Annotated in this window: 37 protein-coding genes and 4 pseudogenes; 15 read left to right on the top strand and 26 right to left on the bottom strand. The window is 69.9% G+C overall.

The genetic code is table 11. From position 1 onward, the window contains the following. The 4 genes from JK363_RS38945 to JK363_RS38930 form a co-directional block, all read right to left on the bottom strand. On the bottom strand, positions 1-9,510 hold a 9,510-nt coding region (locus JK363_RS38945), incomplete at its 3' end, for a type I polyketide synthase (RefSeq protein WP_201882938.1). A gap of 118 nt (positions 9,511-9,628) precedes the next feature. Then, positions 9,629-9,892, bottom strand: coding sequence for an acyl carrier protein (locus JK363_RS38940; protein WP_201882934.1), 264 nt, complete (start codon positions 9,890-9,892; stop codon positions 9,629-9,631). Positions 9,893-10,033: 141 nt separating this feature from the next. Next, positions 10,034-11,551 carry an amino acid adenylation domain-containing protein gene (locus JK363_RS38935; protein WP_307822053.1) on the bottom strand — a complete coding sequence of 506 codons (1,518 nt, stop codon included), beginning with the start codon at positions 11,549-11,551 and terminating at the stop codon, positions 10,034-10,036. Beyond that, on the bottom strand, positions 11,548-12,687 hold the full coding sequence (locus tag JK363_RS38930) for an acyl-CoA dehydrogenase family protein (protein ID WP_201882932.1): 1,140 nt from the start codon (positions 12,685-12,687) through the stop codon (positions 11,548-11,550). Before JK363_RS38930 ends, JK363_RS38935 begins: the two co-directional genes overlap by 4 nt. Positions 12,688-12,938: 251 nt before the next feature. On the opposite strand from JK363_RS38930, the gene JK363_RS38925 reads away from it, so the two are divergent. Beyond that, on the top strand, positions 12,939-13,376 hold the full coding sequence (locus tag JK363_RS38925; protein ID WP_201882926.1) for an ester cyclase: 438 nt from the start codon (positions 12,939-12,941) through the stop codon (positions 13,374-13,376). Between the two features lie 131 nt (positions 13,377-13,507). Here JK363_RS38925 and JK363_RS38920 read toward each other — a convergent pair whose 3' ends face one another. From JK363_RS38920 to JK363_RS43400, 3 genes are all read right to left on the bottom strand, one after another. Further along, positions 13,508-16,219 carry a helix-turn-helix transcriptional regulator gene (locus JK363_RS38920; protein ID WP_201882925.1) on the bottom strand — a complete coding sequence of 904 codons (2,712 nt, stop codon included), beginning with the start codon at positions 16,217-16,219 and terminating at the stop codon, positions 13,508-13,510. A gap of 338 nt (positions 16,220-16,557) precedes the next feature. Next, positions 16,558-17,355 carry an IS5 family transposase gene (locus tag JK363_RS38915; protein WP_307822052.1) on the bottom strand — a complete coding sequence of 266 codons (798 nt, stop codon included), beginning with the start codon at positions 17,353-17,355 and terminating at the stop codon, positions 16,558-16,560. Between the two features lie 123 nt (positions 17,356-17,478). Beyond that, positions 17,479-17,859: a lactococcin 972 family bacteriocin gene (locus JK363_RS43400; RefSeq protein WP_307822051.1), complete on the bottom strand. Its 381-nt coding sequence runs from the start codon at positions 17,857-17,859 to the stop codon at positions 17,479-17,481. A 1,399-nt stretch (positions 17,860-19,258) separates the two neighbouring features. Here JK363_RS43400 and JK363_RS38905 point away from each other — a divergent pair. Continuing rightward, positions 19,259-19,795, top strand: a complete 537-nt coding sequence (locus tag JK363_RS38905; RefSeq protein WP_201882918.1) for a GbsR/MarR family transcriptional regulator — start codon at positions 19,259-19,261, stop codon at positions 19,793-19,795. Next, positions 19,788-21,332 (top strand): DHA2 family efflux MFS transporter permease subunit, encoded by a 1,545-nt coding sequence (locus JK363_RS38900; RefSeq protein ID WP_201882916.1) that lies wholly within the window; start codon positions 19,788-19,790, stop codon positions 21,330-21,332. Before JK363_RS38905 ends, JK363_RS38900 begins: the two co-directional genes overlap by 8 nt. A gap of 362 nt (positions 21,333-21,694) precedes the next feature. Here JK363_RS38900 and JK363_RS38895 read toward each other — a convergent pair whose 3' ends face one another. Together JK363_RS38895 and ccrA are read right to left on the bottom strand one after the other, a co-directional pair. Further along, positions 21,695-23,455: a 3-hydroxyacyl-CoA dehydrogenase family protein gene (locus JK363_RS38895; RefSeq protein ID WP_201882914.1), complete on the bottom strand. Its 1,761-nt coding sequence runs from the start codon at positions 23,453-23,455 to the stop codon at positions 21,695-21,697. An 81-nt stretch (positions 23,456-23,536) separates the two neighbouring features. After that, positions 23,537-24,880 (bottom strand): crotonyl-CoA carboxylase/reductase, encoded by a 1,344-nt coding sequence (gene ccrA, locus JK363_RS38890; protein ID WP_201882912.1) that lies wholly within the window; start codon positions 24,878-24,880, stop codon positions 23,537-23,539. A gap of 455 nt (positions 24,881-25,335) precedes the next feature. On the opposite strand from ccrA, the gene JK363_RS38885 reads away from it, so the two are divergent. The 6 genes and pseudogenes from JK363_RS38885 to JK363_RS38860 all read left to right on the top strand — a co-directional run bounded on the left by JK363_RS38885 (position 25,336) and on the right by JK363_RS38860 (position 29,662). After that, the gene (locus JK363_RS38885) at positions 25,336-25,578 is read left to right on the top strand and encodes a thioesterase II family protein (protein ID WP_372444939.1); all 243 of its coding nucleotides are present in this window, start codon (positions 25,336-25,338) and stop codon (positions 25,576-25,578) included. Positions 25,579-26,146: 568 nt separating this feature from the next. Then, positions 26,147-27,217 carry an aromatic ring-hydroxylating dioxygenase subunit alpha gene (locus JK363_RS38880; protein WP_201882906.1) on the top strand — a complete coding sequence of 357 codons (1,071 nt, stop codon included), beginning with the start codon at positions 26,147-26,149 and terminating at the stop codon, positions 27,215-27,217. Continuing rightward, complete coding sequence (locus tag JK363_RS38875) at positions 27,214-27,399, top strand: hypothetical protein (RefSeq protein WP_201882904.1); 186 nt, start codon at positions 27,214-27,216, stop codon at positions 27,397-27,399. The genes JK363_RS38880 and JK363_RS38875 overlap by 4 nt, the downstream gene beginning before the upstream one ends. Next, positions 27,396-28,331 (top strand): PDR/VanB family oxidoreductase, encoded by a 936-nt coding sequence (locus tag JK363_RS38870; RefSeq protein WP_201882902.1) that lies wholly within the window; start codon positions 27,396-27,398, stop codon positions 28,329-28,331. Before JK363_RS38875 ends, JK363_RS38870 begins: the two co-directional genes overlap by 4 nt. A gap of 94 nt (positions 28,332-28,425) precedes the next feature. Then, positions 28,426-28,910: pseudogene (locus JK363_RS38865) on the top strand (hypothetical protein); the annotation flags it as partial. Further along, positions 28,907-29,662: an IclR family transcriptional regulator gene (locus JK363_RS38860; RefSeq protein WP_201882900.1), complete on the top strand. Its 756-nt coding sequence runs from the start codon at positions 28,907-28,909 to the stop codon at positions 29,660-29,662. The pseudogene JK363_RS38865 and the gene JK363_RS38860, both read left to right, overlap by 4 nt. 190 nt (positions 29,663-29,852) lie before the next feature. Here JK363_RS38860 and JK363_RS38855 read toward each other — a convergent pair whose 3' ends face one another. From JK363_RS38855 to JK363_RS38845, 3 genes are all read right to left on the bottom strand, one after another. Beyond that, positions 29,853-30,581: a phosphotransferase gene (locus tag JK363_RS38855; RefSeq protein ID WP_201882951.1), complete on the bottom strand. Its 729-nt coding sequence runs from the start codon at positions 30,579-30,581 to the stop codon at positions 29,853-29,855. 143 nt (positions 30,582-30,724) lie between these two features. Continuing rightward, a complete protein-coding gene (locus JK363_RS38850; RefSeq protein WP_307822048.1) occupies positions 30,725-31,183 on the bottom strand; it encodes a recombinase family protein in 459 nt (152 codons plus the stop codon). A 146-nt stretch (positions 31,184-31,329) separates the two neighbouring features. Then, the gene (locus JK363_RS38845; RefSeq protein WP_201882898.1) at positions 31,330-31,914 is read right to left on the bottom strand and encodes a TetR/AcrR family transcriptional regulator; all 585 of its coding nucleotides are present in this window, start codon (positions 31,912-31,914) and stop codon (positions 31,330-31,332) included. A 130-nt stretch (positions 31,915-32,044) separates the two neighbouring features. Between JK363_RS38845 and JK363_RS38840 the strand changes: the two genes are divergently transcribed. The 3 genes from JK363_RS38840 (at position 32,045) to cynS (ending at position 33,751) form a co-directional block, all read left to right on the top strand. Then, on the top strand, positions 32,045-32,518 hold the full coding sequence (locus tag JK363_RS38840; protein ID WP_201882896.1) for a nuclear transport factor 2 family protein: 474 nt from the start codon (positions 32,045-32,047) through the stop codon (positions 32,516-32,518). Between the two features lie 36 nt (positions 32,519-32,554). After that, the gene (locus JK363_RS38835; protein ID WP_201882894.1) at positions 32,555-33,148 is read left to right on the top strand and encodes a carbonic anhydrase; all 594 of its coding nucleotides are present in this window, start codon (positions 32,555-32,557) and stop codon (positions 33,146-33,148) included. A 132-nt stretch (positions 33,149-33,280) separates the two neighbouring features. Beyond that, positions 33,281-33,751 carry a cyanase gene (gene cynS, locus JK363_RS38830; protein ID WP_201882893.1) on the top strand — a complete coding sequence of 157 codons (471 nt, stop codon included), beginning with the start codon at positions 33,281-33,283 and terminating at the stop codon, positions 33,749-33,751. A 39-nt stretch (positions 33,752-33,790) separates the two neighbouring features. Here cynS and JK363_RS38825 read toward each other — a convergent pair whose 3' ends face one another. Further along, complete coding sequence (locus tag JK363_RS38825) at positions 33,791-34,126, bottom strand: Tn3 family transposase (RefSeq protein ID WP_201882885.1); 336 nt, start codon at positions 34,124-34,126, stop codon at positions 33,791-33,793. Between the two features lie 96 nt (positions 34,127-34,222). Between JK363_RS38825 and JK363_RS38820 the strand changes: the two genes are divergently transcribed. Then, positions 34,223-35,287: a hypothetical protein gene (locus tag JK363_RS38820; RefSeq protein WP_201882883.1), complete on the top strand. Its 1,065-nt coding sequence runs from the start codon at positions 34,223-34,225 to the stop codon at positions 35,285-35,287. Between the two features lie 177 nt (positions 35,288-35,464). Here JK363_RS38820 and JK363_RS38815 read toward each other — a convergent pair. The 5 genes and pseudogenes from JK363_RS38815 to JK363_RS38795 all read right to left on the bottom strand — a co-directional run. Then, a pseudogene (locus JK363_RS38815) lies at positions 35,465-35,641 on the bottom strand (site-specific integrase); the annotation flags it as partial. Between the two features lie 84 nt (positions 35,642-35,725). Continuing rightward, positions 35,726-36,118: a group I truncated hemoglobin gene (locus JK363_RS38810; protein WP_201882882.1), complete on the bottom strand. Its 393-nt coding sequence runs from the start codon at positions 36,116-36,118 to the stop codon at positions 35,726-35,728. Between the two features lie 38 nt (positions 36,119-36,156). After that, entirely contained in the window at positions 36,157-36,921 is a 765-nt protein-coding gene (locus tag JK363_RS38805) for an MOSC domain-containing protein (protein WP_201882880.1), read from the bottom strand. A gap of 166 nt (positions 36,922-37,087) precedes the next feature. Next, the gene (locus JK363_RS38800) at positions 37,088-37,273 is read right to left on the bottom strand and encodes a hypothetical protein (protein ID WP_201882878.1); all 186 of its coding nucleotides are present in this window, start codon (positions 37,271-37,273) and stop codon (positions 37,088-37,090) included. A gap of 297 nt (positions 37,274-37,570) precedes the next feature. Next, entirely contained in the window at positions 37,571-38,377 is an 807-nt protein-coding gene (locus JK363_RS38795; protein ID WP_201882876.1) for an ABC transporter ATP-binding protein, read from the bottom strand. A gap of 575 nt (positions 38,378-38,952) precedes the next feature. On the opposite strand from JK363_RS38795, the pseudogene JK363_RS38790 reads away from it, so the two are divergent. Continuing rightward, a pseudogene (locus JK363_RS38790) lies at positions 38,953-39,327 on the top strand (transposase); the annotation flags it as partial. Between the two features lie 7 nt (positions 39,328-39,334). Here JK363_RS38790 and JK363_RS38785 read toward each other — a convergent pair. The 8 genes and pseudogenes from JK363_RS38785 to JK363_RS38760 all read right to left on the bottom strand — a co-directional run bounded on the left by JK363_RS38785 (position 39,335) and on the right by JK363_RS38760 (position 45,153). Then, on the bottom strand, positions 39,335-39,823 hold the full coding sequence (locus JK363_RS38785; RefSeq protein ID WP_201882866.1) for a GNAT family N-acetyltransferase: 489 nt from the start codon (positions 39,821-39,823) through the stop codon (positions 39,335-39,337). 112 nt (positions 39,824-39,935) lie between these two features. Beyond that, positions 39,936-40,406, bottom strand: a complete 471-nt coding sequence (locus JK363_RS38780; RefSeq protein ID WP_201882864.1) for a hypothetical protein — start codon at positions 40,404-40,406, stop codon at positions 39,936-39,938. A 139-nt stretch (positions 40,407-40,545) separates the two neighbouring features. Further along, positions 40,546-40,893, bottom strand: coding sequence for an MFS transporter (locus JK363_RS43390; protein ID WP_236076485.1), 348 nt, complete (start codon positions 40,891-40,893; stop codon positions 40,546-40,548). Between the two features lie 17 nt (positions 40,894-40,910). After that, positions 40,911-41,744, bottom strand: coding sequence for an MFS transporter (locus JK363_RS43385; RefSeq protein WP_307822047.1), 834 nt, complete (start codon positions 41,742-41,744; stop codon positions 40,911-40,913). Then, positions 41,741-41,920 (bottom strand): hypothetical protein, encoded by a 180-nt coding sequence (locus tag JK363_RS43380; protein ID WP_236076484.1) that lies wholly within the window; start codon positions 41,918-41,920, stop codon positions 41,741-41,743. The genes JK363_RS43385 and JK363_RS43380 overlap by 4 nt, the downstream gene beginning before the upstream one ends. 1,696 nt (positions 41,921-43,616) lie before the next feature. Next, a pseudogene (locus JK363_RS38770) lies at positions 43,617-44,308 on the bottom strand (class I SAM-dependent methyltransferase). A gap of 116 nt (positions 44,309-44,424) precedes the next feature. Continuing rightward, positions 44,425-44,748, bottom strand: coding sequence for a glycine-rich domain-containing protein (locus JK363_RS38765; RefSeq protein WP_307822046.1), 324 nt, complete (start codon positions 44,746-44,748; stop codon positions 44,425-44,427). Between the two features lie 72 nt (positions 44,749-44,820). Beyond that, entirely contained in the window at positions 44,821-45,153 is a 333-nt protein-coding gene (locus tag JK363_RS38760; RefSeq protein WP_201882863.1) for an ArsR/SmtB family transcription factor, read from the bottom strand. Between the two features lie 123 nt (positions 45,154-45,276). Here JK363_RS38760 and JK363_RS38755 point away from each other — a divergent pair, with 123 nt between their 5' ends. Beyond that, complete coding sequence (locus JK363_RS38755; RefSeq protein ID WP_201882862.1) at positions 45,277-46,473, top strand: MFS transporter; 1,197 nt, start codon at positions 45,277-45,279, stop codon at positions 46,471-46,473. Positions 46,474-46,572 lie beyond the last annotated feature (99 nt).

The following is a 46,572-nucleotide window of genomic DNA, read 5'->3' as shown; positions in this document are numbered from 1 at the left end:
CTGCGCAAACACCGGGTGGGCGGCGGCGAGTCCGGCGGCCATCCCCACACGCTGGGCGCCCTGGCCCGAGAACAGGAACGCGGTGCGGACGGAGCCGCGCGCCACGCCCTGTCCGGTGTCGCCGCCGGCCAGCTCGGCCAGTGCGGACATCAGCTCGGCGCGGTCGGCGCCGGTCACCACGGCTCGGTGCTCCAGTGCGCCGCGGGTACGGGCCAGCGCGTGGCCGACGTCGGCGGGGTGCAGCTCAGGGTGGGCGGTGAGGTGGGCGTGCAGCCGCTCGGCCTGGGCGGGCAGCGCCTCGGCGGTACTGGCGGACAGGGCCCAGGGCAGGACCTGGTCCGCCGGCGCGCGCTCGACGGGGGCGTCGGCGTGGTCCGGCGCCTGCTCCAGGATCAGGTGGGCGTTGGTGCCGCTCATGCCGAACGAGGACACACCGGCCCGGCGCGGGCGGTCCGTTCCGGGCCACGGCCGGGCCTGGGTGAGCAGCGCCACGGTGCCGCTGGACCAGTCGATGTGCCCGGAGGGCTCGTCGACGTGGAGGGTGTGCGGCAGGACGCCCGCGCCGAGCGCGAGCACCATCTTGATGACGCTGATGACGCCGGAGGCCGCGGCCGTGTGGGACACGTTCGATTTGATGGAGCCCAGCCATAGCGGCCGGTCCGCGTCCCGGCCCTGCCCGTACGTGGCGAGCAGCGCCTGCGCCTCGATCGGGTCACCGAGCGAGGTACCGGTGCCGTGCGCCTCCACCGCGTCCACCTCGAGCTCAGTCAGCCCGGCGGCGGCGAGGGCGGCGCGGATCACCCGCTGCTGGGACGGGCCGTTCGGCGCGGTGAGGCCGTTGCTGGCGCCGTCCTGGTTGACCGCCGAGCCCCGCACCACCGCGAGCACCCGGTGCCCGTTGCGCCGCGCGTCCGACAGGCGCTCCACCAGGAGCACGCCGACGCCCTCACCCCAGCCCGTGCCGTCCGCGTCCGCGGAGAACGCCTTGCAGCGGCCGTCGGGCGCCAGCGCGCGCTGCCGGCTGAACTCGGTGAACGCGCGCGGGCTCGCCATCACCGTGACGCCGCCGGCGAGCGCGAGCGAGCACTCGCCGCTGCGCAACGACTGGGCGGCCAGGTGCAGGGCGACCAGGGACGAGGAGCAGGCGGTGTCGACGGTGACGGCCGGGCCCTCCAGGCCGAAGGTGTAGGAGATGCGGCCGGAGATCACGCTGGCTGCGCTGCCGGTGAGGGCGAAGCCCTCCAGTTGCTCGGGGATGCGGTTCTCGCCGGTCGCGTATCCGGCGGAGCCGGCGCCCATGAACACGCCGACGTCCTCGCCGCGTGCTGACGCCGGGTCGATGCCGGCCCGTTCGAACGCCTCCCAGGAGGACTCGAGCAGGAGACGCTGCTGCGGGTCCATCGCCAGCGCCTCGCGCGGGGAGATGCCGAAGAACTCGGCGTCGAAGTCGCCCGCATCGGTCAGGAACCCGCCCCGGCGCACATAGCTGCGGCCGGCCGCGTCAGCGTCCGCGTCGAAGAGCGAGTCGAGGTCCCAGCCGCGGTCGTCCGGGAAGTCGGCGAGTACGTCGCCGCCGTCGGCCAGCAACTGCCACAACTGCTCCGGCGAGTGGATACCACCTGGGAGGCGGCAGGCCATGCCGACGATCGCCACCGGCTCGTCCGAAGCCGGTGCGGTCCGGTCCGGGCCGACGCCGGAGGCGGAGGCGGTGTGCTGCGACTCGTCCCCGCCGATCAGTTCGGTGGCCAGGAAGCGGGCGAGCGCGGCCGGCGTGGGGTGGTCGAAGACCACCGACGCGGGCAACCGCAGGCCGGTGGCCTCGTTCAGGCGGTTGCGCAGCTCGACGGCGGTCAGCGAGTCGAAGCCCAGGTCGCGGAAGGCGAGTCGGCTGTCCAGGCCGCCGGTGTCGGCCTCGGTGTGGCCGAGCACCCCGGCCGCCCCGGCGGCGACCAGGTCCTGCAGGATGCGCTCGCGGCCGACCGGGTCGGACTCGGCGAGTCGGCGTGCCAGTTCGGTGCGGGCCGGCGCCTCGCCGGCGGCGGTGTCCGCGGCCGGCACGGCCAGGACGCGTACCTCGGGGATTTCGTCGAGCAGCGGGCGCGGGCGGGCCACCGTGAACAGGGCGGCGAACCGTTCCCAGGTCACGGCGCTGACGACCAGGGTCGTCTCGTCGTGGTCCAGGGCCTGCCGCAGCGCCTCGAACGCCAGCCGCGGATCCAGCCGGGGCAGGCCCTGCTGCTGGGAGCGTGCGGTGAGCAGTTCACGCATGGTGGTGTCCTCGTCGCGTTCGTTGAACGCGTCCCAGATGCCCCAGGCGACGGCGGTGGCGGTGCGCCCGGCGGCGCGCCGCCGCTCGGCCAGCGCGTCCAGGTAGGCGTTGGCGGCGCCGTACGAGCCCTCGCCGCTGCTGCCCCAGACGCCGGCGATGGAGGAGAACAGCACGAACGCGTCGAGGTCGATGTCGCCCAGGAGTTCGTCGAGGTTGCGGGCCGAGGCCACCTTGGCCCGCACGGAGGCGGCGTACCCCTGGAGGGTGGCCTCGTGTATCGGGCCGACGTCGGCGACGACGGCGGCATGGACGACGGCACGCAACGGGATGTCCGCGGCGCGGAGTTGGTCGAGGAGGGCGGCGAGCGCCTCGCGGTCGCCCGCGTCGCAGGCGGTCACCGTGACACGGATCTGGTGCCGCTCCTCAAGGGTGGCGCGCAGTGCGTCTGCGCCAGGCGCCGCCGGGCCGCGGCGGCTGGTCAGCACCAGGTGTTCGGCGCCCTGTTCGGCGAGCCAGTGCGCGAGGTGCCCGCCGAGCGCGCCGGTGCCGCCGATGACGAGGACGGTGCCGCGGGGGCGCCATGTGCGCGGGGCAGGGGCGTCGCCGTAGGGGGCCCGCACCAGGCGGCGCACGAGGGTCCGGGTACTGCGGATCGCGAGTTGGTCCTCGTCGCCGGTGCCGGTGAGTGCGGCGCACAGACGGTCCGCGGCTGCCGGGTCGGGGTGGGCGGGCAGGTCGGCGAGGCCGCCCCAGCACTCGGGGTGCTCCAGGCCGGCCACCCGGCCCAGGCCCCAGATCTGGGCGTGCTCGGGCCGTTCGACGCCCTCGCCGTCCGCCGCGGCGACAGCGCCCTGGGTCAGGCACCACAGCGGGGCGCGCGATGCGGTGTCGCCGAGCGCCTGGACCAGGGTGAGGGTGCCCGCGACACCGGCGGCGAGGTCGGGGTGGTCTGGGTGCGGGGTCTGGTCGAAGGCGAGCAAGGACACCACGCCGGCGGCGTCCGCGGCACCGGGCAGCTCGCGCAAGCGCGCGGCGAGGGCGGCCCGCTCGGTGCGCCCGGCGTCGTAGGGGACGGGTAGGACCTGTGCCCCTCGCTCGGTCAGCGCCGTGGCGAGGGACTGGGTCCATGCGGTGCCGGTGGAGTCCTGCCGCGGCGAACTCACCAGCAGCCATGTGCCGGTGAGCCGGGCGGTCATGGCCGGGCCGGGCAGCGGGCGCCAGGTGACGCGGTAGCGCCAGTCGTCCAGGACCGTCCGCTCGTGCCGGCGGCGGCGCCAGGCGGACAGGGCGGGCAGCAGTTCGCCGAGCGCACCGGACGGGCCGGCCCCGGTGGTCCGCTCGTCGTGGGGCAGCCCCAGCATGCGGGTGGCAGCGTCCAGGTCGCCCTCGTCGACGGCGGCCCAGAACGCGTCGTCGGCCGGGTCGCCCGCCGCAGCGGACGCGGGGCGGGCCGCGCCGGACTCCAGCCAGTAACGGTTGCGCTGGAAGGCGTACGGCGGCAGCTTGATGCGTCGCCCGGCGGGGACGACCGCGGTCCAGTCGAGTTCGGTGCCGTGGACGAACGCGGTGGCCACGCCGCGCAGCAGTGCCTCGTCCTCGGGCAGGCCCTTGCGCAGCAGCGGAACAGCCACCGTCTGCGAGTGGGTGCCCAGGCACTCCTCGACAAGCGCGGACAGCACGCCGGAGGGGCCGACCTCCAGGAACCGGGTGACGCCCTCGCGGGCGAGAGTGCGCACCCCGTCGGCGAACCGCACGGCCTTGCGCACGTGCGCCACCCAGTAGTCCGGCGCGCAGAGTGCCGCGGGCTCGGCGAGTTCCCCGGTGACGTTGGAGACGATGTCCAGTTCGGGCTCGTGGTAGGTGATCTCCTCGGCGATGCGGCGGAAGTCCGCGAGCATCGCCGCCATGTGCGGCGAGTGGAAAGCATGGCTCACCCGCAGCCGCTTGGTGCGCCGGCCCTGCTGGGCGAAGACGTCGGCGAGGGCGAGCACGGCGTCTTCGTCACCGGAGATCACCACCGCCTCGGGCCCGTTGACGGCGGCGACGTCGACCCGCACGGAGTACTCCGATGCGGCCAGCGCCGCGGCCACCTCGGCTTCCGGTGCGGCGACGGCCACCATGGCCCCGGCCTCGGGCAACGCCTGCATCAGCCGCCCGCGGGCGGCGACCAGTCGGGCTGCGTCCGGCAGTGTGAACACGCCCGCGACATGAGCGGCGGTGAGCTCGCCGACGGAGTGGCCCATCATCTGGTCGGGCCGGATGCCCCAGGAACCGGTGAGCCGTGCCAGCGCGGTCTCCACCGCGAACAGGCCCGCCTGGGTGTACTGGGTGTGGTTGATCAGCGCCGACGCGTCCGAACCGTCGGGCGCGAACAGCACCTCGTACAGGGGGCGTTCGAGCCATCGGTCCAGTTGTGCGGCCACCTCGTCGAGTGCGTCGGCAAACACCGGGAACGCCTGGTACAGCCCCCGGCCCATGCCGGGCCACTGGCTGCCCTGGCCGCTGAACAGGAAAGCGGTGCCGCCCTCGCGTACCCGGCCGCGCACCACGGCCGCCGGTGCCCGGCCGTCGTCCGGACCGGCCAGTGCGGTCAGGCCGGCGAGGACGCCGTCACGGTCGGTGGGCGCGGCCAGCACCACGGCCCGGTGCTCCAGGGCGGTACGGGTGGTGACCAGCGAGTGCACCACGTCCGCGGGCTCCAACTCCGGCCGGTCGGTGACGAATGCGGCCAGCCGGGCGGACTGGCCGGCCAGTGCGGCGGCGCCCCGCCCGGTGACCACCCAGGGCAGCAGCGCGGGCATGCGGCCCGCGGCGGGCAGCAAGGGGGCGGGAGCGGCGGGCGCCTGCTCGACCAGGACATGGGCGTTGCTGCCACTGAAGCCGAACGAGGAGACGCCGGCCCGGCGCGGCCGGTTTCGCTCCGGCCAGGCCTGAAGCCGGGTGACCACCTCGACGGGCAGCGCGTCCCAGTCGATGCGGCTGGAGGGGCGGTTGAGCAGGTGCGGCGGCAGTTCGCCGTGTTGCACCGCGAGGACGGTCTTGAGCAGGCCGGTGATGCCCGCGGCGGCCTCCAGGTGGCCGATGTTGGCCTTGGACGAGCTGATCAGCACCGGGTTGTCCGCGTCGCGTCCCTCGCCGAGGGCCTCGGCCAGGGCGCGCACCTCGATGGGGTCGCCCAGCGGGGTGCCGGTGCCGTGCGCCTCGACGTGGTCGACGTCCGCCGGGGCCCAGCCGGCGCGCGCGAGGGCCTGCCGGATCAGCACCGTCTGCGCAGGGCCGCTGGGCACGGTGAAACCGCCGCTCGCCCCGTCCTGGTTGATCGCGGTGCCGGCCAGCAGCGCATAGATGTGGTCGCCGTCGCGTTCCGCGGCCTGCTGCGGCTTGAGGACGAGCATCACGGCGCCCTCGCCGCGGCCGTACCCGTCGGCGTCCTCGTCGAAGGTCTTGCAGCGGCCGTCGGGGGCCAGTGCCTCCTGCATGGCCACCGACACGGTTGGCGTGGCGATCACATTGCAGCCGCCGACCAGTGCGATCTCGCAGTCACCGGACCGCAGCCCCTGGACGGCCAGGTGAACGGCTGTCAGCGAGGCGGAGCAGGCGGTGTCCACGGCGAGCGACGGGCCGCGCAGGCCCAGGAAGTACGAGAGTCGGCCGGCGGAGGCCGCGAAGACGTTGCCGGTGCCGTAGTACAGGTCGATGTTGCCCATGTCGCGGGTGAGCAGTTCGTGGTAGTCGGCGGTGTTGAGGCCGACGTACACGCCCGCTTGCCGCTCGAGCAGCGCGGGCGCGGTGCAGCCGGCGTCCTCCAGCGCCTCCCAGGCGACCTCCAGCGCGAGCCGCTGCTGCGGGTCGAGCGAGGCGGCCTCGCGTGGCGAGATGTGGAAGAACCCGGCGTCGAACGCGGCGACGTCGTCCAGGTAGCCGCCTGGGGTCGGCACGCCGGGCCCGGCCTCCGCCCAGATCGGGTCCTCACGGCGCCCGGCCGGGGGTTCGCCGGTGACGTTGCGTCCGTCCTTGAGCAGCGCCCAGAACTCCTCCGGCGTCGACGCCCCCGGCAGGCGGCAGGCCATGCCGACGACGGCCACGGCGCCCTTGGACCCGAGTGCCGAACCCTCGCGCTGCGCGTGTGGGGCTTCCTGCTGGGCCTGCTGGTTCCGGGACTCGCGCCCGACGCCCAGTTCGGTCAGGAACGCGGCCAGGGCGGCGATGGTGGGGTGTTCGATGACGACGGTGGTCGGCAGGGACAGCCCGAACGCGGCCTCCAGCAGTCCGCGAAGCTGCACCGCGGTGAGCGAGTCGAGCCCCTGCTCGAACAGGCCGCGGCGGCGCGGCAGCGGTCGCTCGGGCCCGATGCCGATGACCTCGCGTACGGCCGCGTCGATGCGCTGCACCACCCACGACGCCGGCTTGATGGGCCCCGCCGCGGCCATGTCCGCGGGCCGGCCCGGGGCCGTGGCCCGCTCGGCGGCCGTGGTGGCGACCGGCGCCACCGAGGTGCGGGCGGTGGGCGGCGCCGCCGGGCTCTGTGTCGCCCGGTGCCCGCGCCGCAGGCCGGGCAGCCAGTGCCGTTCGCCACTCCAGGACGGCACCGGCAGGTCGACGAAGCGGCGGGGCCGCCCGGTGATCTCGGCCCAGTCCAACGGCACGCCCGCCACGTGCAGTCGGGCGATCGTACGGTGCAGGGCCACCGGTCCGGGTACCTCGCGGCGCAGGGTGCTCAGCACCTGCGCACCGCTGCCCCGATGCGCGACGGAGTCGGCCAGCGGGCGGCGGAGCACAGGGTGCGGGCCGACCTCGAGGAGGAGCGGGGCGCCTTCCTCGGCCAGCAGCCGGTCGACGGCAGGCCAGAGCCGTACCGGCTCGGTGATGTTGCGCCCCCAGTAGGTGGCGTCGAGCAGGCCTGCGTCCACGTCGGGGTCGACACTGGACAGCAGGCGCAGCCCTGGCCGGGCCGGGGCGAGGTCGGCGAACTCGGCGGCCAGGCGCGGGCCGCACTCGGCGACCAGCGGGCTGTGGAAGGCATAGTCGACACGGGTCCGGCGGCAGCGCAGCCCGGCCTGTTCCAGGAGGGGTTCGGCGGCGGTCACCGCATCGTGGGGGCCGGCGACCACCACGGAGGCGGGGCCGTTGACGGTGGCGACGGTGACCGGCAGACCGGCGGCGGCCAGGAGGCCGCCCACCGTGGCCACGTCGCCCTGCACGGCGAGCATCCGGCCCAGGCCCGCGGTCTCCTCGAGGATCTGCCCGCGGCGCACGATCAGCCGTACCGCGTCGGAGAGTTCGAGGACACCTGCGGCGTGCGCGGCGGCGAGCTCGCCCACGCTGTGGCCGACCAGGGCCGCGGGCCGCACCCCGCGGGCGGTCAGCCACCGCACCAGCGCCACCTGGACGGCGAAGACGGCGGGCTGGGCGAGGTCCGTACGGTCCAGCCGGCTGTCCTTGGTGCGGCGCAGTTCCTCGACGAGGGACCAGTCGGCGTCCCGGCGCACCAGGGAGTCGATCTCGTCGAAGGTGTCCCGGATCGCGGGGTCCGCGTCGTACAGGTCGGCCGCCATGCCGGGCCACTGGCAGCCCTGCCCGGAGAAGACCAGGATCGGCGCGGGCTCCCCGTCGTCGCCGACGCGTCCGGTGTAGGCGCCGTCGGGCAGGTCCTCGGGGTCGGCGGAGTCGGCCAGCACGGCAGCGAGTTGCTCCCTGCCGGTGGCGACGGCCGTGTAGCGGTGGCGCTCGTGGGTGCGCCGTGTGGCGGCCGCGGCGAGCAGTTCGTCCAGGGGGACGCTCTGGTCGGCCACCTTGGCGCGCATCGCCTCGATCTGCTCGGCCAGCGGGCCGGGTGCGCCGGCGGAGACCAGCAGGATGCGCGGGCGCACGTCGCCGGATGCGTCGGCATCGGCAGCCGGCTCGTCGGTTCCGGGCACGGGCGGTGCCTCGGCGATCAGGTGGACATTGGTGCCGCTGAGCCCGAAGGCGTTGATCCCGGCGCGCAGCGGGCGGTCGACGGCGGTGAGCGCGGTGCCGCCGGAGGCGGGCAGAGCGATGCCGTCGCCCTGCCAGTCGACGGCGGGGGTGGGTTCGTCGACGTTCGGCTGGGCGGGCACCAGGCCGTTGTTGACGATCCAGATCGCCTTGAGCAGGCCCACCACACCGGCCGCCGAGTCGGTGTGCCCGAACACCGCCTTGTGCGAGCCGACGAGCAGCGGCGCCCGGTCCTGTCGCCCCGCGCCGTAGACCTCGGACAGCGAGCCCAGCTCGATCATGTCGCCCAGCGGGGTTCCGGTGCCGTGCGCCTCGACGTAGTCCACCGCGTCGGATGCCAGGCCCGCAGCGTCCAGCGCTTGCCGGGCCACGGCCGCCTGCGACTCGGCGTTGGGCGCGGTCAGCCCCATCGTGGCGCCATCGCTGCCGGCCGCCGAACCGCGGATGACGGCGTGGATGCGGTCACCTTCGGCCAGCGCGTCGGCCAGCCGCTTGAGCACCACCACGCCGCAGCCCTCGCCGCGTACGATGCCGTCGGCCGAGGCGTCGAAGGGACGGCACCGCCCGCTGGGCGAGATCGCGCCGATGCCGCTCATGAAGACGCTGATCTCGGGGCTCAGCACCAGGCTGACCCCGCCGGCCACCGCAGCGTCGATGTCGCGGGCGCGCAGGCTCTGGCACGCCTGGTGGACCGCGTAGAGAGACGAGGAGCAGGCCGAGTTGAGCGTGATGGCAGGGCCGCGCAGGTCATAGGTGTATGCCAGGCGTCCGGCCGCGAAGCTGAACTCCATGCCGGTGACGTAGTGCGGGCCGAGGTCGCTCAGGTCGATGCCCTTGGCATGCAGCAGGTGGTAGTCGCCGGCGAGCAGACCGGCGTACACACCCGTGCGGGTGCCGCGCCACTGGTCCCGCGGGCGGCCGGCGTCGGCCATCGCCTCGGTCGCCACCTCGAGCAGCAGCCGCTGCTGCGGGTCGACGGCGTCGGCCTCGCGCGGGGCGATGCCGAAGTACGCGGCGTCGAACCGGTCGACCTCGTCGAGGAAGCCGCCGACGTGGTTGACGACAGTGCCGGGCCGACTGCGCTCGGGGTCGTACAGGTCCCGGCCCCAGCGATCCTCCGGCACCTCGCGCAGGATGTCCTCGCCCGAGCCGAGCACCCGGCCGAGGGAGCCGAGGTCGCGGACGCCGCCGGGCAGGCGGCATCCCACACCGACGACGGCAATGGGCTCGACGGGGCTGGCGGTCTCATCGGGGCTGGCGGCCATGGTCGCGAATTCGCCTTTCACCTCGGGCTCGGGACCCCCGGCGGAGCACCGGGGGGACGGGATGCGTCGGGAGTCGTTCTGCGGGGTTGCCGGGCCGGTGGACCGGCCCCGGGGGAGGTCAGGCCGCCGCAGTGCGCTGACGGGTCACCAGGGCGGTGATGCTCCGCACGTCGCGGAAGTTCTCCGGGTTGACCTCCATCGCGGGGATCTTGACACCGACCGCGACCCGTATGTGGCCGATGAGCTGAGCGGTGTTCAGCGAGTTGAGGACGCCCCACTCGAGCAGCGGGCTGGTCTCCTCGAGCTCGCCCTTGTGGTCTCCGCCCAGGAACCGCTCGCGAATGTAGGCGCTGATGGACTCACGGATCTCGGACTCGGTCATCGGGTTCCCTTTCGTGGTGGGAGGGGGTGGGGCAGCGGTGCCGCCGGTCGCCGACCTGGCGGGCAGGCAGCGGTCGGTAGAGCGCGCGTCGTGGTCCCGCCCGCCTGCGGACGTGGCGGGCGGGACGGCCGGCGGGCACGGTCAGGAGTCGGACTCCTCGAGGCCGGCAGCGAGCCGCCTGCGGTCGGTCTTGCCGTTGGCGGTACGGGGCAGGTCGGCGACGATGCGGACGTCGTCGGCGAGCATGTAGCGCGGCAGTTGGCGGGAGGCGTGGGCTTTGAGGCCGAGCACGCCGGGCTCGCGGCCCTGCGCGGGCACGACGAACGCCGTCAGCCGGGCGTCCATGCCGGTGCCGGTGACCACGACCGCGGCCTCGGCCACGTCCTCGTTCAGCGCGAGAACGGCCTCGATCTCGCCGAGTTCGATCCGGTGGCCGCGCACCTTCACCATGTGGTCGCGCCGACCGACGTAGGCGTAGGAACCGTCGGGCAGCTCGCGCACCAGGTCACCGGTGCGGTACGGGCCGTCGCCATGCGGTTCGCGGCCCCAGTAGCCGAGCATGACGGTGGGTCCGTCGACGAGTAGTTCGCCCTCCTCGCCCGGTGCCGCGCGGCCGCCGTCGGGCGCCTCGGCCCAGACCCGGTCGCCGCTGACGGCCCGCCCGATCGGTAGCGGGCAGTCGCTGTCCAGGTCGGCGGGGGTGACCTCGTGGGCGGTGCACACGTTGGTCTCGGTCGGGCCGTAAAGGTTGAGCAGCCGACGTCCCGGGGCCTGCGCGGCGAGCGCCTTGACCTGCGCGATCGGGAAGGGTTCACCGGCGAACAGGATGGTGCGCAACGCCTCGGGCGCGGGCCGCTCCAGGAGTCCTCCGTCGCGCATCATCAGCGTCAGCGCGGAGGGCACGGAGTACCAGATGGTGATCCGCTGCTCGTGCACGAAATCCACCAACTGAGCTGGTGCATAAGCAAGTTCTTGCGGGATCAGGTGGACGCTGGCACCGGCCGAGAAGGCCGCGTACAGGTCGAGCACCGAGAGGTCGAAGCCGAATGGCGCATGGCTGGAGAAGCGGTCGTCGGCGGTGGGCTTGAGTTCGTCGACCGCCCAGTTCACGAAGGCGCGGGCGTTGCGGTGGCTGATGCAGACGCCCTTGGGGGTGCCGGTCGAGCCGGAGGTGTAGAGGATGTAGGCGAGGTCGTCCGGGCGTACGGCGGCGTCGACCGGGGCGGGGGCCGGGTCGGGCTCCTGGGAGAGGTCCGCGCACGGGATCCCGCCGTCGAGCTCGGCCACCGTCGTGGCCAGGCGTGCGCCGTCGACGAGCACCGCCGCCGCGGCGCAGTCCCGGGCCATGGTCGCCACCCGGGCCACCGGCAGCGAACCGTCGGCCGGCACGTACGCGGCGCCAAGCCGCAGCACCGCCTGCATGCCGGCCACGACCGCGGCCGATTTGGCGGCGTACAGCACGACCCGGTCGCCCGGCCGGACGCCGAGGTCGCGCAGCCGGTGCGCCAACGCGTTGGCGGTGCGGTCGAGTTCGGCGTAGGTCAGCTCGGCGTCGGGGCCGGCGACGGCAAGCCGGCCGGGGATGGCGCGGGCGGCTTCGATGACCGGCCGGTGCAGGGCGTCAGGGGCGCTGAGGGATTGGGGCGGCCGACTGCTCACAGTCCCAGCTCCCTGGCTATGAGTTCCTTCTGGATCTCCGAGGTACCGGAGAAGAGTGTGGTCGGTACGGAGTCGCGCAGTTGGCGCTCGATGCCGACGTGGCGCAGGTAGCCCTCGCCGCCGAAGATCTGGATCGCGTCCAGGCTGTTGGCCACCGCGGCCTCCGAGACGGCCAGCTTGGACAGGGCGACCGCGGAGGTGTACTCGCGCTCCTGGTCCATCAGCCAGCAAGCGCGGTAGAGCAGCAGCCGCGCGCTCTCCAGGCGCTGTTTCATGCCGGCGATACGGTGCGAGACGGACTGGAACTCGGCGATGCGGCGCCCGAACTGCCTGCGGCTGTCGGCGCGTCGGACGCACTCCTCGAGCTGGCGATTCATCATGCCGAGGTAGCCGCCGAACAGGCAGGCGCGCTCCCAGCCCATGGAGTGCTGGAAGATGGCACTGCCCTGGCCCTCGGCGCCGAGCCGGTACTCGGCCGGCACATGGCAGTCACGGAATGACACCCGGCCGGCCGGGCAGCCGGCGAGCCCCATCTTGTCGAACAGCGGCCCCGCGTCGGCGCCGGGCAGCTCCGCGGGTACAGCGAAGGCGGACACTCCGAGGAATCCGGCCTTCGGTGCGGTGACCGCGTAGGTGACGAACAGGTCGGCGAGCGGCGCGTTGCTGGCGAATGACTTGTCGCCGTGCAGGATGTAGTCGTCGCCGGTGCGCTGGGCGGTCATGGCCAGGGGGCCGACGTCGGATCCGGCCTCGTCCTCGGTCATCGCGTTCGCCGCGATCAGGTCGCCGCGGGCCATGCCGGTGAGCAGTTCGCCGCGTACCTCGGCCTGGGCGTGGTCACGGACCGGTACCGCGCAGGCGAGCAGGTGGGCGGAGACGGCAAAGACGAGTCCGGTCTCGGGGCAGCCCTGTCCGAACGCCTCCAGACACAGCGCGGTGTCCAAGGCACCGAGGCCGCCGCCACCGTATTCGGTGGGCAGGCACAGACCAGTGAGTCCTATGTCCGCGGCGGTTTTCCACTGAGCGCGGGTGAAATGCTGCCCGTCCGGCGTGTTCGAGGATCCGAGCCGGGTACGGACTTCACCCAGAATGTCATCGAAGAATTTCCGCTGCTTTTCGGTGAGATCGAAATCCACGGGGCCCGGCACCCTTCGTTTGCACTCGGACAGAAAGTTCCGTGTTGAAGCATGCTCACATTAGGCCGGGTAACCGGACCGCGTCAGCCCCTAGGTCCGCACCCCTAGGCCCCTATGGAACTCCTCCCCTGGAAGCCCGGTGTTTGCACAGGTAAGGGGTGCTTATTCGGGGGTTGTGGCAGCCGTCAGGGAGTCTTTAGAGTCCGTCTCCTGCAAGCCTTTGGAACACCCATCGTTCGGGACGGAGCACCATGGCAAAAACGCCCTCGGAGACGATCCGCGCTCTTTACGGCGCGTTCAACTCGAATGACCCGGAGACACTGCGGAAGGTCATCGCGCCGGACGTCATCGCCCATCTCCCCGGCACCTCCGCCGACGCCGAGCACCCGCCGGGCACGCCTCGCGACCGCGAGGGCTGGCTCGGGGTGTGGCAGTTCACCCAGGCGCTTTTCCCGGATATGCGGGCCGAGGTCCAGGAGATCGTGGAGACCGGTGACACAGTGGCCACCCGGTGCGTGGCGCGCGGCACCCACTCGGTGGAATTCATGGGGGCGCCGCCGAGCGGCAAAGAGTTCGAGATGACGATGCTCAACATGAGCCGGGTGGTGGACGGGAAGATCGTCGAGCACTGGACGATCAGCGACAACGCCACCATGCTGGCCCAGATCGGTATCAAGCTCGGCCTCTGAGTCCGCCGAAGGTTCGTCACGGCGCGGCAGCCGGGCGGATGCCGCCCGGCCCTGTGCATCGGCCCCCGTGACCCGGCTCCAGCGGAGCCAGGTCACGGGGAGACGATGGCTCGGCCGGATGGGCGGGCGCGCTACAGGCCGACCGGGATCTGGTCCCGCCGGGAGATGTGCAGCTTCTGGTACACGCGGGTGAGGTGTTGCTCGACCGTGCTGATGGTGATGTTGAGCCGTTGCGAGATCTCGCGGTTGCTGTGTCCGCGGGCGGCGAGTTCGGCGACCCTGCGTTCGGCCCGGGTCACCTTGCCCGGTGCCGGCGCGGTCGGCTCCTCGTCCTTGAGCACGGAGCGCTCCCGGGCGGCCAGGGCGCCGATGCGTCCGTCCCGTTCCAGCCGCCGACACAGTGGTTGGGCCCCGCACTCCCGGGCCAGGTGCCAGGCGCGACGGCGGGCGATGTCGGCGCGGTTCGGGCTGCCGGCGCTCTCGTGCGCGTCGGCGAGGTCGGCGAAGGTCTTGGCCAGCTCCAGCCGGTCACCCGTGTCGTGCAGTAACTCCACGGCCTGGCCGAGTAATCGGGGACGGTCGGCGACCGGGGCGAGGGCGGCCTTCAGGCGCAGGGCGATGCCTCGGCTGCGGCCGTTGCTCGGCAGCTTCTTTCCCTCCTGCTGGGCCAGCAGCTCGGACGCCTGTTCCGGCTCGTTCAGGCGGATCCAGGCTTCGGCCGCGTCGGTGCACCACGACACCATGAGCGGGTAGTCGATGCCGAGGCGGCGGGCGATCTTGCCGATGCGCAGGAAGTCGGAGAGCGCGGCGTGCGGCCGGTCGGTGGCCAGACGCAGGCAGCCGCGGGCGCGGAGGTAGCCGAGCCAGTAGATGCTCTTCTCCCAGTCCGCGGGCACCGGCAGGTCGAACAGCCGGGTGGCCTCCTCGAGTGCTCCCATCTCGGTGTAGATCACGCTGAGAACCGCGTGCGCGCCGCAGACGAGGACGCTCCAGGTGCGCTCCGGCAGCACGCTCTGGGCCAATTCGATGCACGACAGCGCGTCAGCCAGGCTGCCCTGACGTACCGCCACCATCCCCTGTATCACCGCGAACACCGCTGCCCAGCCCGGGCAGCGCCGTCGCTGGGCCTCCTTGACGAGCTGCTCGCACCAGTGCCACGCCGAGTCCAGGCAGTCCGCGAACAGCAGCGCCTTGATGGCGCTGCACAGCGGGCCCACAGTGGAGTCGGTGAGCGGGGTGACCTTGAGGAAGTTCTCCGCGGCCGACACCCACTCCCTCGGGTCGTGAGTGAGCAGCGTCTCCGCGGAACTCTTCAGCCGCGGCACCCCGGGAACGCGCGCGTCCGCGCCGTCGGGTGCCGCGCCGGGCGCCCTGACGGGAGCCTCGTCAGGGAACTCCAGTGCGTGGAAGCCGTAGCGCACCCACATCCAGGCGACATCCGGGGTGATCTCGCTCTCGGCCTCCGGGGCGCCGTGCTGCTGGTGCAGCGCCTCCAAGGCGTCCTCGATGCGGCCGTGGGCGATCAGGAGCCGTACCAGAGCGCTGACGGCGGCGGGGGAAAGGCGCCCGGCCTGCATCGAGGCGATGAGTTCCGGCAGGTACCGGGACTCCACGGCGGCCGGGTCGACGCGCCAGGTGATCAGGCTGAGCCGCAGCAGGATCTCGATCCGCTGTTCGTCGTCCGGGGAGTTCTCCAGGGCGAGTTCGAGCAGGTCGATGGCTCGGCCCGCATCGTCCTCGGTGAGTGCCTCCTCCGCCGCGTGCCGCAGGATGACTCGCTGCCAGGGCTCGGCACCGCAGCGCCCGAACAGCAGTTGCGTCGCGACAACCGGGGACGGCAGGCCCGCCTCATACAATGCGGTGGCCGCCGTGCGGTGCAGCCCCTCGCGGACCGCGGGGGCCATGTCGGCCAGCACGGTGGCGCGGGCGGCCTGGTGCCGGTAGCTCAGGCCGTCGATGATGCCGGCGCCACGCAGCGCCTGGATGTGGCGATCGAGCTGTGCCGAGGGACGGCCGCTGACCCGCGCGAGCAGTTCGCGGGTGGCGGCCTCCCCGAGAACCGCGAGGATGTGCCCCAGTTGCAGGGCCACCCCTCCGCTGCGGTACAGACAGGTGAGCACGGCCTGTCCATACATCCCGCCTTCCATGGGCTGTGGTTCGGTGACCGCGTCGGCCCCGGCGTCGTCCCGGCCGCTGCACTCCTCGATCAGGGCGCGCAGGAGCAGTGGGTTGCCGGCGCTGATGCGGTGTATCCGGTCGACGACCGTGCCTGCGTGCCAGCCCCCGATCCGGCCGTCGATCATCTCGGCGACGCCCTTCTTGTCCAGCGGGCCGAGGCGGATGCGCAGCGAGTCGGACTGCCGCAGCAGTTCCGTCTTGATCACCGGGTCACGGTGCGGGAGATGGAGGCTCTCGGCGAAGACCAGCAGGGTCCGCGGGACGCGGCCGGCCGCCTGGAAGAGACCGAACAGCGAGGCCTGGTCGGTGTCCTGGGCGTCGTCCACATAGATCACCACCGGCCCCTGCCGCGACAAGGCGCGCAGTGCATCGGACAGGTGCCATGCCGGGTCGGCCGCGGCTTCCTCGGGCTGTATCCCGGACGGGAGCTGGACTCTGAGTTGGTCGAGCACGGTCATGTGCGTCTCCGCGTCCGCACCCATGCCGCGCGCGCCCAGCACGGTGGTGCCCGCTTCCGCCGCGTACTCGGCGAAAGCGGCCAGCAGGGCGCTCTTGCCGCAGCCGACTCCACCCTCCACGACGATCGTCCGCGACCGGATGCCGGAACACTCAGCCAGCGCCGCTTTCAGGTGACCGAGTTCCTCATCGCGATGGACAAGCAACATCCCTAAACCATCCCCCCGTGAGCAGCAAAGCGATCCTTACGGTTTTGGGGCGCGACTATGGGCCCGCGCCACGCTCGAGCACATCGGTACCTGGCGAGACACCGCCAGGAATGCCACACAATGACTTATTTCACAGTACGTCGACAAAAAGGAAAGTTACCGACGAATAACCCGCAGCAGCGGGCAAGCAGGAATATTCGGCCAGACCGAATAAAACTCGGACATCCATGACATGCACTCCCCGTTGTGCAACCTGTCCGCCATAACCCGGCGTTGACACTATCGCGCGAGCGACTCGCCCAAATAGATCACGTATCCTGGAGTGTACGGGTTCACTCTCAGACCTGTCCTCTGTGGCGAGGCGGATGAGCCGTTTGCACAAGCACATGGCGGCGGCAAGTCCGAGGGAATGCCAGGCAGTTGCGGGGATTGCGCTCGTAAGCGTGGTTGCGTCTGCGGTAGCCGGACAGCCAGGACATCGTGCGCTCGATCACCCACCTGCAACGCCCTGATCGTTCGCCGGACTCGATGCCTTTGCGGGCAATCCGCACGCCGATCCGTTTGCCGCGGAGCCAATGGGGGTCGTGTCTCGTTCGGTGACCGGCCACCATCGGCTTCAGCCCTTCGCTGTCATGGGTGTTCGCGGCGGAGACGCCGACGACCAGGGGCAGTCCGTTCGCGTCCGGATGTGCATCGTGGAACCCGGCCTGCCCCGCCGGTCCACGGGGCCCGGACCCGGACCTGTGTGTTCGCCCCCTTTCCGCCCTGACGTGGGCGGAGTCGAGGACGATACGGGAGACATCGATCAGACCGGCGTCGTCGAGCCGGTGCAGGACAGCCTCATGCAGCCGGCCCCACACACCCGCTGTGGACCAGATCAGAAACCGACGGTGGGCGGTTGACTTCGACACGCCGAAGCACGGTGGCAGGGCTCGCCACACACACCCGCTGACCAGTACGTAGACGATGGCCGCGAACAGCGTCTCATCAGGCGTGTCCTGCGTTCCGCCACCCTGCGGCCGCGCCTTCGGCAAAGGAATCAGCGGCTTCGCGATCTCCCACAACCCGTCCGGAACAATCCAACTCCACCTACCCCGCCCCATGAACAGTCCAACGACAAACACCACATCGGACACGGTCTGAGTCAGAGTGGGAGGTGGCGCCACTCCGAGGCTGCGCGGGCGACCGAACAGACCCCGAGCGGCGCACCAGCCTCCCCCACCTACCGAGGAGTCACCGCTTGATGCGGGGATCAGAACCTACAGGATGTTGTAGTAGCTGTAGCAGGTGTAGGCCAAGCCCGCCGTGCGGTGGGCATTGGAGACGAGGCCGGGTTTCACCGGACCACTGGTGCCCCAGACGCCGGCGATCTTCACCTTGGACGAGTGCCGCTTCGACCCATGCAAGTAGTTCGAGTAGCAGTACTTGCCGCTCGTAGTGGTGTTCCAGCCGTAACACCACTTGCCACCACTGGCAGGGACGCAGGCCTCGGAGTCCGGCCTGACGGAGCCCGCCGAAGCGTCCATCTCGATCTTCACCACACCCCATTCAGAGGGGTTACCCAGCTCTGCGGGCGGCTTCGTGCCGTCACCGCGCTTATGGGTGGTGACCTGACCAACTCCGGAACCATCCGCGGCCACGACAGTGCCGTCCGCGGTAGCGGTCGCAGTCCGAGGGCCGTTTGCGGCGGCCGGCGCAGCGAGGCTGCATACTGCGAGTGCCGCGCTCACGAAGCCGAGAGCTATCGATCTACCGGATATCCTCATGAGCACACGTGCCTCCCGTGTTGTCCACATTCCGCAGTCTTTCCACTCGATGTCCGCCTGAGGGCGTTGGCGGGCACGCCGCTGGCAGATTTCCAGCGCGTCACGCCCCGCTCCAGGCAGCCCGGGGCAGCTGCCTCAGCCCGGCAGGTACCTCAACAGACTGCCGGGCCACCACCGGGAGGTCGTTAGCAGGCAGTGCACAGCGCTTCGCAATGCGTCTCGGACCGGATACCGAGTGCCCGACGGCGGGAATCCTGAGTGACATGCCGTAATGGGCGCGGAAGCCACGGGTGAAGTCGACAGCACGGGCAGGTGACTGACCTCGGTGCCATCGAGGCCGGCGTCCCCGGTCATGAAAGCGCTCAAACGGCTGCCCCGGTGGCGGACCCGAGCGCGGGCCTCGCGTATCGCGGTCAGAGCCCGCCCGCCGTCCGCAGCGAGCCGGTCGATGAGCCGCGAGACCGTCGGGTCGGAGACCACCGGGCCGAACAGGCCCGGCTCGGCCGGACAACGGCTGGGTGACAAGCCGCTGCAGGCACTGTTCGAGCGGCGCTGCGGCCCGCCGGCCACGGCGAGGACCTAAGGTGCGTTCCCTTTCGGGCCGCGGCTGGTCGCCTGGGACGGCACCGCACCAGACGTGCCCGAAACCTCCGCCCGTGCCACGGAGTTCGACTTCACCGGCAGGGGCGGGATCAACCGGAGCGGTCACCCGCAGGTCCACCTGATGGCCTTGATCGAATGCGGGACACACGCCGTCATCGACGCGGCCTTCAACTCGGTGGCCGGTTCAGCGAGCACAAGCCCGCCCGGTACCTTCCGACCTCTCTGCGGCCGGGCATGCTGCCGCTGGCGGACCGTAACTTCGCCGGTCATGCCCTGTGGCGTCTGGTGGAGGCGACCGGCTGTCACCTGGGCACGGCGGATCAAGAAAAACCTCGGCCTGCCCCCGCTGTGGATCCTGCCCGAGGGCTCGTACGTGTCCGTCATGCCCACTCCCGCCGAGAAGCGTCGACTGGGCGACGTCCGCTTCCACGGACGCACCGCGGCCGGGCTGCCCGACGGCCACCTGGCCACCGTCGCGCTACACGTCGCCCGGCTCACCGTCCCACCACGGCTTCGGACGGGCCGTCAGTTGCTGCGCCGGTACGGGTTGCCCAACCCGTATTCAGTAATTACAGTCACTACTGAAACTTATGGAACGTAGCGCCGCCTACAGAACTAGTACTGCTCAGCAACAGTCAGCCCGATGCACGGAAGGTGCGGTGAGACGGCGATGGCGTCGATGCCCGAGGACGACAACGGGGACGCCCACGCCTCCGACGTCGAGACGTGGGTGGAGCAGGTAGCCACCTACTTCATGCAGCAGTCCGGCTGGCCCCCGATCATGGGCCGGGCCCTGGCCTGGCTCATGATCAGCGATCCGCCGGAGCAGAACGCGGCGCAGATCGCGGCCGGCATCCATGCCAGCCGCGCCTCGCTCACCGGCACGCTGCGCCTGCTCAGCGAGGCCCGGATGGTGCAGGCCGTGACCCGAAGCGGGGACCGCGCCACGTACTACCGCCTCGCCGCGGACGCCTGGGCCACGATGGTCCGCCGACGCCTGGAGGGCATCGCGTCGTTCGTCGACATCACCGAGAACGGGCTGACCCTCTTCCCGGCGGGGGCCGGGTCCGCCGACCGCCTGCGTGAGGCGCACCAGGTCTTCGAATGGCTCAACAACGAGGCAGAACCCATGTTGAAGCGCTGGATCGAGGACCGGAACGCCCGAACCGACGGACACCACAACGTAAGGAGTGAAGAAAGTGAGTAGGGACTCGCGCCGCTGGTGGGCACTGGCGGCTATCGGGCTGAGCCTGCTGACCGTCAGCGTCGACGCCACGGTGCTCAACGTGGCGCTGCCGACCCTCGGCAGCGACCTGCAAGCGTCCACCCGCGACCTGCAATGGTTCGCCGACGCCTTCACGCTTGCCATGGCCGCACTGTTATTGCCCGCCGGACTGCTCGGTGACCGGTTCGGCCGCAAGCGGCTGCTGCTCGCGGCGCTGGCATTGTTCGGCGGCGCGTCCGTATGGTGCGCCTACTCCGACTCGTCGGGCATGCTGATCACCGCGCGGACGGTGCTCGGCATCAGCGCGGCCTTCCTCGTACCCCTGTGCACCTCCGTCCTCCTCGACGTCTTCGAGAGCAAGGAGGAGCGCGCCAAGGCGATCGGTGTCATCGCCGTCTCCCAGTCGCTCGGACTCCCGCTCGGTCCGATCATCGGCGGCGCCCTGCTCAATCACTTCTGGTGGGGCTCGGTCTTCCTGGTCAACGTTCCCCTGATCGCCCTCGCCTTCGTCGCGGTGGCGTTCCTGGTGCCCGACTCCCGTGGTGCACAGGGTAGTTCCATCGACTTCTTCGGTGTCCTGATCTCCACGCTCGGCCTGGTGGGCATCGTCTACGGTGCGATCGAGGCCGGCGAAACGAGTTGGGGTGACGCCGCGGCACTGGTCCCGCTGCTCGGCGGCGCACTGCTCCTGGCGCTGTTCGTGCTGTGGGAGATGCGGATCACCCGGGCCGGGAACCCGCTGATCGACCTGTCCCTGTTCCGGCTGAGCGGCTTCGTGTGGGGCTCGATCCTCGGCACCGTCGTCAGCTTCGCGATGTTCGGCCTGCTGTTCGCACTGCCCCAGTACTTCCAGGCGCTCAACGGCACCGACGCGCTCGGCACCGGACTGCGGCTTCTGCCGCTCATCGGCGGCGTTCTGGTGAGCGCCGCGTTGGTCAACAAGCTCGCCCCGGAGGCGGCCCCGCGTGCGGTGCCGGCACTCGGCTTCCTGCTCGTCGCGGGCGGCCTGTTCCTGGGCACCCGCACTGAGCTCTCCTCCGGCTACGGCTACGTGTCGGTCTGGCTGGTCCTGGTCGGCCTCGGCCTCGGCCTCGCCATGACCCGCACCATGGCGGCCTCCGTCAACGCGCTGTCCCAGGAGTCGTCAGGCGTCGGTTCGGCACTGGTCTCCGCGCTGCGCCAGGTGGGCGGTTCCGTCGGCGTGGCCGTCCTCGGTACGGTCGCCTCCTCGGCGTACCGCTCGCACCTGAAGCTGCCCGACGTGCCGCCGGAGGCAGACGAACTGGCCCGGCGCAGCGTCTCGGGCGGCCTGCGCGTGGGCGAGACCATGCAGAGCACGAAGGTCGTGCACGCGGTGCAGGACTCCTTCATGACCGCGATGCAGACCCTGCTGGGGGTGTGCGGCGCGATCGCGGTGGTGGCCGCCCTGCTCGCCCTGCTCTTCATGCCCAAGCGGTCCCAGGCCAAGGCCGAGACCCCGAAGGGTGACGACGACGCCGTCCCGCTCTCCGCCCTCTGACTCGAACCGTATCCGCCACCCTCGTCGGGAACCGGCCCGCAATGGGCTGCGCAACGGGTCGGCGGCATCGGATCGGTCACTAGGCGTCGGAGCCCTTACCCGAAGGCCGCTGCGACGCCGGCGCGGGTGGCGTACCGCTGCTTCCAGGCGTCAGTCCGTTGGGCCTGGCTCCGGTGCGGGCGCCGGCGTCGCATACCTCGGCCAGATGGATCTTGTACCTGCTCCCGTCGCAGGCCCGTTTAAATGCTGTAACGGGCAGCCTGATGCACAGCAACGCGCACGACGCGGTGACCGGCAGGCGCCTCGGCAGACACTTCGCCCGAGGCGCCACCCGATCACCGCGTCATGGCGTCCGCCGCGGGTCAGCGCGGAACGACGGTCCGGAACCCCTGTCCGGACTTGCGCCCCAGACAACCGTCAGCCACCAGATTCTGCAGCAGCGGCGGTGCAGCGAAGTCGGGCGTCACGAACTCCTCGTGCAAGCGCTTCATAATGGCGAGCGAGACGTCCAGGCCGATGGCATCAAGCAGCCGGAACGGGCCCATCGGGAAACCGTGTCCCCGCTCCACCGCCGCGTCGATCTCCTCTATATCGGCGTGCGGGCGGTCCAGCAGCCGGATCGCGTCGGCGAGATACGGGAAGAGCAGATAGTTGACGATGAAGCCGGCGCGGTCGTGGCAGACGATGGCCGTTTTGTTCAGCCGCGCGCACAATGCGCGGGCTGCCGCTAGGGTCTGCTCGCTCGTCGCCGGCGTTCGCACGAGCTCCACCAGCTTCATCATCGGCGCGGGGTTGAAGAAGTGGAGTCCCAGGACCTGGGAGGCGCGGCCGGAGGAACTCGCGCAGTCCGCCACGGACAGACTGGATGTGGTGGTCGCCAGCAACGCCCGCTGCGGGCACATCTGCCCGAGCCTGGTGAAAACGGACCGCTTGAGGCCGGTCTCCTCCGCGACGGCCTCGATCACCAGATCACAGTCACCGAATGCCGCCAGGTCCTGCTCGCTCTGCAGCAGGCCGAGCGCCGCGTCCTTCTGGGCCGGACTTGTCCTGCCCTTCCGCACCGCCCTGCCGAGCGACTCCGCCACGACTTCCCGCGCGCGGTCAGCCTTCGCCCGGCTCCGTGCCACGAGCATCGTGGGGAGGCCGGCCGTCACGGCAACTTCGGCGATGCCGCAGGCCATGATGCCCGAACCCAGCACGCCCACCCGCTTGATGTGCCGGACGCCGTTCAACCCGTCATCGTCACCGTCACCGTTGCGCGGTGCGGGAACGATGCGCGCACCGAGCTCGTCGTAGGAGTGGAAACCCCTGCCGATGGCCCGGCCGCCGGAGGCGGCGCCCGCCGACTTCTCCAGCAGGGCGGCTGGACGGAACGCCTCATTGCCCGTGCGTGCGTGCAGCTCCTGCAGGGAGGACCTGACAGTCTCCCAACCGATGCGGTCCAACATCTCGAAAGGCCCGGCGGGCAGGCCGCAGCCCAGCCGCAGGGCGGTGTCGATGCTGTCCTGATCGGCGTATCCGAGGTCCAGCAGAGTCACGGCGCGGTTGAGGAACGCGTAGACGAGCTCGTTGGCATCGGTCGCGGGAGCCGCGCCGAACGTCGTCTGCTCGAGGCCCAGACCCGTAAGCAGTTCGTCGAGTGCCCTCACGGCGACAGCACTGCTCATCGCCGTCCGGACCACTTCCACGGAGCCACCCGGCCGGGGTGGTGCCAGCAGGCGCAGTCCAAGTGTCCGGGCCGACCGGCCGGAGACGACCGCGAGGTGGATGAGCGGCAGACTCGACGTGGTGGTGACCACCACTGTGCTCGGTTTGCAGACGGCGTCGATCTCCCGCAGCAGTCGCTTCTTGACCGCGAGGTTCTCGGGTGCCGCCTCCACGACCACGTCCGCTCTGCCCAGCAGGGCGACATCGTTGCTCAGCGTGATGTCGTCGGCGGGCCGGGCCTCATGCCCGGCCGACCCAGCCGCCTCCAGCCTCTCCTTGACCCGGGCCAGCACATCGAGGTCGGAGTCGATCCCGATGACCTCGTACCCGCTGCTGTGCAGCATGCGCAGCAAGGGTTCCCCCACACTGCCCAGACCGGCCACCCCGACGACCGGGGGGCACGCCTCCTGCTCCATGTCGTTTCCCTTTCCCCTGAGTGTGTGCTCGTGGACACCCGCAGGGATGACCGCGGGAGTTGGTCGATGCATGCGCCGGGTTCAGCTCCTGGCATCCCGGAAGCGGTTGATGGCATCGATGTGCTGGGCGCGCTTGGCGTGGTCGCGCACGCCCAGGCCCTCCTCGGGAGCCAGGCACAGCACGCCGACCTTGCCCTGGTGGGCGTTGCGTTGCACGTCGCGGGCGGCCTGGCCGGTCTCCTCGAGGGAGTACACCTTCGACAACGTCGGGTGGATCTTGCCCTTGGCGATCAGGCGGTTGGCCTCCCACGCCTCGCGGTAGTTGGCGAAGTGCGTCCCGATGATCCGCTTCAGGGACATCCACAGATAGCGGTTGTCGTACTCGTGGCGGTAGCCGGAGGTCGAGGCGCAGGTGACGATCGTGCCGCCCTTGCGGGTGACGTACACGGAGGCGCCGAAGGTCTCCCGGCCGGGGTGCTCGAAGACGATGTCCACGTCCTCGCCGCCGGTCAGTTCACGGATCCGCTTGCCGAACCGCTTCCACTCGCGCGGGTCCTGCTCGTGCTCGTCCTTCCAGAACCGGTAGCCCTCGGCGGTGCGGTCGATGATCGCCTCGGCGCCCATGGACCGGCAGATGTCCGCTTTGCGCTCGCTGGAGACGACACAGATCGGGTTGGCCCCGCCGGCGAGCGCGAACTGGGTGGCGTACGAGCCGAGGCCGCCGCTGGCGCCCCAGATCAGGACGTTGTCCCCCTGCTTCATGCCGGCGCCGTTGCGGGAGACCAGTTGGCGGTAGGCGGTGGAGTTGACCAGGCCGGGGGCCGCGGCCTCCTCCCAGCTCAGGTGGTCGGGCTTGGGCATGAGCTGGTTGGACTTCACCAGGGCGATCTCGGCGAGGCCGCCGAAGTTGGTCTCGAAGCCCCAGATGCGCTGCTCGGGGTCGAGCATCGTGTCGTTGTGGCCGTCGGAGGACTCCAGCTCGACCGAGAGGCAGTGCGCGACGACCTCGTCGCCGGGCTTCCAGGAGTTGACGCCGGGGCCGGTGCGCAGGACCACGCCGGCCAGGTCGGAGCCGATGATGTGGTAGGGCAGGTTGTGGCGCTTGGCCAGCTCGGTCGTGCGGCCGTAGCGCTCGAGGAACGTGAACGTGGAGAGCGGCTCGAAGATCGACGACCAGACGGTGTTGTAGTTGACCGAGGAGGCCATCACGGCCACCAGGGCCTCGCCCGGGCCGAGTTCGGGCACCGGCACCTCGTCCACATGGAGCGACTTGCGCGGGTCCTTGTCCACCGTGGCCATGCCTTCGAACATGTCTGCTTCGTTCTTGTGCAGCACTACAGCCCGGCAGCTTTCCGGAAGCCGAAGAGCAGTGAAGTCCTGGGAAGTTGCACCGCCGGACAGGATGGCGTTGATGATGTCCTTCACGTAACTTCCCTCGCGTGTCGCGGACGTAGGAAACACCTCTCTCCAGCCGGTTCGCCGAAGAGCATGAATGTGCACTCGCCGCAGCAGCGTAAGGAGGAGAAATGACGGAGGAAACCCCTACCTCCCGCCACTGCCAAGATAGGGGGCGAAATAGGGGTTGCCGCCCCCAGCCCCGTTGCGCCAAGTCATTTTCGGTCATGCGACCGTCGCGGACCCGGTACGTGCAATGAAGCCGACCGAGGTACGCATTTCACTGTTTCCGCGGGAGGAAAAGCTGTACGACAATAACGAACAGCTTGATCCAGGCGGGAGAAAACGCATAAAGCCACCCACGAGCGAACTCTGGATACGGCGGTTCACCCCGTCACAGAACCGGAGATCCGACTGATCTGCTTTCGCACGTCGGTGGCTCCGCGAGTTTTCATCATCCCTTTTCAAAAGAATTCCCACCCCGGGTGGAGGCACTGGCCGTGCAGTACCCGAGCCGGCAGGACCGTCGTGCAGAGGGGTGTGCCACCGACCTGGCTGACCTCGCAGACCGGATCGGCGAGGCGCTGACGCCATGGACCGACCGGCCCTTCGCCCTGTTCGGGCACAGCATGGGGGCCACGCCGGCGTACGAGGTTCGAAGCGGTAGGAGGCGCTTGAGCCGGCACCCCGGCGCTCGACGGTGGCCACCGTACGGCCGTCGGGGCTGAGCTGTACCGCGGACAGAGGACGGGACCGCCGGGCGGGAATCACGGACCCCGCGACGTCCAGACAGTGGACGGTGGCATCTTCGAGGTAGCGCAGAACGCCACGCCTCGGGTCCCGGGCGAGCCCTGAGGGTGCTGGTTGTCGAGTGAGTGCCCGGAAGACGGGGATCGTGGGGGACGCCAGACGCCATACCCTGATCGCTGCCGCGTCGGAAGTGGCCGGCCCCGAACTCGACCCGCCACGCTTGCGCGGCACTACTGCCTGGCCTTGATCTGCGACACGTTCTGCCGGTGTCCCGCCCAAGAACCGGCGAGAAAGCGCGGCAACTCCGCTGTCGGACGTGTGGGCCAAAACCATCAGCGGACACTCGGGCGCGAACGCCCAGCCGGCGCCACTGCGCCACCCCTGTCAGTGACCAGCAAGACCCAATCCAAGGCCCTGACCAGCACTCTCGCAGAAGCCCTTCCGTCTGGCAGAAGCTGCCTTGCACGGCGGCCGCAGCCGTCGCGAACCTACTTCCAACCATGGAACGTGGGGCGCCGACGCCCCGCTCTCAGGGACGGGAACGCCATGCCTCACATCACTGCCTTCGCCAGGAACCAGTGGTACGTCGCCGCCTACAGCCATGAGGTCGGGCGCGAGTTGCTCGGCCGGACGATCCTCGGTGAAACCCTCGTCCTCTACCGCACGGAGGAAGACGGGACACCGGTCGTCCTGCACGACCGCTGTGTGCACCGCCGCTACCCGCTGTCCGAGGCCCCGACCCGCCTCGACGGCGACCGGGTCGTGTGCGGGTACCACGGGTTCACGTACGACACGACCGGTGAGTGCGTGTACGTGCCGGGGCAGAAACGCATTCCGCGGACAGCCCGTGTGGCCTCGTACCCAGTGGTCGAGCAGGACTCACTGATCTGGGTGTGGATCGGTGACCCGGCGCTCGCCGATCCCCGGAGCATCCCGCGGGCCAGGCACCTCGACTCCCCCGGCTGGGTCACCGTGCGCGGCATGGAGCCCATCGACTGCGACTATGGCCTGCTCGTCGACAACCTCCTGGACCTCTCCCACGAGACCTACCTCCACGGCGGTTACATCGGCACCCCCGAGGTCGCCGAGAGGCCGATCACCACCGAGGTCGACGAGGGCGCCGGCATCGTGCGAGTCAGCCGGCACATGGACGATGCCGAGTGCCCGCCGTTCTACGCCACATCGACCGGCATCGAGGGCCGCATCACCCGCTGGCAGGACATCGAGTACCACGCCCCGTGCCTGTACCTGCTGCACAGCCGCGTCGCTCCGATCGGCGTGGTGCCCGAGCCGGACGGCAGCGACCCGAACGGCTTCCACACCGAGATCACGTACGCCATCACGCCGTCCGGCGACGGCAAGGTGTACGACTTCTGGGCGGTCTCGCGGGACTGGGCCACGGACGACGACAAGGTCACCGAGTTCCTGCGCGGCAACAACCACACCGTCGTCATGCAGGATGTCACCGCCCTGAACCTGATGCAGAAGACGCTCGGCACCGAGCGGACCGGCTACCAGGAGCTGAGCATCAACATCGACATGGGCGGCCTGGCCGCCCGCCGCATCCTCGCCCGGCTGGTCGAGGAGGGCGCGAAGCCGACGGAGAAGGTCCAGTGAGTTCACCGACCGGTGAGATCTACCGCATCGACTGGCTGCCGGGCACCGACGTCCTGCACGGCACCTGTCACTGCGGCCGCGAGCACACCGCGAAAGACCCGGTGGAGATGTGGGAGTGGATGCTCGCCCACCCCCAGGGACACCAGCTACAGGGGAACGAGCCGCAAGGAAACAGCTCATGACCGCGTACGAAGCCGAACTGGTCGTTGACCGCAGGGAGTTCGCCGCCGACGGCGTGCTCGCCCTCACCCTGCGCCATCCGCTGGGCGATCAGCTCCCGGCGTGGGAGCCGGGCGCCCACATCGACGTCGTGCTCGGGCCCGGCCTGGAACGGCAGTACTCGCTGTGCGGCGATCCGGCGGACCGGACGCAGTGGCGGATCGCCGTACTGCGGGAGCCCGACGGACGGGGCGGATCCGTCCATGTGCACGAGCGGTTGAGCCAGGGCGACCAGGTCCGGGTGCGCGGTCCGCGCAATCACTTCCGGCTGGAGCCCGCTCCCCGCTACCGGTTCATCGCGGGCGGCATCGGCATCACCCCGATCCTGCCGATGCTGGCCGCGGCCGAGGCGGTGGGCGCCGAGTGGACGCTGCTGTACGGCGGGCGCAGCCGTCAATCCATGGCGTTCACAAAGGAGTTGGGGCTGTACGGCGACCGGGTCACGATCGCCCCGCAGGACGAGACCGGCCTGCTTGACCTGGCCTCGGTCCTGGGCGACGTACCCAAAAGCACGCTCGTCTACTGCTGTGGTCCCGGTCCACTGCTCGACGCCGTCGAGGAGCGGGCCCCGTCCGGGGTGCTGCACGTCGAGCGGTTCCAGGCGAAGGAGCAACCCGTAGGCGAGGACGGAGAGTTCGAGGTCGAGCTGGCACGGAGCGGTCTGACGCTCATCGTGGCGCCGGACGTATCCGTGCTGGACACGGTGCGGGCGGCCGGTGTCGAGGTGCTCTACTCATGCGCCGAGGGCACCTGCGGGACCTGTGAGACCGACGTCCTCGACGGCACCCCGGAGCACCGGGACTCCGTGCTCACGCAGGAGGAGCAGGAGAACGGCGAGACGATGATGATCTGCGTGTCCCGGTGCCGGGGGCGGCGACTGGTGCTGGATGTGTGATCCTGAGGTCGGCCGCGGACCGCTTCGACGGCTCGCTGTCGATGTGTGGTCTGGTTCTGGGCGGCGCTGCCAACTGGAACAGCACGCTGTCCTGAAGGAGGCGGGACTGCCCTTGCACACCGACCTCGCGGCCCTGAACCGCGCACCGAGGATCTCCGCCGACGCCACGGGCGTACGATGGACGCGGCACACCAGTGCCTTCACCGGCCGGTTCACCGACCCCCAGCTGAACATCCACACGACCGGCGACGTGCTGATCCCGTCCAGGCCGAGATCGCCTACCGGCGGGCCGCCACCGCGGCGGGCTCCGGCGCGCTGCTGAGCCAGGCCTACGTCGACGCCCCGGGCCACCGCACCTTCACCTCGGGCGAGATGACCGGCGCCCCGCACACCCTGGAGCGCCGGCTGGACACGGGCCGGTGGGACGCCTCACCGGAGGCTCTCAACTCCCGTGCGCAGAAGGAGAATCCGGCCACCGCGGTCCGCTATCCGAACTACCACCCCGGCCCCTACCCCCGCCCTTACGACCTCGCCCACCCGGCCGACATCCGTACGACCTCGGGAGACTCCCGGCCATGACCACCCGTTCCGCGCCCGACCGGCTGCTGTCCGTGCTCGCGGCCTTCGACCTCGAGCACCCGGCGCTGAGCCTGACGGACATCAGCCGGCGGGCCGGGCTGACCCTGACCACCGCACACCGGCTCGTGGGCGCCCTCACCGAGTGGGGCGCCCTGGAGCGGGACGAGGCCGATCTCTACCACGTCGGGCTGCGGCTGTGGGAGCTGGCGGCGCTGGCCCCGCGCGGGCCGGCGCTGCGGCAGATTGCGCTGCCGTATCTGGAGGACCTGTACGAAGCGACGCACGAGAACGTGCAGTTGGCGGTGCGGGACGGCGGCGAGATCGTCTACATCGAGTGGCTGTCGGGACGTTCGGCGGTCGGTGTGCACATCCGGGTCGGGGCGCGCTGGCCGCTGCACGCCACCGGGGTCGGGCTCGCGCTGCTCGCGCACAGCGACCCGGAGTTCCAGGAGGAGTACTGTGCCGGGCCGCTCGTCTCCTTCACGCCGTATACCGTCACCGATCCGGCCCGGCTGCGCCGCATGCTGGCCGACGTACGTCGCACCGGGGTCGCGGTGAGCAGCCGCCAGGTCACCGACGACGCCCTGTCGGTGGCCGCCCCGGTGCGCGGCCCGGGCAGGTCGGTGGTCGCCGCCGTGTCGGTCGTCGTGCCGCAGGCCGACGCACAGGTACCGGTGCTGGTGCCGGCGGTGCGGCTCGCGGCACGCGGGATCTCACGCGGGATGGGGTGGCAGCCGGAGAAGGAGGCGTAGGCGTCCGTCCCGGCGACGGTGTGCCGCGCCGGGGCCTGTCCGGCGGATCAGGCCGACTGCAAGGAACGGCACCTCATCAGCGCGGTGAGCGAGTGCGACGGGGGTGCCCCCGCGAGCTCCTTCGAGCGTGATTGAGTCGATTCGAGGCAGTTGCTGGTCCTCAGCTGAGGCGCATCTTCGACGTGCAGCCTCACAGCCGGGATCTCAGCACGGCGACCTCGGGCGACGGGTCGAAGCCGTGCTCGACCAGCCAGCGGACCGCCCGCAGGCTTCGCAACGACCACCACGCGCGGATCACGTCAAGGGCGACGTCGGTGCCGTAGCCGGCGACGACGTCGTCAAGGTGCTCCTCGTGTCCGAGCGTCAAGGTGGCGAGGTCGAACAGGGCATCGCCCGGCCCCGCCTCGGACCAGTCGATCACGCCGGTGATCTCGTCACCGTCGACGAACACGTGGGTGACCTGCAGGTCGCCGTGCGTGAACACCGGTGTCCACGGCCGGAGCGCAGCCTCGGCAACTCGGCGGTTACGCGTGACCACGTCGGTGGGAAGGACGCCGTTCGTGACGAGCCACTCGCATTCGCCGTCGAGGTGCGATGCGATCTCGTCGAGGCTCCAGCCGGGCCATGGCGGCAGCGGCGCGTCGTGCAGCATCCGTGCGGCCGCACCCGCCGCGGTCCACGCCGCCGACGGCGCGATCGACGGCTCGCCGAGGCGGCCGAGTGCCGTCCCTGGGAGGGCGGCGAGCGCGAGCACGGGCGACTTCCGCCACAGGACCTCCGGAGTCGGGATCGGAGCCGAAGCCATCGCCTCGACCTCGACATCGGTGCGCCTCTGATCAGCATCGATCTTCAGGAACACGTTGCCGACGCGCAGGGTCGCGCGCTCGTGATGGGCGACGATGACCTCGACCTCTTCCACGTCGGCCATTATCGCGGGATGACCACCGACGTCGCCGGGTTTATCGCGTGCGACTGCACGGCTGACCGCGTCCCGCTGCCCGGCAGCCTCGTGTACGACGCCGACCGCCTGACGGATCGAGCGGTCTGACGGATCGAGCGGTGCTATGTGAGCGGTTCCCCGTTCTCGATGCTCCGGGCCAGCTGGGTCGCGTACTCGGTGAACACGATGGCGGAGGCGTCGTGCGAGCCCTTCAGCTCCCCGGTGAGGAACTCCAGGCCGACGTCGCTCGCCTTCAGCTCCTCGGCAAGCATGGCCAGCTCGATGCCGCGACCGAGCCGTTTGTGCTCGTGGACGACGAAGGTGACGCGCACGCCGGAGGAACGGATCTCCCCGGCGAGCTTCACGGCGGCCTCCAGCTCGGGCCGCTTGGTGGCACGGGTGGAGATCATCTCCGAGAAGACCCGGGTGACCCCGGCTTCGGCGAGGGAGTCCAGCTGTGCGTCCAAGAACTGCCGCGCAGTCGAGGCGCGGGCGTACCCGAGACGGACGTGCCCGACCGGCTCGGTGCCGGCGCTCGCGGGCCGGGGCAGCTCGGTCCACACCGAGCCCGGCTTGCGCACGGCGAGGGTCGGCAGGATCGCCGCAGGTGGACCGCCGGACGGCCGCCTGTTTCGCAGGCGGCCACCTATGAAACAAACGCTCGCCGGGCTCCCCGATCGCCACTGTCGCCAACCCGAGCGGCTTGAGTGCCGGCCTCAGCTACGTGTCATCGCCGTAGTTCTGGGAGATCAGGGCCGGGATGCGTGTGCATCAGGAAGCGCGCTGCGTCTCGTGCCTGGTGAGCGGGTTCAGGCGTACCGAAGATCGCTGCGGTGGTGATCGCTCCTTCGGCGAGGAGCGCGAGCTGATCGGCCAGTTCGGCGGGCCGCCCGGATGCCGTGACGAGGCCGGCCAGGTAGTCGTGGAAGGCCTTCTTGTGGTGCCGGGCCTGCTCTGCGACCTCGGTCGAGACCGCGCCCAGTTCGCCGAAGGAGTTGATGAAGGCGCACCCGCGGTAATCCGGCTCGGAGAACCACTTGTACAGCCAGTCGAACACAGCGGCGATCCGCTCCTCGGGCCTCGGCTGCGCGTCGACGTAGCCGGCGAGGGCACGCTGCCACCGCGAGTCCCGCTGCCGGAGGAATTCCAGTACGAGCTCTTCCTTCGAGGGGAACAGCTGGTAGAGGCGTTTGAGCGATATCCCGGAAGCGTTGCGTACCGCATCCATCCCGACCGCCTGGATGCCCCGGCTGTAGAACAGCTCCCCGGCCGCTTCGAGCGCGCGCTCACGTGCCGTTTCCTGGTCCAGCATCTATGCCCCCTTGCGCGGAGAACCAACGTTCTCTACGCTAGCAGATGTCGGCGAGAACGTACGTTCTCCGATGGTTTCCGAGGCCCGCTGGACCTTCGGGAGCCCCAGAATTCGAAGGAGCTGAGTCGATATGACTGACACGACCCGCCCACCCGTCCCCCCGTTCACCCGGGAGACCGCCATCGAGAAGGTCCGACTGGCCGAGGACGGCTGGAACACCCGTGACCCGCACAAGGTGTCGCTCGCCTACACGGTGGACTCCCGCTGGCGCAACCGCTCGGAGTTCGCCACCGGCCGAGACGAGATCGTCGCGTTGCTGACCCGCAAGTGGAACACCGAGCTCGACTACCGGCTGATCAAGGAGCTGTGGGCCTACGACGGCAACCGCATCGCCGTGCGCTTCGCCTACGAGCACCGCGACGACGCCGGGAACTGGTACCGCTCCTACGGCAACGAGAACTGGGAATTCGACGAGCACGGCCTGATGCACACCCGCCACGCCTCCATCAACACCCTCCCGATCGCCGAATCCGAGCGCACGTACTTCTGGCCGCTGGGCCGCCGTCCCGACGACCACCCCGGCCTCAGCGATCTCGGCTTCTGAGGACGCCTTCTCGTCAACCACCGAAGGGAGTGGCCCATGCGAGACCTCGCCGCGGGCGTTGCGCGCTTTCAGCGGGATGTCTTCCCGGCCAAGGCGAACCTGTTCGCCCACCTGGCCACGAACCACACCCCGCACACGCTGTTCATCGGCTGCTCGGACGCCCGCGTCGTCCCCGAGCTGATCACAGGGAGCGAGCCGGGGGACCTTTTCGTGATCCGAACCGCCGGCAACCTCGTCCCCGCCTACAACCCCGGGGTCGACGGAGTGACGGCCAGCATCGAATACGCCGTCGCCGCGTTGGGCGTGTCCGACATCGTCGTGTGCGGACATTCCGCCTGCGGCGCCATGACGGCCCTGGCAGAGCGCCGAGACCTCACCGGCACGCCGGCGATCGCCGGCTGGTTGCGGCACGCGGACGCCTCATCCGCCCGCACACCCGCCACCAGGGACGTGCCGACGCTGGTCCGCCAGAACGTACTCGTTCAGTTGGCAAACCTCGCCACGCACCCCTCGGTCGCCCGCGCCCTGGCGTGTAAGACGGTGGCCCTGCACGGCTGGGCTTTCGACATCGCCACAGGCCGCGTCGAAGACCTCGACGCCATGGACGCCGACAGCACGCTCGCGGCCTGACGTTCAACCCGCCACCCGCGTGGTCCCCGGCACGACGCCGCCACCGGGGACCACGGACGCCCACAGCCCGCCGCTGCGGCCGTCATGCGCGTGCAGCGACACAACACGTCATGAAAGAAAGGAACCTGCCCCGTGGTACATGTTCAGTTCGACCCCGCCAGCCGTCAGGCCCTGACCAACGCTGCGGTCGAGGCGAAGGCCCGCAAGAACCTCACCTGGCAGCAGATCGCGGATGCCGCCGGCCTGTCGGCGGCCTTCACCACCGCCGCCGTCCTGGGCCAACACGCTCTCCCCGAGCAGTCCGCGAGGGCCGTCGCAGACTTGCTGGGCTTGGGCGAGGAAACGGTGGAGCTGCTGCAAGCCATCCCAACCCGCGGCTCGATCCCGGGCGGCATCCCCACCGACCCGACCATCTACCGCTTCTACGAGATAGTCCAGATCTACGGGACTACCCTCAAGGCACTGGTCCATGAGCAGTTCGGGGACGGCATCATCAGCGCGATCAACTTCAAGCTCGACGTGAAGAAGGTCGCCGACCCCGAAGGGGGCGAGCGTGCCGTGATCACTCTGGACGGCAAGTACCTGCCGACCAAGCCCTTCTGAGCCACGGGAGGGCCGCGCTCGGCCGGCCCCCGCGCTGGTCTATGCAGAGCGGGGGCCGGCCGACGCGTTGGCATGCAACGCCTGCCGGCCGGACGGATGCGCTCGATCTTCCCCTTGTCGTCGACGACGGCCTCGGGGACAGGCGGCCTGACCGTAGCCGTCCGGGGCGGGTTTCGCGGTCTTCTCCTGTTCGACGGGGTCGTTGTCGGTGATGACGTCGCCGTTGCCGAAGCCGATCCACTGGGAGAAGCGGTTGAACGCCTCGACCTTGTTCGTGGCTGCGGTGACCCGCCGGCGCAGTGGGGCGTCGAAGAGGTAGCGCAGTAGCTGTTGCGGCCCGGCTCCCCCTGGGGCATGCCCCGACATCACCCTCATCGCCGCCCACCTCGCCCGACTCGCTGGCGACTTCCCCACCACGATGGCCACCGCACCCTCGGCTGGGCAGGACGCCACCACCGCGTTGAAGGTGACGTGTGGTGGATCCAGAGCGAGATGGACCGAGCGGCCACCGCGTATGAAGCCGCCCATGCCGAAGCCGAGCAGCACGGGATCACGGGTGAGCGGGCCACCTGCCAAGCGCAGCGGGCCTTCGTCCTCGCCTTCACCGATCCGGCTGTTGCCGACGACGAACTGGAGCCGGCCCAACAGCTGCTGGCTGGGCTCGACCTGCGGGCTACCGGACTCACCACGCAGATCGCCGCACTCGTACGCGATGCCGGAATCACAGCCGACATCGAGGACCGCGCCAGCATCCTCCGCACCGAAATCAGCGTCACCGACCTTGCCACTGCGGAAGCCACCCTCGAACTCGCGATGAGCTTCCACTACGCCGTCCAGGGCGCTCACGATGGCGTTACCAGCAATGACGTTGCCCGCCTGGGCACCGCGACGAGACGAGAAGAGAGACCGATGGCCGAAGCGGTTGTACCGGAGGTGCGTGCCGCGCAGCGACGGATCGTGGGCACGGTGCGGGCCTCCGGCGTGCTGAACAATGACGGGCTTGCTCTGTGGCGGGAGGCTGACTGCGAGGAGTGGAAGGCCACCGCCGCCGAGATCGGTAAGGACCTGGAGCTGCTTGAGGTGCCGTACACGATCGTGACGGCCTTTCGCTTCCCGCTCGCCAGCTCCTGGAACAAGGCGATGAGGCGCGGGGAAGAGGTTCGCATCGCCCGCAAGGACGTGATCCACCTGGTGCGATGGATGCCCTCGCTGAAGGAGTCCATCGACGACATCCCCGAGGACGGTCCCGGCTGGGCTTTCCGGCTGTTCCAGCCCCGGGCCGAGGGCATGGCGATCTGCAACCTCGCCTTGTCCGCGGACTGGCCCACGTGGTCAAAGAAGCAGGCCCGCGCGGCCGGGCTGGTCTGTGCGGAGTGCGACTACGACCTGCGCCAGTTCAAGGACGAGGAGCGGCTGCCGTACGACATCCGGTTACCGGAGAGGCCCAAGAAGCGTCGTCTGCTGTGCGGGCAGTGCTGCGAGCACGGCCTGAAGGAGATGGAGCGCCTGGCCGTGCTCGCTGAGAAGCCGTCGTGACCGCACTCGGCGGTACGTGTCAGGTGGGATTCAACGGGGTGATGCCGCTGCCTGCGTAGAGCTCAGGTTCGAGTGAAAGGACCGTGACGGGCTCGCCCGCTTTGACCGCCTGCCAGGCGACCGCCGCGGGGTGCGCCACCGGCCAGTCCAGGCCCGGCCACGTCCTGCCACTGCCGGCTCGTCGTCCGCCACGGTGGCGAGCGGACGGGCCTCGCCGAGCCGCTCCGCGGTCTTGCCCACCCCGATGCCGTACGACCGGAGGGTGTTCGCGTTGTCGAGCGAGTCGAGGAACACATCCGCCGCCCTGCGGACGGTCAACGCCCTCCCGGCGGGCAGCCGCACGACGGCGGGCACCGATCTCCTCCTTGCCACGGATAAGGCACCGGACGGTTCGTCGTCCGTCAGCGCGGCGCGCCGGTGAGGGGCGACAAGAGTCACTCAGGACGCCGGTACGACGATGGCGCCCCGCGTGCTCTGCACGATGGCGAGCAACTCCGACCGTTCCTGCTCCGCCACCCCGAATCTGTCGAGCGTCTGGTTGAAGTCGTCGATGAAGGCCTCCCACTCGTTCGCGGTGATCCGCAGGTCACGGTGGGAGTCCTCCATCGTGCGCCCCGTGTAGCGCTGGGGTCCCCCGGTCGCTTCCCCGACCATCTCCGTGACCAGGTACTTGAACCCCGGAGGCAATACGCGGTGGTGCGCATCGTCCACGCGCGGATTGGCGTTCAGCCGGTCGTCCACCATGATCCGGTCGATGAAGTCGTCGACCACCGTGGCGATGCGGTAAATACCGCCGAGCCGCTCGTAGAGCGAGGTTGGCTGCGTTTCCATGTTCGTTCCCTCCGGAGTCGCGGTATGTCGCGTCCGATTCACACGAGCACGACATGATCTCCGCGCCGGATCGTTCCGCCCGTGATCACGTCGGCGTAGACCCCTAAGTTCACCTGGTTGTACTGCGCCACCGTACGCAGGATGCCCTGGTCGCGTGGCAAGGTCCCCTGGGGCAGCGTGATCATGACGCAGCGCGGTCGGGGACCGATGATCCGCAGGCGGACCTCCTCGCCGATCGCCGCCGTGTGGCCGACCCAGTCGTTCTCCACGAAACCCTGCGGCTCCGGACGGGTCGCCACGATGATGTTCGGCCGGAACCGGCGAGCCTCGAAGCGCCCCTCGGGATAGAGCGCGCGCAGCCGCTCGATCGTCGCCGTCGTCGTCAGCAGCAGGTGCATCACCGCGAGATCGAAGAAGGTTCCCATCGGCAGGTCCCACTCGGTCACGGTGTCCCGGTGGTCGAGCCCTGCCATGTCCGGCCAGTACTCCTCGGCCGTCGCGCGGGACGACTCATCGTCGCCCTGTGCCGTCGCAACGGTGACCTCTCGGCCCAGCGCTTCGGACAGTAGCCGGGCCACATCGGGTTGGGCGCTCGTCACGATGGTCCCGTCGGGCAGGGTCAGGCGGACGGCAGGCAGTTGTCCGCCCGCCAGCGGAGGGTCGACATACGCGGCTCGGAACTCGAAGAGGTTTCCCCATCTATGCGGATTCTTGGCACCCGCGACCTTGCCTGTCGCCGGATCGACCACGGCGAACCGCCGATCCCCGACAAGCCCGCGTTCCGTAACCTCGGAGGCGTTCAACACCTCCCCCAACTCACGCCCATACCGCTGCTCCTCACCGTCCCCCGACGGGAGCCGCTGTGGCCCCCCGGGGCAGATCATGGGACGGCCGGACGGGCGGCATGCCGGATCCGCCGGGCCCTGCCCGGTTCCTCACCCGCTTTGGCTGAGAAGCCACCAGAGGGCATCAGTCCGGGCGGTGCCGGTCATCGTCCAGGTGGGCTATGGCGTAGCCGCGTTCCTGCGGATGCCGGATCAGGCGGGCCATCACCCACGCCGTACGGGTGTCCATCCTGGCGCCGAAGTCGGCGGGCCAGGCGCCGGGCCTGCCACGTTGCGCGCGGGGCGAGTCGGGGGTATTCGGGTCGGCCACCGATCGCGAGTCTCGCGACGGCCGCATGGTCGTGACTGCCATCGGCCCGGAGATCACCGAAAGGGGCGGCGTCGCATCGCCAGCGTTGACGGCAGGACCACGCCCGTCGCACTAGCCGGACTCCCAGCTGCTGACCGTGGCCCGGCGCACCCTGAGCGCGGTGGCCATCTCGCCGCTGCACGCTGATCCAGATCGGCACCGAGTCATACCGATTCCAGGCCACGGAGGCCGAACGCCGCAGCCACAAGTGACGGCACGGCGGCTGACTCAAGCGCGCCCCAGACACTGCTGGTCTTCCTAGCGGCCCGAGCGTGCGTACCACCGGCCGTCGTGGCGGGCTACATGAACGGGACGTCCGAAGCAGACGGTCACGTTGTCCGGGGTGAGCACGCCGTCGACCGGGCCGGATGCCAGCTCGCGGCCTTCCTTGAGCAGGTAGGCATGGGTGGTGCTGGGCGGGAGTTCCTCCAAGTGGTGGGTGACCGTGACGGCGGCGAGGTCGGCCCGTTCGGCTGCCAGCCGATGCAGCGCGTCCACGAGGTCCTCTCGGGACGGGAGATCGAGGGCGTTGAACGGCTCGTCGAGCAGGAGCAGCAACGGATCGGCCATCAGGGCACGGCATATGAGGATCCGGGCGCGCTGGCCGCCCGAGCAGTCGCCGAAACGGCGGTCGGCGAGTTCCTTGCACCCAAGCTCGGCGAGCAGGAGGTGGGCGCGCTCGCGGGTCGCGGTGTCGTACTTTGGCCACAGCGGCTGCACAGTGCCGGTCGCCCCCGTGAGGACGACGGTGTGGGTGGTGGCGTCCAGCGGAACCTTCTGGGCGGCGGATACCAGGCCGACGCGCGCTCGCAGCTCGCGCATGTCGACGCGGCCGAGTCGATCACCAAGGACATCGACGGTGCCGATGGTGGGATGCATGACCGCCCCGGCGAGCCGGAGCAGGGTGGTCTTGCCGGCTCCGTTGGCTCCCAGTAGCGCCCAGTGCTCGCCAGGCCGAATGGTCCAGTTGATCTCGTCGAGGACGATCTCCTGCCCGGTGGTACGGCGGTGGACAGCAACATCCGACAGAGCGACGACGGCGCGGGGTTCCTGGGTTTCGGTCACGTCGGCAGAGTAGTGCTGTACCGGCAAAATCACCGGGCTTTTTTGCTGTCATCGGTGATCGGACAACCCGACGGTCGTTGGTCACAGCACTGAGCCCCTAAGTCGGGATCACCCCAACCTGCACGTTCCTGTCCGCCTCACAACGGACCGGGGTACGGGCCGAACGCGGGCATCCACCTGCTCCGACGACTGGTTGGCGGTCGGCTTCGACGCTGACCTGATGGCCGGAGGGCGCGCGGACTGCCTGGAGGAGTCCCTGGCCGCCCACTTCGCCACCGCGCTCACCGACAGCCGCGTGACGTGGGTGATCGGGGCCCGGTTCGCGCCACGGCGCGCACGCCTGGATCGAGGCCGACCGGCACATCATCGGGCAGGAGGAGACAGACCGGGTATGGCCCTACGCGCCCGCCCTGAAGGTGGAACGTTCGCACCGAAATCCGCCACCCTTCGCCACCGCATCCACCCGTACGGGTGAGCGTTGCGCCGGATGTGACAGACACGCAGCTCCACAGCACCGACCGAACGAACCCGCCCGCGCCCGCTGGCCGACGCCTTCGCCCTCGCTGGCCAAGCATGCCGACATGACCGACCGGGACGCGGCCCGCGAACTGCTCTGGCGCCTGCGGCTGACCCAGCCCCAGATCACCCAGGTCTGGGCCGACTCCGCCTACGCCGGACAGCTCGTGACCTGGGCCGATGACCGGCTATGGCTCACCCTCCGGGCCATGTCCCGACCCAAGAACGCCAAGGGCTTCGTCGTGGTTCCCCGCCGCTGGAAAGTCGAGAGGACACTGGGCCGGCTGATGAACGCCCGCCGCAGCGTCCGGGACTACGAACGACTGCCACAGCACTCCGAAGCTCACCTCACCTGGGCGCTCATCACTGTGATGACCAGGCGACTGACCCGGAAGAAGCCTGTCCCCGGCTGGACGAAGAAGCAGACGCCCACCGGCTGATCTATCGCTGCACGCTCTTGGATAGGTACATTGACGACACGTCATAGCCATTGCGTTGATACATGGCAATGGCTGCTTCGTTGTCTCCGAAGACGTTCAAATTGAGCGACGTCTTGCCCTCGCGGGCAACGAGCTCCTCGGCGGCAGCGAGGATGGCGGATCCGTATCCGCGGCGCTGGAACGGCGCGAAGACGTTGATGTCGTACAGCCAGGCGGAGCTAGTGGTGTCCGAAGCTTGGCGCGGATCCGGACCAATCCATGCGTTCCCCACGACCTGGCCTGAACCGTTCTCCGCCGCCACGAGATGATGACCAGCCGTTTCGAGCCCGTCCGGGAGGAACTGAGCCGTGCCCTGACGAGCCCGCTCTCGCGCCAGCTCTTGGGGCATGAACCTGCCGAGTTCACGAGCCGTCTCAGCTTCACGACGCTCAGTCGCCACGTCGTACTCCGACGGCGTCATTTTCCGCAAGGTCACCTTCTGCGCGTCCATGCCACCATCTTCAGCTGGTCACGGGTAACAGCGATACGAGTTATCGAGCCCGACACACACGACCTAGTCGATTACCTCGCACAGCCGACAATGCGGTCACCCAAGCTCAGGATCAAAAACACTCACTTACGTCCACATCGCCCACTTCATGGCCGACCTCCCCGGGCGCGGGGCTGTCGCGGCGGGCGGCGGCTCCGAACAGCAGCAGGGCGCACGCGAGCACGAAGAGCGGCCAGGGCGTGAACGTGAGGACCACGGCGTCGACGACGGTCCAGCTCCCCAGCGTCCAGGCGATGAATGCTGGCGGGGTGATGCCGCGGCGGTCCAGCCACAGCACCGTCAGGCCGACCAGGATGAGCGGTATGCCGAAGCTTTCCAGGCTCAGCCAGTACGCGCTGCCCGCCGGGCTCATGTCGGCAAGGTCCTCGCTCCACAGTCCGCCGCTGAACCATGTCCCGGCGTGGCGCGCGGCTTTCTCCACCGTCAGGGCGCCGAGCGTGTGTGCGGTTCCGTATAACGGCCGACAGGTGACCTGCAGCCGGGCCCGTTTGAGCCGCCAGGCCGTCGCACTGCGGGTCGCCAACGTTCGTCCTGATGCCTTTTCGGTAGACATGGGGTGCAGGGGCCGTCTGTCTCGCGAGATACGCGGACGTCTGTTCTTGTGGGCACCACCGATGTCGCTGTTCTCATCTGGCCTCGTAGTCCGCAAGACATGCGTTCTGTCACGGTCGCTCACGCTTCCCGATCCACACCGCGAGGATCAGACAGGCCGCCATGCAACCCAGGGCGGTGGCCTGTAGTGCCGTATCCGAGGCCGCTTCCGCGCCTACGCCGTGGCTTTGATCGCTGACGGCCCCGGCCAGGGCAACGCCGAGGCCGGCCGCCACCGTGATGATCGTCTTGGTGACCCCTGATGCCTCCCCGGCCCGCTCCGGTCTGATCACCCCCTGAGTGGCGATGAGGGTCAGCGAGTTGGCCATCCCGAGGACCACACCGCCGACGGTTGCCGCGACCAGGTACACCACGAGCGATGACGCCCAGGCGAGGCAGGCAAGGACAACTGCCCCCATGCCGAGGCAGACGGTCATCACTCGCACGCGGCAGGTGGAGCCACACGGCCGGCGAGCGGGCCCGCGAGCGCCATGGCCAATGCCGGGACGAGGAAGGCGGTACCCGCGAGGGCGACCGACAGGTCCCACTGCCCCTGGAGCGTCAGGGGAACGACGAATAGGAAGATGACGGTTGTGGCGTTGGCCACTCCCCCGGCAAGCGTGAGTGCCACGTAGGGACCATTGCGGAAGAGCGTGAGCTCGACCAGTGGGCTTGCCGCCTTCCGTTCTTGGCATACGAACCAGATCAGCAGGGCGGCCACGACGACCAGGCCGGCCAGGCCGACGGGCCACTGCCAGTGTCGGCCGCGGTCGACGACGAAAGCGAGGACCGCAAGCGCGGCCGTGGCGGTGAACAGCCCACGCCAGTCGACACTCCGGTGCGTGCTGGTGCCGTAGCTTTCGGCAGTGCGGGAGGCCCATACTGCGCCCAGCGCGGCGAGGGGGACATTGAGCCAGAACACGGCACGCCAGGACACCGCCTCAGTGAGGGCGCCCCCGATGAACGGGCCGCAGGCGGTGGCGATTCCACCGATACCCAGCGCCCGGCCGGTGGCCCGGCCCCGCAGTTCACTCGGGTAGACATTGGTCAGCAGGGACAAGCCCACCGGCATGATCATCGCGGCGCCCGCTCCTTGGGCCACCCGGGCGCCGACCAGAACGGGCAGTGTCAGGGCGAGCGCGCAGACCAGGGACGACGTGCCGAACAAAGCAAGGCCCAAGACCAACAGTCGCCGCCGGCCAAACAGGTCGCCAAGCCGTCCCGCGCCCAGCATCAGCGTCCCTGTGGACAGCAGATACGCGCTGATCACCACTGCAGGCCATCGCCTCGGGCGCGGATATCACGGCCGATCTGCGGCAGGGCCAAGTTCAGGGCGAACGAGTCGAGCTGGATGCAGAACACGCCCACGGACATGGCCGGCAGGGCCCATCGTCGGGTAGCGAGTGCCGGTGACACCACGACCCGGCCTCCTTCCTCACGCTGCATGCGGCAGCATCGTTGGGAACACCGCCGCACGGCGGAACGGCGGTTGAGGTGCTGATGACGGAGGGGAAGGCGCAGCCAGAGGAGAGACCCCTGGAAAAAGGGGTCACTGCTGCTCGGAGAAGGGAAAGATGCGAGACCCGGAAGAGTGGGGCTGTCCGCGGAACTGCTGAAGAACGCCACGTCGTGCGGAGCGGATGCATAGGCCCGCTGCTCGCCGGACGGCTGAGAGGTCAATGTAATCGACACCGAACTGCTTGCCAACTCCCCCCGGTGGTCGTGGAAGCCGATACGGAGGGTCCAAGAGATATTGGCCATCAGCGGAGCGCCGGCCCGCTCGCTCTCCGTAGTCCTCGAGCACTCTCCTGCTCGGTGCAGTGTCGCCACACATTCGGCGCCCGTACGATAAACCCAGCTCATCGCTCGCCATATGTGGAGGGCACTGGTCGGCGTCGCTTAGGCATGCGGCCCGGCCCGAGCGGGCCGGCGCTGCGCCGCCCGCCACGCCACGTCTGCACCCGCACACCTGCCGTGACCTGCCCATTCTCCAGGCTGCTCTGCGGCCCAGGCCTACCAGAGATGATTGCCGGCAAGGCCCGCTTCCGCATGGTGCTCACGGTCGGCTGAACCCGTCAGCGATACGGCGCTCCAGCCACCCTGCCCCGGCCGAGTCGCTCCCTTGCGAGGCAACCCGGCCGAGGCAGGGTGACGCTGGCAGCCCTTGCCCTGGTCCGGCTGTCCCGGGTTTCGTCCTACTGGCCGTGGGACCTGCCGGGACGGCTCACTCGGCTCGTGTGCCCGAGCGGTTTCGCCCTCGGCCGGCGGGCACCTCGCAGGCCTGGCAGACCTCGCTCCGAACGCTGACGAACGGACGTTGGTTCAGTTCGCTGTCCTCGGCTACGCGATCACGTCGTTGGAGACCGAGACGTACCGCCCTTCGCAGCTCATTCTGCTGGGTGCGGACGCGTCGCCGGAGTTGCGTCGTTCAACCTCGCTCGACGCGCTGGTGACTCCGTCGTCTCCTCCGTTCTTCCTCTGGCACATAGCGGAGGAGTCCTTCATTCCGCCTGAGCACACCTATCGCCTCGCTGCGGCATTGGCCGCCAACAATGTGGCCCACACCGTGCATGTCTTCCCCCACGGCCCCCACAGCCTGGGCCTTGCCCATGGGGCTGGGAAGCATCGACTTGGACACGCTTCGCTGACTCATGGATCAGCGAACAGACCGATACTCCGATGCATCACGGGGCTTGACAGCACCAGTGCCGGAGGCCGGGGCCTAGAAGATCACGACCCTGCCGGACCAGCTCGCCGGATTGCCCCATTGCGATGCCGGGATGTCCGATCGACTCCGCGCACCATGCCCAAAATCCCAGGAATCTCCGACTACGGGTCTGCAGCCACCACGGAACACCCGGTGGAGACGAGGATGAAGAAGGGCTCGTCGGACCAAGGCAGCGCCCGGGGATCAGCGAGCCGGGTCGGCCAGGCAGGACTCGGCGGCGCTCCACAGCATGAGAAGGAGATTCGGCAAAAGTGACCCAGCCTGATACGGCTTCATGTCACCACAAAATTTAGATCGCTGACACCGTGATCGACTGACCATCCAGGGTTCAACCAGCAAGTCTGCAGCTTTCCATCAGTGACAGGCGAAGCCGGACATCCCGATGACAGCGCCGCGAACCTCACATGCCGGGTTCTAGGACGGGTGGTGCGCCCTCACCAGCAGTGTGTCGGCGGTGCGCGGCCCGTCGGCGGTGATGGGCAGCACGTCGATGGTGATTTTGGTGAACCCGGCTTCGTCGAGCAGTTTGGTCCATACGTGCTCCTGAAGTACCCAGCGGTGCATGGTGGTTGCCTCGCCGTCCGGCGCTTTTGCCGGGATGTTGGCAGCTACGGCATCGGGCTGGGCGGGCGCCCCGTTCAGGTAGTGGGCGAGGGTGGAGTACACCAGTCGCCCGCCCGGCTTGAGGGCGGCGACCGCCGCCGGCAGCAGTTCGCGCGGGTCGGTGAAGTCGATGGCGCCAAAGACGCTGTACAGCACATCGTACGTGCCGTTCATCGCGTGCAGATGGGGCACGGCGTCGGACGGCACGATGCGCAGGCGCGGCGCGAGGTGCCCGTAGAGGTCGGTTGCCATGGTGTGCTGGGCCGGGGAGGCGTCGATTGCGGTGACCCCGGCGGGTTGGTGATGCGCCGCCAGGTGCGCGGCGTGCCGGCCTTCCCGGCGCCGAGGTCGCCCACACAGCGGCCGGTCAGGTCGCCCAGGACCTCCGGGCCGGGTCCGGCGTCCTGGCTCCAGTTCCAGTAGAAGGTGTCGGGGACGGCGCGGTCACTGGCGGCGCGGGTGCGGCCGTAGTGGTGCCAGAGGTCTGCGGTGCGGGTGGTCACCGCCCCATCCTGGCGATTGCGACCAGGTGGCGGGCTGGTTCGGCGAAATGTCACCCGGGCGCGTCCCAGGGGGCCCGGCCGGGCGGCTGGGTCCCCTGGGACGCGTAACGGGCGGGTCAGTGCGAGTCGTTGCCGGGGTGGCAGGGGCCGCACTCGGCGGCGTCCGCCCACAGCGGCAGGTCGACTTCCCAGCCGTCGGCCGCGATGATGTGCGCTGTCTTCATCACGGAGCCGTCGTTCTTGAAGTCGACCTTGGGCACGTGGTGCAGGAAATGCCCGTCGTTGAAGCGGTCGCACAGTTGGGCGTATGCCACGGTGTCCAGGATGACCATGTGGACGCCGATGTCGGCGAGCTTGCTCGGGGCGAGTCCCAGCGCCTCGCCCCGGTGCTTGAGCGAACTGCCCGCTACCCTGCTGCGACTTTTCGGTCTGGTTGACACCAGCTTCGAAGATCGACGCTGCCGAGTACATCCTTTGGCGTTTCCTGCGGGCTGCGGTGGATGTCTGGCGCGTCAGCCTCCTGCGGCGGGGCGCGGGTGGCGATCGCCGTTCAGTACAGAGTCGAGCAGGCCAGGGAATAGTGCGTCCAGGTCGTCGCGACGCAGCCGCACCAGCCGGGACCGGCCTTGGATGGTGGTCCAGGTGACGCCCGCCTCGCGGAGTACCCGGTAGTGGTGGGACAGCGTCGTCTGGTGGACGTCCAGGTCGCCGCCGATGGCGTTGCAGCTCTCCTCGCCGGTCATGGCGAGCCGTTGGACGATCTCAAGCCGCACCGGATCGGCGAGCGCACGCAGCACCTCCACCATCCGGATCGCTTCGGTCGCCGGCTGGGACACCTCGCGCATTGCTTCCCTCCGTCCGTGACAGGATCCAGCCTACCCACTCATTGATACATGGACAAGCATCAATGTATTGCTTACAGTGCCGATCACCTACCTCCGCAATGCTCCGGAAGGGCGGCACGATCCATGCTCAAACGACTCCTCCCCTTGGCCGCGGCGACGTTCGCCGTCGGCACCGACAGCTATGTCATCGCGGGCCTGCTCCCCTCCATCGCCGCCGACCTGGAGGTCTCCACCCCTGCAGCCGGTCAGTTGGTGACGGTCTTCGCCCTGACGATGGCGTTGTCCGCGCCGGTCATGGGGGCCCTCACCAGTGCCCTGAACCGGCGTTCGGCACTGCTGATCGCCTTGGCCGTATTCGTGATGGGCAACGTCGTCACCGCGTTGGGAACCAGCTACGAGGTGGTGATGGCTGCCCGCATCGTCACCGCCGTGGGAGCGGGCATCATCAACGCCGCCGCCTCCAGCACCGCGGCGGCCATCGCACCGCCGGAACGCCGTGGCCGGGCCTTGGCCTTCGTCCTGGGCGGCTTGACGTTGGCGACCGCGCTGGGCCTGCCTCTCGGCACTCTGATCGGCCGCACCGACTGGCACATCACCCTGTGGGCCGTCGCCGGGATAGGTCTGCTGGCGGCCGTCGGTATCGCCGTCGGCCTCCCCAGGGTGACGCTCCCCGCCGCCTCGCTGCCCGACCGTCTGCGCCCCCTCAATCAGAGCCGCGTACTGGCGCTGCTGGCGGTCACCTCACTCGCCTTCCTCGGCACCTACACCCTCTACACCTACATCAGCCCGACCCTGCGGGATGCCACCAGTGGCAACGAATCGCTCCTGACCCTGATCCTGCTGGCCTGGGGCGTCGGCATCCTGGCCGGGAACATTGCCGCCGGGCGCCTGGTGGACCGCCACGACTCCGCGCGCGTCCTCACCGGCGCCCTCACCCTCGCAACTCTTGCCCTGGCGCTGACCCCGTTGGCGACCCGAGCCCTCGCCTCCACCCTGGTCTGGGCTGTGGTCTGGGGTGTGACCGTCGGCGTCATCGTCGTCCCCCAGCAGCACCGGCTCATCTCGCTCAGCCCCGCCGCCGCGCCGGTCCTGCTCGGCCTCAACTCCTCCGCGCTCTACATCGGGATCGCCCTCGGCGGCGGATTCGGCGGGCTGGCGCAGGAGTGGCTCGGGCTTGCCCCGGCCGAACTAGGATTGGTAGCTGCCGGCGTCACCGCCCTGACCCTCCTCTGGCACCTCGGAACCACGCGCCGCTCCACTGCGCCCGCCCCCACAACACCGGAACCAACCTCGGCCAACTCGGAGAAATCCGAGGCGTGACCCGCCGTCCCACACCACCGCGTGTACAGCCCCGCAACACCGCCGCCAGTGTCAACCAGCCCGACCAAGTGTCACCTAACTAGTGGCTTGTCACGCAGC

Source organism: Streptomyces coffeae, assembly GCF_016741875.1.
Classification (GTDB): Bacteria; Actinomycetota; Actinomycetes; order Streptomycetales; family Streptomycetaceae; genus Streptomyces; species Streptomyces coffeae.
Note: the sequence above shows the minus strand (reverse complement) of the source record. Positions and strands in the feature narration are given on the sequence as shown.

What these genes read in the sequence shown, in the direction of transcription:
- JK363_RS38840 (WP_201882896.1), top strand. Translation starts at nt 32,045, where the DNA reads ATGACTGACACGACCCGCCCACCCGTCCCCCCGTTCACCCGGGAGACC.
- JK363_RS38860 (WP_201882900.1), top strand. Translation starts at nt 28,907, where the DNA reads ATGACCACCCGTTCCGCGCCCGACCGGCTGCTGTCCGTGCTCGCGGCC.
- JK363_RS38925 (WP_201882926.1), top strand. Translation starts at nt 12,939, where the DNA reads ATGGCAAAAACGCCCTCGGAGACGATCCGCGCTCTTTACGGCGCGTTC.
- JK363_RS38880 (WP_201882906.1), top strand. Translation starts at nt 26,147, where the DNA reads ATGCCTCACATCACTGCCTTCGCCAGGAACCAGTGGTACGTCGCCGCC.
- JK363_RS38905 (WP_201882918.1), top strand. Translation starts at nt 19,259, where the DNA reads ATGGCGTCGATGCCCGAGGACGACAACGGGGACGCCCACGCCTCCGAC.
- JK363_RS38870 (WP_201882902.1), top strand. Translation starts at nt 27,396, where the DNA reads ATGACCGCGTACGAAGCCGAACTGGTCGTTGACCGCAGGGAGTTCGCC.
- JK363_RS38785 (WP_201882866.1), bottom strand. Translation starts at nt 39,823, where the DNA reads ATGGACGCGCAGAAGGTGACCTTGCGGAAAATGACGCCGTCGGAGTAC.
- JK363_RS38845 (WP_201882898.1), bottom strand. Translation starts at nt 31,914, where the DNA reads ATGCTGGACCAGGAAACGGCACGTGAGCGCGCGCTCGAAGCGGCCGGG.
- JK363_RS38755 (WP_201882862.1), top strand. Translation starts at nt 45,277, where the DNA reads ATGCTCAAACGACTCCTCCCCTTGGCCGCGGCGACGTTCGCCGTCGGC.
- JK363_RS38920 (WP_201882925.1), bottom strand. Translation starts at nt 16,219, where the DNA reads ATGTTGCTTGTCCATCGCGATGAGGAACTCGGTCACCTGAAAGCGGCG.
- JK363_RS38825 (WP_201882885.1), bottom strand. Translation starts at nt 34,126, where the DNA reads ATGAGGGTGATGTCGGGGCATGCCCCAGGGGGAGCCGGGCCGCAACAG.
- JK363_RS43390 (WP_236076485.1), bottom strand. Translation starts at nt 40,893, where the DNA reads ATGGGGGCAGTTGTCCTTGCCTGCCTCGCCTGGGCGTCATCGCTCGTG.
- JK363_RS38810 (WP_201882882.1), bottom strand. Translation starts at nt 36,118, where the DNA reads ATGGAAACGCAGCCAACCTCGCTCTACGAGCGGCTCGGCGGTATTTAC.
- JK363_RS43380 (WP_236076484.1), bottom strand. Translation starts at nt 41,920, where the DNA reads ATGCAGCGTGAGGAAGGAGGCCGGGTCGTGGTGTCACCGGCACTCGCT.
- JK363_RS38895 (WP_201882914.1), bottom strand. Translation starts at nt 23,455, where the DNA reads ATGGAGCAGGAGGCGTGCCCCCCGGTCGTCGGGGTGGCCGGTCTGGGC.
- JK363_RS38835 (WP_201882894.1), top strand. Translation starts at nt 32,555, where the DNA reads ATGCGAGACCTCGCCGCGGGCGTTGCGCGCTTTCAGCGGGATGTCTTC.
- JK363_RS38760 (WP_201882863.1), bottom strand. Translation starts at nt 45,153, where the DNA reads ATGCGCGAGGTGTCCCAGCCGGCGACCGAAGCGATCCGGATGGTGGAG.
- JK363_RS38940 (WP_201882934.1), bottom strand. Translation starts at nt 9,892, where the DNA reads ATGACCGAGTCCGAGATCCGTGAGTCCATCAGCGCCTACATTCGCGAG.